Genomic DNA, 57,671 nt, shown 5'->3' on the forward strand with positions numbered 1-57,671 from the left:
ACTTCTATTAATGCAACAACGGGTGTAATTACATACACGCCAGATGCTGGTTTCACAGGTGTTGATACCTTTACTTACTCAGTAGACGATACAGATAATAATGGACCATCTACTGCAACTGTTACCATCAATGTTTATCCAGCAGGAACTGGTAATATTGTAATAGCTGCGGACGATTATGCAAGCACGAATGGTATCACTCCAGTGAGTGGAAATGTATTAACCAATGATACCCAGCTTTCAGGAGTAGTACTAACAACTGTTACAAACCCTAATACATATAATAATGCTGGTGAAGGTTCGCTGCTATTGAATGCAAATGGCACCTATACGTTCACCCCGGAAGCTAATTTTGAAGGAAGTACAAGTTTCGTTTATACAGCACAAGGTACAGATGGTGCTACAGCTAGCGCTACATTGCATATTACCGTTTATCCACCACTAACATATACTTGGACTGGTGCAGATGATGATGATTGGTGTAATGTACTTAACTGGGACCTAGGTAGCGTTCCTGTCGCTGGTGCAAATATTCGAATAGAAAATACAGGAACGCCTCCAGTTATCAGCAATAGTTGTAATGTTTGTATCAATAATTTAACAATTGATCTTGGGGCTTCATTAACTATCCCTGCAGGTGAAACGGTATGTGTTACAGGCACTTTAGATAGCCAAGGAACAGTTCTCGATGCAGGTAATATTGCTATGAGAGGAGTTACTGCACAAACAATTATAGGTGACTTCAATATTAGTAATTTGGAGATCGACAATCCAACAGGAGTTACAATTACAGCAGGCCTTGGTAATATGGTAAATATAACTGAAAGCATTAAATTGACTCAAGGGGCACTTACCACCAATGACAATTTACGCTTAATAAGTGACGCAAGTGGTGATGCTTATTTTGCACCAATTTCTGATTTGGAATGTGCGGTGGTTAGTATTATCGGTAATGTTCGAATTCAGAAATTTGTTGCTGGCAATAATAGAGCTTTCCGCTTTATTGCTCATCCATTTAATGGTACATTAAGCCTCCAACAAATTAGAGATTATGTACATATCACAGGTGAAGGCTTAGACTTCAACGATACAGGTAATCCAAGTGCTTTCTGGTACAATACAGCTGCGGGTAACCAAGCAGAAGAGGATGAAGATACTGGTTGGGTTGCAGTAAGTCCGGCTAATATAGGAGACTGGTTCAAAGGGCGTGCGGTAAGAATGCTATTCAGAGGACCACGTAGTCAAGGTGGCGTGGTTGGAGATGATGATTACGTTCCTCAAGATGTTACTTATGAACTTATTGGCGAGGTCAATCTATGTGAGCAAATATTGGTGGGCTTAGTAAGATCAGGTAATCCAGGTGATGGAGTTGCAGGGAGTAGTGCATTCAACTTTATAGGTAATCCTTATCCTGCAGCGATAGATTTGAAAACCATTCCGGGAGGAGATAGAACAAACATAGGCCCTAACTATTATGTATGGCAACCACGCACAGGAGTTCAAGGTGACGACACAGTCTATGGACCTGGCGGTGGTCGTGGAGGTAATTATGTAGCTGAGCCATTTGATGGAGGTACACCAGTGCTAGGTCAACTTGCTACAGGTACTGGTTTCTTTGTGGTTGCAAATATTGATAATGCATCACTAACATTCACAGAAGCAAATAAATTAGCTCAAAAGCAATTGGATCCAGGCGCGGCAGTCACCTTTAGAGAAGATGGAGATATAGCAAGTCGCTATGGCGTTAACACTATGCAATTGGCCATAGATATTGATGGACAAGAGGTCGACCGTGTGCTCGTTTACTTTGATGATGAGACTGATGCTAAGGTAGATATTATGGATGCAACGAAGTTTGAAAATCCATCTGTAAACTTCTTTACAGTATCAGCAGATGACTATGCAATGGCAATTGATCGCCGACCTTGGGTTGACGAAGAAGAATATCGTATTCCATTACATATACTTAGTCCTGCTGTTAAATTTACGCTTACAGTTCCAGATTTCGATATGGAATCAGGTCGTACATTACAACTCTACGATCGCCATCTGGATGAGCTGATTACACTTGAGAAGGGAGCAACTTATGAGTTTGAGGTTACCGATGAACAAGCTTCCAAAGGTCACCGATTTGATATTGTGATGGGAATAGAAGTGATCACAAGCATAAATCCAACAGCAGATCGTTTCCAAGCTTTCTTATTGCCAAACCCAGCTCAACAGCAAGTGATGGTAAGTATTCAGCGTCCGGATGAGATTGCTGATACACATGTGCGCTTAGTAGATATAAGAGGTGTAATGCTTTATGAAACAACCATAAAAGCAACAGATGATGCGCAGATAAGCTATGAAGTAGGAAGCTTAGCCAAAGGAGTTTATTTGGTGGAAATAACCCATGGCAAGCAACGAATTGTAAAACGATTAATGGTCAACTAAACCGAAGAAATGGCGGGAGGATAAATTACCCTCCCGCTGATTTTCAATTCACCATTCAAAAGAAAATTTAAAATGAAAAAGATCATCTTCACTATACTAATTAATTTTGTTGCAATTTGCACCTACGCCCAAACCTTTGGTGGGCCTCCTAGCTTCACTCCAGATGTATTGGATAATCCAATCGATGGTGGATTAGGCATATTACTAGGTGCTGGTGCTGCCTATGGAGCCAAAAAGCTTCGTGACAAGCGCAACAGAAATAATCAAGATCATAATAAGGAGGATTAAAATAATGCTGGCAAAACTATTTGGTAGAAATAATAGCTTGGCCACAAAAGGAGCGAAGCTTTGGAAGCAATTTGAAAAGAAAGGTAAAGAAGCTGAAAGCAAAAATGAATTGACTGAAGCAAAGCAATTTTATACAAATGCATTGGAGGAGATTCAAAAGCTCCAAGAAGTTGATAATCGCCGCTCTCGTTACTTTTCTTTCAAGATTTCGCAGATCCGATTTGCTCTAGAGAGAGTGGAGTCGCAACTGCAATCCTAGGTTTTATCATACCCATGTTTAGAGCTGGAATAGCATTCCTAATTGATTAAGTTTTTCAGGAATTTTTACTCCTTATTTTTTACCTATATTGTTTCCAAATTTTATGGAAACACAGCAATTAAAACATTCTTATTCAAGAGCTGTATATTCAGGTCTGGTTACTTTCTTTCTGCTATTTTTTATAGCACAGTTTTTAAATTATAAAATATATCAGAAGTCAGAGGAAGAAGAGTATCAGCGGACTGTAAATGAATCCATATCTATTACTAGCAGGCTGCAATCTTCCCTCAATTATAGTCTTTCTGCTACAAAATCTCTGGCTTTCTTAATCCAAGAAAACGGAGCCCCAGATAATTTTGAATTTATCGCTGAAGGCTTATTGCAGGCCAACCAATATATAGATGCTATCCAATTAGTGCAAGGTGGAGTAATCACCAATGTTTTTCCAATTGAAGGAAACGAATCTGTCATTGGCTATGATATTTTGGCTGATACTCTCGTAAATAGAGAAGCATTTGAAGCTATTGAGAAAAGAGAGCTTTACTTTGCTGGCCCGATTAATCTCCGTCAAGGTGGAGTTGCTGTAATTGGTCGATTGCCAATATTTATTGATGATGATTTCTTTGGTTTCTCAGCAGTGATAATAAAAATCCCGACGCTGCTCGAAGCTGCTGGTATAAACCTGAATAGCAGTAGTTATGATTACATGTTGTCAAAAATAAATCGTAATACTGAAGTTGAAGAGTTTTTTATTTCAACTAGCGATTTTGAGATTGATGCTGATGTAGTAAAATCTAATATTTTAGTTGGTGAATGGACACTGTATGTGAAGCCAAAATTGCCCAATACCATTTTCAATAGCCTACCTTTTGCCATTCTAGGATTCCTATTTTCATTAATTGGAGCTGTTTTTATTTGGTATGTATCAAAGCAGCCTATTGAATTGAAGCACCTAGTTGAGGAGAAATCAAACCAAATTTTACAACAAGAGCGAAAATATAGGGCTTTATTAGAGAATGGAACTGATGGTATAGTAGTGCTAAATGCCGAAGGGAACCCAGTTTACGTCACGCCATCTGTGGAGCATATACTTGGCTATTCTAAAGAAGAAGCTTTCAATTTGAATTTATTTGAATTAATGCATCCAGATGACGTTGAAAAAATTCAAGGGATTATGGTGAAGGTTTTGGAGAGCCCAGGAATTCCTATAAAGGGTTTTCCAGGTCGCACAAAACATAAAAATGGCACGTGGAGATACTTAGATGCCACTATTACCAATATGATCCATGATCCAAGTATTGGTGGAATCGTAGATAATTTCAGGGATGTAACCGACAGAGTGCAAGCTGAAAATGCAAAGGAGTACGAGCGGCAAAATAAAGAAGCATTAATTAATAGTACTCAAGATCTAATTTGGAGTGTTGCCACAGATTTCAGGCTTATTACTGCAAATGAAGCGTTTTTACAGAACCTTAAAGATTATACTGGAAATGAGCTAAAACCAGGTGATGACCTAATAATGGCCGGTAAATATCCAATTGACTTTTTGGAATTTTGGAGCAAACTATACAAGCGTGCACTAGATGGCGAGTCTTTTCAACAAGTAGTTTATATACCACCAATAGATGGTGCTACAGAAAGCTGGGCGGATATCAGCTTTAGTCCCATTATCATTGACTCTAAAATTGAAGGAATAGCCTGCTACAGTAGGGACATTACCGAAGTGAAGTTGTCCGAAATTGCATTACAAAAAGCCTTCAAAGAGAAGAATGAAATATTAGAAAGTATAGGTGATGGCTTTTATGCAGTAGATAAAACCTGGAAAGTAACTTATTGGAATTATCATGCGGAAAACTTACTACAAAGGAAGCGGGAGGAGATGATTGGAGCCAATTTGTGGGATAAATTCCCTGAGACAGTGAAGCTTTCATTTTATCAACATTATCAAGCAGCATTATCCACTGGCTTGGTTTCCCATTTCGAAGAATATTTCCCACCATTATCTGCTTGGTTCGAAGTTAGTGCGTATCCATCATCCAATGGTTTAGCAGTGTATTTCAAAGATGTTACCGAAAGGAAGCAAACAGAGAAGCAACTTCAAGAGCTTAATGAAGACCTAATTCGTCAAGCAAAAGAGCTGGAAATTTCCAATAAAGAATTAGAGCAATTTGCCTACGTTGCATCTCACGATTTACAAGAACCTCTTAGGATGATCACTGGGTTTCTGACACTGATTGAGAAAAAGTATAATGAAATATTGGATGAGCGGGGTAAAAAATATATCTACTTTGCAATTGATGGTGCCAAAAGGATGCGGCAAATCATTCTCGATTTACTAGAATTTTCTCGACTCAGCAATTCGGATGAAGAAATTGAGCTCGTGGACCTCCAAGATATTATGAATGAAGTTTTGGTGTTAAACAGAAAAACAATTTCTGAAAATAGGGCTAGAATAAAATTCGAGAATTTACCAAAGTTAAGAGCTGTGAGGGTCTCGATGCTTCAGTTGTTTCAAAACTTGGTGAATAATGGATTGAAGTATAAGCGGGAGGGTGTTCAGCCAACAGTCTCAATTAATGCTAAGGAAATTGGCGATTTTTGGCAATTCTCAGTAAACGATAATGGTATCGGAATCGACAAGAATTATTTCGATAGAATTTTCGTGATCTTTCAGCGCCTCAATAGAAAAGAAGAGTATTCAGGAACAGGAATGGGATTGGCAATTTGCAAAAAGGTAATTGAAGGAATGGGCGGTAGAATTTGGGTAGAATCAGAAAAAGGAATTGGTTCTACTTTTTATTTCACCTTGCCAAAAACTACCTAGTCAAACAAAGTTCTTCGAAATAGCTTATATTAGAGTCAATTTCAAATCCAATGAAACATATCCATATCTTATTGGTAGAAGACAACGAAGGGGACATCTTGCTTACTACCGAAGCCCTTGAAGAAGGAAAAATCATCAATGATGTAAGTGTAGCGCGTGATGGAGAGGAAGCCATCGATTTTTTAAATAAAAGAGGGGTATTTTCGGATGCCAGTACACCCGATTTGATTTTGTTGGATGTGAACCTGCCAAAAATGAATGGACATGAAGTACTTGAGTATATTAAGTCTACTGAGCATTTAAAGCATATCCCAGTAATTATTTTGACTACATCTTCTTCGCACAAAGATATTCTACATGCCTATAAGAATTTTGCAAATGCATATATCACCAAGCCTGTAGATGTTGATGACTTTATTAAAGTACTCACAACTGTTGAGGATTTTTGGATTGGGATAGTGCAACTACCCAGTAATTGAAAATCGAACATTTGCCTATTTGTAGAGAGTCAATTTTCTAGACCTTTTAAAATAGCTATATTTACCCATTCAATAGCTACTATGAAAATCGCAACCATTTTTGGCGACTACAAAGAAAAATGGAATAGTATTCCATCACCAGTAAGAGGTTTTCTTATAAAAGGACTCATTATCTTTCTCGCTTGGAAGTTGGTTTACTCCCTTTTTTTATTGCCAGATAGAGTAATTGACGAACCATTAACTCAACTTGTAGGGAAGCACACTGTTATTCAATTAAATAGAATGGCTGATGGTGATCCATTTCATGCAGTTGAAAAAACACATTACATTGTGCAGGAAGGAGTAGAAAGCTACCCTGTACAGACTGTGCTTTATTTTAATGACATCCCCCTTAGCGGTATAGGTGATCCATGTAATGGTCTTGAAGTTTTTGTGCTTTACTTGGGTTTTATCATTGCATTTCCTTCTAGCTGGCTAAGAAAAGCCTTCTTCATTCCAGCAGGCATTGTGATAATTTATGTAGCAAATATTGCTCGCTTTGTTGGCCTCATTTGGCTGCAATGGTACAAGCCGGGTATGCTAGAATTTGCGCATGACTACCTATACAAAGGCGTAATTTATTTGATGATTTTTCTTATTTGGGTAGTATTTACCCGTAACCTCAAACTTGACGAACCCGAAAATTATGCAGCCGTATAAGCGATTTATTTTTGGGCTAATTGGGATTGTAATCGTCTATTCTATTTACTACCTCTTTTTCGAAGGCTATTATCACTGGAATATTCCTCGCAAGCTCAAGCATGTTGGTAGAGTTGTTTCAATAATAGGTGTTTATGGAATTGGAACCCTGTCTCTAAAAAATGGTGCCGACAAATGGATGATGACTCTATGGCACCTTATCCATACTGCTCTAATTGTTGTATTGGTTTTTATTGGCTTGTATGATTGGACTATCGAAATGGTGAGCTATCCTACCAAAAAATTTGCTCAATCTCTACATGAGTTTTTGATCTCACCCGTACTATTTGTCGGAATGTGGATTCTCAGAAGCAAGCTAGTAACGAATAAACCCAGTCAGGAGGAATTATAGCAAATCCTTCCACCCACGTTTTTCCATTGCCTCAGCACTTTTTACTACCTTATCTTTTAGGCTCTCCTTAAAGATCAATAGATTCTGAGCTATACTTTTATCAAAAGCACCGATAATTTGGGCAGCCAAAATTCCAGCATTTCTTGCACCATCCAAAGCTACAGTCGCCACAGGAACTCCACCGGGCATTTGCAGAATTGATAATACAGAATCCCAACCATCTATAGAGTTAGAACTTTTTACTGGGACACCAATTACAGGAAGCGTAGTTAATGAAGCAACCATTCCTGGTAAATGCGCAGCTCCTCCCGCCCCAGCAATAATTACCTTTACGCCACGTGAAGCAGCTTTTTGGGCAAATTCTACCATTCTTATCGGAGTTCGATGTGCCGACACAATGGTAACTTCGTGACTAACTCCTAATTCTTCCAAGACTCTAGCCGCTTCCGACATCACTCTCAAGTCAGATTGGCTTCCCATTATTATACTTACACTTATTTCACTCATGCGATTACTTTTATGGTCTCTTTTATCTTTCTAGCTTTCGCTTTCAATTTAGTCAAATCTGAATCAATCACGGTGACATGGCCCATCTTGCGGAAGGGTTTAGTGAGTTTTTTCCCATACAAATGCACATATACGCCCGATTCTGACAAAGCTTCCTTAAGCCCAGCATAAACAGCATCACCCGTGTAGCCATCCTCTCCCAACAAATTGATCATAGCTGCGGGACTGCGTTGAGTTGTATCACCTGGAGCTAAATTTAGAATGGAGCGTAAATGATGAGCGAATTGAGAAGTCATATTTCCTTCAATGGTATGATGTCCACTATTGTGAGGTCTAGGCGCAACTTCATTTACCAAAATATCACCCTCCTTGGTCAAGAATAACTCAACGGCAAGCAAACCAACCATATTTAGTTTTTGAATGACTGTTTTGGCAATTTCCTGTGCTTTGTTGGCGATATCTTCGCTGATGTCAGCTGGTGCAAATAGAAACTCAACCAAATTTGCTTCTGGATGAAACTCGCAATCTACCACTGGGAAGGTAGCCATTTCTCCTTTTTCGTTGCGCGATACAATCACAGCTAACTCCTTTTCGAAAGGAATAAATTTCTCCAGCAAACCCTTTGCATCGAATGCTTTAGGTAAATCCTCTTCACTGCGCAAAATTTGAACGCCTCTGCCATCGTATCCACCTCTACCCATTTTATTTACAGCAGGTAAAAAATGCTTATTGGCGATTACTTCTTCCATATTATCTGTTAGGATAAATTCTGAAGTAGGAATGCCATTTTCTTTATAAAATTGTTTTTGAAGCCTTTTGTCTTGAATCAACTCAATCACTTCTGGTTGAGGAAAAACCTTTTTTCCTTGAGCTCTCAATGCTTTAAGAGCTTCTGTATTTACAGTTTCTATTTCGATGGTAATTACATCACAAGCCTGTCCAAATGCTAAAACAGTGTCATAATTTAGTAAAGAACCTTGCTGAAAGCGGGAGGATATTTCTTTGCAAGGCGCATTTGCATCTGGATCTAAGATGTGCACATCCACATTTAAATTAATAGCTTCTTGAATAAACATTCGGCCTAATTGACCTCCCCCTAAAATGCCAATTACTGTAATTGTATTATTCATTGTGATTTAAATATTGTTTTCTATATCTTTAGAATATCCCATCAACTTTAAAGATGCAAAACAAATTAAGATTTTTGCCAATAGGAATTTTATGCGGCATTTTATTTAGCTCCTGTGATGCTCAGAGTGAATATGAAAATCCAACAGTATCTTTTGAAATCGTTGGCGAAAAGAAATTTCCGCTAGACTCCATTACCAAACCCGATGGAAGTTTGCAATACATAAAGTTTGATTCGAGCCATAAATTGGCCTATTCAAATCAAGCCTTTAACAGAATTTATTTATACGATTTTCAATCTACTGATCTGGAAAATGTAATTGAATTCGATAAAGAGGGACCAAATGGTACTTCATTTATTCCGCTTTTCTCATTTCTAAATAAGGATAGTCTCCTAATATCTATTGCCAACGCAAGAGAGCTATCTCTTTTTACTACAGATGCAAAACTGCTTTGGAAACAGAGATTTCCACAAGAAACTTTGCAAGACCCATTTCCTTCGGTTCCACGAAATATAGTTCGAGATGTGGTAAGAAAGAATGGCAATTTTGTGCTCTCAGTTCCTATGGGAAGTAATACTGATAAAGGAATTGTAATGGAAATAGGCAAGAATGATGGCAACCCAGTAGACACCCTAATGGATTGGTCAGAGGATATTCCATACAATACGAACTTTGTGTATCCATTACGTAGCTTTTGGGAAACTCAGTTATTAGACGGTTCAATTGCTTATAGTTTTGCTACAAGTCATCATCTGGTGATTACCGATGACTTTAAAAGCTACCGAAAGGCAGAAGCACGAGGAAATGAGATTGGTGAAATAATTTTATCTGATTTGCCAGATACAAATGAGAATATGGCCAAAATATCAGAGCATTTTGCTCAACTGAGCACCTATGGCCCGCTGATTACAGACCCATATCGTAAGCTATATTATAGAATTGCTTATCAAGCTGTCCACGATCCAGATAGGCTTGCCGAAAACCCAAGACAACGAATTACTAGACAATGGATTTTGGTCTTCGATGAAGAATTTAAAAAGCTTGGTGAAATAGATTTGGGAATTAATCTTAATCAACCAATAAGCTATGTTGGTACGATGGCATTTGCTACAAATGAAGGTCTCGTTATCCGCAAGGCGGGAGATGTTTCAGATGATTTCCTCCATTTTGATATTATGAATATTAAGGTTAATTAGGTTGAATTTTGATTCCCATTAGCTCCATTAATTTGCTTGCATTAAAGCTATTGCAAGTGCCGTTGCGTAATTTATAGTCGAAGTGAAGTTTATCTTCTACAATATCGCAATGGAAGCTATAGTTTGTAAGCCGAGGAATTTGTCCTTCCAAGGCTGTCAATTCCAAATCGTGCGTTGAAATCAGACCCATTGCATTTGAATTGTTCAATTGGTAGGAGAGGCTTTTTGCACCCAAATGGCGATCTGCGGAATTTGTACCTTTCAATATTTCGTCGAGTAAATAAAAAGTTGGTATTCCTCCCGCTTCTGTTTGATCCAATAATTGGCGAATTCGCTTCAATTCTGCATAAAAGGAAGATGTACTTTCCTCTAAAGCATCTTCCGTTCTCATACAGGTGAAAATTCTAAGCATAGATAATTCCATACTTTTTGCACATACTGGAGCTCCTACATATGCAAGCACCATATTGATACCTAGCGTTCGTAAAAAGGTACTTTTTCCAGCCATGTTGGATCCTGTAATCAATCCAATCCCTCCACGGCCTTCCATTGTGAAATCATTTGTAATACTTTCATTTTGAGGGATTAGCGGATGTCCCAATTCTGTACTTTTGATAGTATACTCCTTGTCTGAAAAAGTTGGAAATTTGTAGGCTTCATTTGCAAATGCAAAACCTGCCAATGAATTGATTGCTTCGAAATTGGCTAACGTTTCATTCCAAACGGGAAACTTGTCCTTAGTTTGTTCTTTCCAGCGGCTAATTGCCACCATTAATCGAATATCCGAAAGCAGGAAAATGTTGACAATGCCGTAAATTATATTGGCTCTATTCTGAAGTTTATATAATAGGTTTTCCAACTCCTTTATTTGCTTGGAAGCGCCATTCAATTCTTTCTTCCACTCTTGCAAGCTTTTCGTTTCAAACTCACTGTCTTCTATGTGCTGAATTCCATTTTTGAGAGCTTTCAAGAGTTTAGAGCCCAACTGTGCCAGTTCAGTTGCCTCTTTAGTGGCATTAAATACTTTGCGTAATGCCCACAAATGAACAAGGATAGGCACTGCAAAAATGTAAATGCTAATGATACTGTTCAGATACAGCATTAAGGCTAAAACGGCAATTATTGGCGTAACCCACAGAAATAGAAATAAAAGTGGAGGTTTTTTGAAATCGTTTTTATTGAGCCAAAGGGAAAATTTTTGGAGTGATTCTTCCTCTAAATAGCTGCCAATCAATTTGGCTTGAAACTCTTGTCGCCAGTCAATTTTATCTTTAAGTTCTTTGATGCTTTCCTGTCTACGTAGCAATTCGGTTTTGGCGGGAGGATATTTCAGCCAATCGGCCAGCGTGGCTTGACCATTATTACTTTCGGCTCTATTGAGAAGTTGAAAAAGTGAGTGTTTCCCAAAAATATCTAAATCACTAGCATAAGGATGTTTACTGTCGTTAAAGGAACCCCCATCTTGTTGTTGCTTTAATTCCAGCTTGGCAAGTTTGGCTTCATTCTGATTGATAGTAGATAAGTTTTTGAAAAAGTCTCGGGTAGTTTTGAGACTGTTATGTCTATTGATAAGCAAACCAAATACAAAGAAGAAAGCTACTGAGACTACGGCAACTCCTAGAAACAATTCATATTGAAATAAGATGTAGAGTACCGCTAATGCTACAATAAAAAAACCTAGACGCAACCAAGCAAAATAGCTTACTTTCTTATCCCAAATACTAGCGTCAGAAACAAATTTTGAATGTCGTTGAAGGAAAAATGTGACCAATGAAATATAATTATAGATGATAGAATATTGAGCAGCAAGATACGGCTTTCTCAATGTATCCTTTATAAATTATCAGTCAGAGATTAGTTAGAAAATTGAAAGAAAAAAAATGGGCAAAAAATATAATGCTGTTTTGAGTAAACGAGAAAGTTTAGCCGGTTTTTGTATTGCTTTTATCTTCATTCATCTCTTCAAATGACTCCTTAAGATAAGAATTCTCAGGATTTATATTAAACGGGACTTGTTTGTCTTTCTTATTTTCTAACAAGGTAAGAGCATAATTCACTTCTGAAATCTTGCTTAAGATGTACTTCTTGTAGTACAATTTTGCTTGGCCTTCTGGATCTTGCAATTCCTCAAGAGCATTTTGATAACATTCTCTTGCATACTGAAATTCTTCATTGTTTTGAGCTTCTTCAGCTTTACTAATCCAAGCACTCCAAGGGCCACCTCTCTTGGTTTTCTTTTTTGAAGCAGATAAATCGGTGTTCAAGTAAATTAAGCCTGCAATTGGACTCAGTATTAGAGAGAATAAGAAGGTTGTAGCAAACTTCTTATTTAATTTTGTTCCAGCTTTCGCTAATAAAAAGGCTATAATTAGCCATCCACTTAGGCCAAGTAAAAATATTTCCATTTCGTTCTTATTAGTTTAAAAAATTAGAGCAACTATCAAAAAATAACATTTGAGCTATTGCACTTCCAACAAATTTAATCAGAACTTTATAAAGGCCAAACAATTATGTGATAATTGTCAGAAGTGAAAGGTTCTCTTTACTCTGTTATTTATATTAGTAAGCATTTCATATGGAATAATGTTCAAGGAATCAGCCATTTTTTTTATACTTTGTAGTAATCCAAATACTTCCACTTCATCGCCTTCGTGCGCATCTATGTTTGTGATATCCAGCATAGTCATGTCCATGCACACATTACCAATGGTGGGTGCAAACTGCTTATTCACAATCATTCCTCCTGCTCCATTACTGAACAACCTACTGTAGCCATCTGCATAGCCAATAGAAACTATGGCTATTATCTTATCAGCTTCAACTTTTCCCATTCTTCCATAGCCAACTGAACCACCCTTTTTCACCTTTTTAGTCTGAGTAATTTTAGTTTTTAGTGATGCTACAGTCTGTAATCTATCTTGAGTTTCATCGTCATTTGCAATTCCGTACAATCCAATTCCAAGTCTTACCATATCCAACTGATATTCAGTGAACCTACTTATGCCAGAACTATTCAGTGCGTGTAAGAGTGGTTTTTCAGGTAAAAGTTTCGCAATTTTTGTAGCCCATTTTTTAAAATGCTCAAGCTGTTCTAAACTAAATTTATCGAACACTGGATCGTCCGAAGCGGCTAAATGTGTGTAAATGGATTTGATTTTAATTCGAGATTGAGATTGCAGAATTTGACTTAGAATTTTATCATCTTCAGGCATAAAGCCAAGCCTATGCATCCCAGTATCTAAATTGAGGTGCGCATTTAGCTGAGCATTTTTGTTGGCCAAAAAAGTGAGGATAGAGCTTAAATAGGAAATTGAATAAATCTCTGGTTCTAAGTTCCAAGTGAGCAATTGTTCGAAATTCTCTTCCGTTGTATTCATGACCATAATGGGTGTGTTTATCCCATTTTGTCTTAATGCAACGCCTTCATCTGCATAGGCAACAGAAAGGTAATCTACATTATGATGTTGCAATACTCTGGCTACCTCCCGCGATCCAGAACCATAGGCGGAGGCCTTCACCATCACCATCATTTTAGTGCTTGGCTTCAGCAGAGATTTGAAATAATTGTAATTATGAACCAATGCTTCCAAATCAATTTCTAACCGAGTTGAATGGATTTGGTTGGTAAGTCTTTGAACTATTTTTTCGAATGAAAACACACGCCCACCTTTTACTAAGATCATTGAATCAGCAAATGACTTTACTTTAATTTGGCGAAGAAACTCATCAGTGCTTTCAAAGAATTGGGCATTCAGATTAAAAAGATTTTCGCACTTCTTAAAATCGTCACCTATCAAATAGACGTCATCAATTTTATATTGCTCAAGCAATTTGGCTATGTATGAATAGGTTTCAGTTGGGTTTGCTAGCTGAGCCAAAGCAGAAAGTATTACAGTTTTCTTATCCCTAATGCCAAATGAAATCAAATAATCCAATGCGACTTTCAAGCCAGCCAGATCATTGTTATAAGTGTCATCGATTATGATTGAGCCGAACTTGCCTTCCTTAATTTCTAATCTAGATTCAATTGGCTTAAGTGCTCTTATACCATTTACAATTGATTGATGAGAGATTTTTAATGCCAGCAACAATGATATGCAGTGAAATAGATTTTCTTTGGATGCAGCATCTTTAAATGGGCATTCAAACTCAAATGACGCACCATTATAATTAACTCGCCAAAGTGAAAGGCTTTGATTAACAAGATGGAATTGGATATCAGCTTGACCTTGTTCATTTTTTGACCAAGACAGCCGCTTAGTTTTGGGGAATAATTCTTCTACTGTTTTCGCAACTAGCATTTGATCTGTAGAATAGATCAGGAGCCCGGTATTTTTAAATAACTGAAGCTTCTCATTCAGCTTATCTTCAACTGATCTGAAACCTTCCTCATGGGCTGTGCCAATATTTGTTATGATTCCGATATTTGGCTTAAGGATGATTTCTAGTTTGGTCATTTCTGCTTTCTGAGAAATACCAGCTTCGAAAATAGCCAAGTCGAAGTGTTCTGACATTTCCCAGACTGAGAGAGGCACGCCTATTTGTGAGTTGAAGCTTTTCGGGCTTTTTACTATTTTAAAATGGGAGTGAAGCAACTCTGTTAACCATTCTTTAACGATGGTTTTGCCATTGCTGCCAGTAATTCCAATTACCGGGTAAGAGAATTTTTGACGGTGAAAGGACGCAAGCATTTGAAGAGCCTGAAGAGTATCTGAAACTTCAAGAATATTACAATCGCCTGGAAATGGAAAAGCGGGTGGTAAATAGGAGACTACAAAATTTCGAATACCTTTTTCATAAGCAGCTGATAGATATAAGTGGCCATCGCTTTTTTCTCCCTTTAAGGCAAAAAATAAAGCCTGATCAGAAACATTGCCTACTCGAGTATCAATCAGTAACTGATCAATTGTCGTGTCTGGCTTTGCTATTTCCTTTCGGTTGCAATTGACTATTTCACTTATTTTCGAAATATTATACATGCTTATTCCTCAACACAGTTTTGCTCCATTTGGCACTTCTCCATCAACAGTGGCCAAGACTACATGTCCATTATCATCAAAGAAGCCCGTCACCAAGATTTCAGATAGCAAATTTGCGATTTGTTTTGGCTTGAAGTTACATACAGCAATTACTTTTTTACCAATCAAATGCTCGGGCAAATAATGCTCAGTAATCTGTGCGCTTGATTTTTTTATACCTAGCTCAGGCCCCATGTCCACATGCAATATGTAGGCAGGCTTTTTCGCTTTTTCAAAATGGCTTGCTCTTATAATAGTACCAATTCGGATGTCAACTTTGGCGAAGTCTCCCCAATCAATATAATCATTTGTCATAGGTGAATTTCTTAAATAAGCGGTTTTGTAGATAGATTTATATTTCTCCGAGCTGAAGTTAAATATTCTGGATTAGAGTAAGGAAGCTTATAAAATATTTTTCGTTAGACTGTTGTAAAAGGTTATTAATTAGTATATTTGGTGCCTATGCTGAAAAAACCTATGAAAAACGAGTTTAAAGTAGTTTTGTTGATTTTTATATTTTCGGGAACTGCCTTTTCTTTTCAAGCAAATGCAGTTGACCAAAATAGCCATGAATCTTCTTGGTTAGCACTTCAAGATGCACATCAAGAAAATCCAAATTCAGCTAAACAACAAAACCCAAACACACCATCTGCCAATAGCGAAGTGTCAGAGAAAACGGTGAGTTTCGATTTCGTAGAAGAAAACAAGCTGAAAAATGAGAGAGAGGATATCCTTATCACTCCAAATCAGAAATTAACACTTAAGAATAACCCTCCCGCAAATAGTAATTCGAAGAATTCAGAAAAAGTTGAAAGTGAAAGCCAATCTTCTATCCTTTCTTTCAACTTGATGCTAAACTTACTTTATAGATTTAAGACTAGCGACTAAAAAATCATTATTAGTCCTTATTTCTAAGTATCCAATTTCTTTTTGCAACATTATTGCATTAAGTTTGCAAGCCTAATTGGTTATGCAATTGAAATCATTATTTCCACTATACTTTCTTTTTTCCTCAGTCCTAATTCATTTCAGCTTCTTTTTTGAAGCCAGCGGACAGGATTGTTCTGCAGAATTAATTCTCGAAATTCAAGATGCTGATAATGCTGAGCCGCTTGCTGGAGCAGCTGTTTGGATCAATCAATTGGACAAAGGTCAAGCTGCTGATAATGATGGAATAGTCAAATTTTCAACCCTTTGTGTTGGTCAAAAGTACACTGTAGACATTCATTTTATTGGCTATGAGGAGATTCGGATAGAGTTTGTTGCTAAAGAGACTCAGAAAATTCAAGTAAAGCTCAATCAAAGTAATATAGTATTAAGTGAAGTGGTAGTAGACGGCGAGCGCCAAATTGCTATAACTCAAGCTACTCAGCAATTAAGAGGGCAAGCACTTTCACGATCCCGAGGCAAATCCTTGGGCGAGTCACTCAAAGACTTGCCAGGCCTCAGCTCCTTACAAACGGGGCCGGGAATTTCCAAGCCCGTAATACAGGGGCTGCATAGCAACCGAATCCTCATTCTTAACAATGGTATTCGTCAAGAAGGGCAGCAATGGGGAGCAGAGCATGCGCCAGAAATTGATCCATTCGTTGCTAGCAAAATCACCGTTATAAAAGGTGCCGAAGGCGTAAAATATGGCCCAGATGCTATTGGAGGTGTTATCATTTTAGAGCCGGAGGATTTGCGAATCAACAAAAAATTTGGTGGTGAAATAAATACTGCTGGAATGACAAATAGTCGTATGGGGGTATTCTCCACCATTTTCGAAGGCAATATCTCTACCTTAAATAACTTCGGTTGGCGTGTTCAGGCTTCTGTCAAAAGGGGAGGTGACTTTCAAGCTCCTGATTATAATTTGATGAACACAGGAGTGAAGGAGCTAAATTTTTCACTTGCTGGTGGTTGGAACACAGAAAACAAAGGGCTGGAAGTATTCTTTAGCCGATTCAATACCGACATTGGCATCCTAAGAAGTGCTCATATCGGGAACCTTACTGATTTGGAAGATGCAATTGGCCGTAATGAACCATTCTATCAAAGGGATTTTTCTTATGAAATCGATAATCCAAGACAAGAACTTAAACACTCCTTGCTAAAATTGAATGGCTACTGGACTGCACTAAATCTGGGTAAGATTAAAGCGAAGTACGGTGGTCAATGGAATTTACGTCGTGAATTCGATGTCCGTAGAGGCGGGAGGTCAGATAGAGCGGCAATAGATATGGATCTGAATACACACAGTCTTGATTTGGGATTGGAGCATAAAGCAATTGGCTCCTTGAAAGGCGAAGTAGGCATTACTGGCATATATCAGCAGAATAGAAATGTACCTGGAACTGGAGTTGACCCACTTATACCATTTTTCAATCAATTCACTACTGGCATTTTCTTGATTGAGAAATACATTAAAGACAATTGGCAATTGGAATTTGGTGCTAGATACGATCATCGAGAGTTAGAGGTGAAAACTTTTAACGAAAGTAACCAATTAGTGAATCCTAAATACTCGTTCGATAATCATACCTTTTCAATTGGAGGGCAAATTGATTTGAATGAGAGCATTCGACTTTCAAGTAATTTGGGTTCGGCTTGGAGGCCACCTCATGTCAGTGAGCTTTTTAGCAATGGACTTCATCATGGAGTTGCAGCTATTGAAAGAGGCTTATTATACGAAGGGGGTATATTGTCAGATGTGGAAAACAGTGAAGCAATTAAGGCCGAGTCCTCATTAAAATGGGTAAATACTCTGAGTATAAATAAGAATAAATGGAGCGCTGTTGCGAATCCATATATTCAGCGAATTAATAATTTTGTTTATCTGGAGCCTAAGCCTGGAGAGTTCGTACTTACTGTAAGAGGAGCGTTCCCACTTCAACAATATGTGCAGACGGATGCTCAATTAGTTGGCTTTGATGGAACAGTAAACTATGACTTTACTACAGATTTGAATGCTACATTGAGTTATAGTATGGTTCGTGCAAATGACCTGAATAAGAACGAAGCCATAATTTGGATGCCTGCAGATAGGTATAATTTTTCTTTACGTAAAAATTTTTCTGGAAAATTCAGTCCATTTATTGAAGGCTCCGTTTCGCATGTTGCGCGGCAAAGCAGAGTGTCAGACGACAGAGATTTTACTGCTGCACCAGATGCTTATCAATTGGTTGATTTGGCTTTGGGAGCAAGTACTACTGTAGGATCCAATAATTTGAGTCTTTTTATAGATGTTGAAAACTTAATGAATACATCTTACAGAGACTATATGAATAGACTAAGATACTATGCTGATGAACTGGGAAGAAACATCAGTATTAGATTTCAATATCAGTTTTAATTAATGTTTAACTTAAATTCAGTGGGAAAATGAATTACAAAACAACAATGAACAAAAGCTTATTGCTGCTATTATTTGCATCGATATTTGCTTCGGCATGCAGCAGCGATGATGATCCAGAGCCAGAAAATGAAACAGAAATCATCACAAGAGTAGAAATGAAATTTACCAATACGCTTAACACAAGCGAGGTGGTAACGGCCAAAGTTGATGATCCTGATGGGCCTGGTGGTAACGACCCTATTTTTACTCACCCAACGCTCAAGCCAGGAACAGTTTACAGTGTAAGTATTGAGCTTTTCAATGATTTGGAAGGGGAAGATATTACTGAGGAAGTCCAAGAAGAAGCTGATGAACACCAATTCTTCTTTATTCCAACAGGAGATATATTCACAACTATCGCATATGATGATGTGGATGATTTTGGAAGACCTGTCGGTTTGAGTTCTATATTCACAACGGGAGTAGCAGGCACTGGGACATTACGAGTAGTGTTAAGACACATGCCAAATAAAACGGCTGCTGGTGTAGCAGAAGGTATTATTAATAATGCAGGGGGTGATACAGATGTCGATATTATCGTCAATGTAACAGTACAGTAAAACAAATTTTAATCAATAAAAAAGGCTGCTTAAACTAATTAGGCAGCCTTTTTTATTGATTTTCACAGTGTAATTAAGGTTCGTCGGTTGTGTAATTGCTAGTAAATTTTTCTAGAGATTTTAAATCGATCTTATTCTCATAAAGCGCTTTCCCGAAAATAACTCCATAAACTCCCAAATCTTGAAGTTTGGAGATATCATCCACAGATCGTACACCGCCACTTGCCAAAACACATAAGCCAGGAAAACGATCAATAAGATTTTTGTATAAATCAAATGAGGGGCCTTCCATTAATCCATCTTTTGAAATATCAGTAGTTTTAATATATTTCAAGCTTCTGAAATAGAAACTATCCACATGATCGTAAATATCTATTTCGGTTTTTTTCTCCCAACCTTTAATCAAGATCTTTTCGTTTAGCGCATCAGCTCCAAGAACTATTCTATTTCGGCCATAAGAAATAATCCAAGATGCGAACCAATCGGGCTTGTTTACTGCGATGGTTGCAGCTGTTATAGAAGTTGCTCCATATTCATAGGCCTTACTAATGTCGCCATCAGTATTAATCCCCCCGCTAAAATTTATTCTCAAATTGGTATAACCAGCAATGGTTTCCAAGATGTGGTAATTTACTGGCGAGCCACGGCGTGCGCCATCCAAATCTACCAAATGGATGATCCTAATGCCATGATCTTCAAATTTCTTGGCAAGCTCCAAAGGGTCTTCTTTGTATACCTTCTCATTTGTAAAGTCACCCTTTTGGAGCCTTACAAATTTCCCGTTGAGTATCGATATGGAAGGAATAATTTCAATCATGAATCATAAAATAAAAATTTGAATGGAGGATTTTAATTCAAATGTACTTGACAATTTTTAATGAAAAACTAAATGGTCGATTGCTAATATACTAAATATCCGACTTTATTTTAATTGTTCATAAAACAATCATTTTTTTCGATTTGCCAGAATGCAGGAGGGCAAGGGTTCTTTCCATATATTTGTGAGCATTTTCAAACTCATTTATTCGTGACTCCACAATATTCAATTCAAAACCTCCCGCTTACTCAAATTGCTGAACAGTTTGGCACTCCACTTTACGTATATGATTCGGAAAAGATCATTTCAAATTACAATACCCTAGCAAATGCTTTTCCCGGACTTAAGGTCAAAATCAAATATGCAAGTAAAGCATTAACCAACATTGCTATTTTGAAGCTATTAAAAAAGGTTGGTTCTGGTATGGATGCCGTGTCAATAGAGGAGGTGAAAATTGGATTGAAAGCAGGCTTTGAACCAAGTGAAATCCTGTTTACGCCAAATAGCGTTGCTATGGACGAAATAGATGAAGCGGTAAAATTGGGCGTGGTTATCAATATCGACAATATTTCTGTGCTTGAGCAATTCGGACATAAATACCACAATACAGTACCATGTTGCATACGCTTCAACCCTGGGATAATGGCGGGAGGTCACTCCAAGATTTCCGTTGGCCATATCGACTCGAAGTTTGGAATTTCCATTTTGCAGCTGAGACATGTCATCAGAGTAGTGGAAGCAAATAACATGAAAATCAATGGATTACACGTGCATACTGGCTCGGATATTCTCGATGCAGAAGTATTCTTGCGAGGAGCAGAAATCCTATTCGATGCAGCTATGAGCTTTCCAGATTTAGATTTTATTGATTTTGGCAGCGGTTTCAAAGTTGCTTACAGAGATGGCGATGTTACCACGGATATTGTGGCTTTGGGCGCTAGATTGAGCAAAGCCTTTAAGAATTTCTGTATGGAATATGGCCGTGAACTTGAGCTTTGGTTTGAGCCAGGGAAATATCTGGTAAGTGAAGCTGGAATTCTACTCGTGAAAGCTAATGTAATTAAAACCACTCCTGCTACTGTATTTGTAGGAGTCAACTCAGGCATGAATCACTTGCTTAGACCAATGATGTATGAAGCATATCATGACATTGTAAATGTGAGTAATCCTGATGGAACGCCTAGAGTTTATACAGTTGTTGGTTATATCTGCGAGACGGATACCCTAGGCGCAGACAGAAAATTGTCTGAAACGCGGGAGGGTGATGTATTGGCAATAATGAACGCCGGGGCTTATGGCTACATGATGGCTTCTAACTATAATTCAAGACCAAAACCAGCAGAAGTTTTAGTTCATGAAGGCAAAGCCCATTTGATTAGAAAACGTGAAACTCTTGATGATATTCTAAGGAATCAAGTAGATATAGAATTATAGAAATTAGCTGATTAATAAGCTAGCCAGATTTTTTGTTTAAGAGTCTGGCTATTTTTATTTAAGATTACCCAATATATTCCACCCTTGAGTGTATTCAATGGAATTTGATAGTATTTATCCCTTTTGTTAGGGCTATTCAGAATAGTTGTAAATACTACCTTGCCTGTGCTCGAAAAAATTTGGACTCGAACTGAGGATTTCGAATCTAGGCTTTCAATAAAGAGGTTTTTGCTTGGTGTTACCCAAATTTTGGGAGCAGTTACAATGCCCAAATCTATCCTTTGAATTTCCGAAGTACTTGCGCTACCGTCAATATCCACTTGTTTGATTTTGTAATAGTTTCTGCTATTGCTGATTTGTGAATCAGTAAAAGTATAGTGCGAAATTGCCTTTGAGTTGCCAATCGCGTTCACTCTGCCAATTTTCTTAAATATCCTCCCGCCATCTTCCGATTTGAGGACTTCAAAGTGACTTACATTTTTTTCAAAGCGGGTTTCCCAATTGACGAGTACACTTTGATTTTGGGATTCAATTTTGAAAGATTTCCAAACTAGAGGCAATGTACTTTGAGGAATAATAGTTCCTAATCCATAAACACCGGTAGGATTGGCACTCACAGTAATTTCCCCAATTTCACTATTGTCTAGAGTGCTTAATTCCTCTAAATCACCACTGACGGTTGACGAAAAGCCAATTCTAATATCCTCATCATCACTTGCAATGTCATCCGGATCATAAATAAACCTAATGCTGCCACTGCTGAGGCTTCCAGCAACTGATTCCAATTGCCAATGATATAGATCGCTCAAAACTATTATTGGTTCCACCGGATTACCTATTGGTTCGCTATCTATCAATTCAATGCTATAGGTGTGACCCGACCCTGTGATATCTGCATAAACAGGTCTGAAAATTTCGCTTTTCCCAATTGGGAAATATTTTTCTCCATTTCCAGAATGTGCAAGAGGTCCGGAGACAAAACTATCTTCTGAGCCTCCATTGATGGTTCCATCTGCATCAATGGTAAGTAAATGACTTTCTGAAATTATGTTTCCTTGAATTAATATAAGCTGGTTGGTAACAGTTTTTGACTCATGTAAAGTCAGGCCATTTGAATTGTCAATTATTAAATTAGGAATACTAAGATCCGGCCAGTTTTCTTCAGTAGTAGTTTGAGCGACATTCCCTCGAAACACTAATGAAAAGGTAGAAGGAAAGCTGAGCGTAAATGAATTTCGATTAGTTATTGCACTTTCTTCAATGACTAATGAATCATTTACAGTTATTGCATTAGCTAAGGTTTTTACGCCTGTTCCTGCAAGTTTGAGTATTTCATAAGTTTCAATATCTATGCCTCCTGAATTGCTTTGTAGCAATGTTTGATTTCCGCTTCGTGAATAAATGACACAACCTTCATTAAGAATATTCGCCGCGGCTATATGTGGGTTTGCTCCTAATAATTCCAATGTTCCACCTTCTTCAATCCTAAATTCTTGGCAAGCACTATCGCCACCTTTCGATATTACCTGCAAACCTGAAGACGCACCTGTTCGATTAGAAATTAATTTACCACCATCTTCTATTGTAAATACACCAGAACTACCACTTGCGCCACCACCATCTGCTGATAGACGATTGGTGCTAGAGTTTACTGTTCCATTGCTGATTACAATCCTTCTAGCTTTGAATGTATTAGCAATAGTAATAATATCTTCATTACCCACATCGAAAACAATCCTAAATGAATTATGATTGGCTGCCCAAGCACTTTCATGCACAAATGTCCTTGAATTGCCTTTGACTATTATTCCGCCTGAATTATCAGATTCGATTTGACTCTGACTTACGCCAATACTAGAATTGAAATCGTTATTTCCTAATGCCGGAGTAGTTCCTTCCGAGGCATAATAGTTCCGCAAAAATCCGTAAATCTCCAGTGAATTAGAGCCTAGAATCAAGAAACTGCTACAAACACCCGTATCGCATCCTCCGCCATTGGAGTCAACTCCTGCACTTAAATGCAGATTAAGAACCTTTTGATTTGAATTGACCGTAACGGTATGCTGTACCTGTATCCACGCCGAGTTTGTCTCATTTGGGAATTGACCTGAGGTGGCATCTACCCAAGTTGATCCCGTATACCGCTCCCAAGTTGAATTTGAGCTCCATAGACCATCGCCTTTACTCCTGAAATCACCAACATTTTGTGCAGAGTAAGTAGTTGAGCTAATTAGGGTCAGCACAATAAACAGAAGCAGACAATATTTCTGAATATATTTTTTCACCATTTTTATATGGTTGCTATCAGCTTTAAAAGTTGTAGCAATGAAAAAACGAAATTTCAGAGCAGCGTCGGCTTTAGATAATTGGTATTATCTACTTGTTTTTATTCTCCAGTAAGCGCAATCATCCGCTCCTTCAAAGGCTTGTAATAAGCCCTACCGATTGATATTTCCTGATCACCCATAAATAGGTGTGTAGGCTTGATTGCAGTAATAGCATCTAATCGGATTATATGAGATTTGTGAATCCTTAAGAAATCCCTTTCAGGCAGCTTAGGTTCAATTTCTTTCATTGGTTTGTTTATAAGGATATTCTTATCCTTGGTAGTAATGTTGATTTTACGCCCGTCAGAGCTAATCAATAATATTTCACTAAACTTCACTTTGGTGAGTATTCCGGCGAATCGCACAAAAATTCCATCACCCATTATTAAATTCTCCTCATTTGCAGTAGACGATTTCTTCTTCGACTTTTCGTCTTCAGTTTTAAGATTTTCATAATTGCTCAAGGCAATTTCAATCGCTGCAAATACACCATCAACTTTAAAAGGCTTTACAAGATAACCAAATGGCAATGTCTTTTTAGCTCTTTCCAATATAGCTCTTTCCGCAAATGCAGTAAGATAAATAAATGGTAAATTATACTTCTCTTTAATTATTTCACCTAATTGGATTCCATCCTTATCACCTTGAATATTAATGTCTAATAGAATCAAGTTTGGTTTAAAAGATTCTATTTTAGTAAGAGCTAAATCTGCCGAAGGTGCCGTATCGGTAACATAACCTCCCGATAGTTCGAGAATTTCCATTAAGTTTTCAGCGATACTCGCATCATCTTCTACTACTAATATTTTAAGTTTTGAAGCCAAGTTATAGATGGGTTTTTGTGGTTAAGATTACTAATATCGACATTAATTCTAATCAATTCAAAAATTAGGAGATTAAATGAATTGAAAATTTTCAGAAAATTGGTATTGAAAACAGAAAAAGAGGTATTAACCAACCAGTTTTTTGTAATCTGCTTGGCTAACGTTTAACTTTTGTCCTTTGAATTAGTAATTTGAAAATGAACCAATTTTGGTAATTTTTAATCAGCAGGCTTAGTTTTCTCTTCAAATCTCGAAGGAAATAGCGGACTCTCAGTTTTCATCCATTTATCCCAAATCGTAAAATACAATCCATAATTGCAGGAGTATTTTTGATGATGTAAGCTGTGATGGCTTGCTCCAATCCAATGTTTCCCAAACCAATGCTTGTGTGTGCCACGTGGATAAATCTCAATATCTAAATGGTTTATCACACTGGTGATCGTCATAATGGTGAGTTGTGTAATGATCGCATAAGGATGCATAGGCACCACAAGGATAATTAGCGGGAGGATGATTCCTTCAAGCAGACCTTCCACAGGATGAAACGAAAAAGCCGTCCAGGGCGATGTGATCATACTCTGATGATGCACTTTGTGGATTTTTCGGTATACAGCTGGTATGTGCATCCATCTGTGTAGCCAATAGTAATACGTTTCGTGGATCAACATCCCAATGGCAATACTCGCTATAAACCACCAAATCCCATATTCATTAAAATCAGTATAAATAGCCGTATAGCCTTTTTGCCAAGCTACAGCTGTGATTGCGCCGAGGAGAGCAAACAGCAATGAAGTAAGAATGGAGTATTTTAATTCATACCAAAACTGTTTTTTTGAATGTGGCTTTTGATTGATTTTTCTGCTTCGCCATTTGTTGGGAGCCCACAAGTAGAAATAAGCATAAAAACCTCCCGCCAAAATAAAATAGCGAATTACTACCATCAAAAACATGGCAAGGAACAGCATTCCAAAAACTAAAGGTTCAGTAAAATCCCAAGGAATTGTTTCTTCCATTATCCGCCTAATTTATTGCTTTTGCTGGTATAGTTTCCACCAAGGAACCCAAGGCGTGTTGTGATGCTCGTAGTGGTAGCCAAAAAAATAGCAGCTCAAAAATGCCCAAAGATGATTTTTGGATTGACTACGAGCTTTATGTTTATTGCCTGCTTCATGCTCACCTCTATGAGGCAAATAAGTGCCAAAGTAAAATAATTGCATAGTAGCTAAGAATGATGGAGCAATCCAAAAAAGAAGAAGATTTTCTTGTGGAATATACAGCTTCAAAATATTGAATGTAATGGCCATTAATACTATTTGCTTCCAGTTTAGATATTCCATCAAAAACTTGAGATACCAGCCAAAAAAGCCTTTTTCTGCATAATCAGGATCTTTATCTGTGGCTACGTATTTATGGTGTTCGTGGTGTTTTGGTAAAAGACGCTGATAAAAATTGAAGGCAAATAGTAGTGCCGCAAAAGTGCCGATTGCTTTATTTAATCTGGGATTGCTAGGACTTACCACTCCATGCATAGCATCGTGAGCAGTGATAAAAAGCCCTGTGTATAAATGACTTTGCACCAATATAAAAAGCGGGAGGAACAAGGATGTGTAAGTAACTTCCCATTGTAAGGAAATACTCAATAGACCAAACCAAGCCGCAATGATAAGGATCGAAATAATTACGCCAAGATGTTTCTTGAGTAAAGCCATTGACAATTTTACGAAAAAATTAGAAGGTAGCTAGTCTTTCTTTTACCTGCTCCATAAGCCACATAGGAGTGGAAGTTGCGCCGCATATTCCTATTGTCTCCCCTTTGCTAAACCAGTTTGCATCCAATTGATCTGCATTGGATATGAAATAGGTAGATGGATTCTGCTCTTTACACACATTGTAAAGTACTTTTCCGTTCGAAGATTTGGTGCCGGATACGAAAATGATATGGTCGAATTTGCCAGCGAAATCTCTCAATTCTCTATCACGATTCGAAACTTGCCTGCAAATAGTGTCATTGGAATTTACTGTAATGCCAGCTTCCATCAGTGTTTTGGTAATTTCGTAAAAGCTGTCAGTACTTTTGGTAGTTTGGCTGTAGAGTGTCAGATTTTTTGGAAGTGTTTCAATATCTAATTCATCAATATTCTGAAAAACAATAGCTTCATTGCTGGTTTGCCCCAAAAGGCCAATTACTTCTGCATGGCCATGCTTGCCATAAATGTATATCTTCTCCTTTTTGTCGAAGGAGTTTTTGATTCGGTTTTGCAACTTTAGCACCACAGGGCAGGATGCGTCAATTAGCGTAAGATTGTTGTTGAGAGCCAACTCATAAGTAGATGGAGGCTCACCATGCGCACGGATCAAAACGCTTTCATTTTTTAGCGTGCCCAAATCATCATGAGTAATTATTCTTAAGCCTTTTGCTTCCAGTCTTTTTACTTCTTCGTCATTATGCACAATGTCACCTAAGCAGTAGAGATAGCCTTGTTCATCGAGGATTTCCTCAGCCATTTCGATGGCATACACAACGCCAAAGCAAAAGCCAGAATTATGGTCGATTTCTACTTTTAGGTTTAACATATTGGATTAACTCAGAATTGATTTGATTGTTTATTTGAGCAATTGATTATATGAAATTGAGTCTGTATTTGAACCAAGTTTGGACCAGTAATCCCATTTTTTTAGTATCGGGAATTCTAATACGTTCGTCTAAAATGCGGGAGGCTGGGCAACTACGTATTTTGTCGAAAAGCTTCAAATAATATACATAAGCTAAGTAAACGCCCATTTTTGCTCCTGCAGGTAATTGCATAATTCCCGCAAGTGCCTCTTCAAAATCTTTTGATATATCAAGTTCGATTTGTTTTTTCACTTCAGGAGTGAAATGCTTGAAATCTACCCCTGGAAAATAAACCCTCCCGCGATCTTCAAAGTCGCTTTTCAAATCTCTCAAGAAGTTTACTTTTTGGAATGCAGCCCCCAATTTCTTTGCTGGAGTAACTAAACTTTGATATTGTAAATCATCACCTTTGCAGAAGACTCTTAAGCACATTAAGCCCACAACTTCTGCGGAGCCGTATATATATTCTTCGTATTTCGAATCGTCAAATTGCTTTTTGTACAGATCCATTTCCATGCTGAAAAGGAAAGCATCTATTAGATGTCTATCAATTTCATATTCGTTTACCACCAATTGGAAGCTATGTAATATTGGGTTTAAGCTTATTCCCTTTTCAATTGCCTTGAAAGTTTCTGCTTTAAACTCTTCTAGCAAAGCTGCTTTATCAAAATCGTGAAATGTGTCTACGATTTCATCTGCATAGCGAACAAAACCGTAAATAGCATATATCGGGGAATGGAATTCCTTGTCTAGCGTTTTGATACCCAATGAAAATGAGGTGCTATAGCGAAGCGTCACTAGCTTGCTGCACTCAAGAGTGGTTTGGTCAAAAAGCTCTTTTCCTGTAATCATATTTCTCTATAATGGATACTCTTTCGAAATTTCTTTTGCTACTACTCTACCCGAAATCAATGAGGGTGGCACGCCTGGGCCTGGTACCGTCAATTGTCCTGTATAAAATAAGTTCTTTAGTTTTTTACTCTTAAGCGATGGTTTCAGAATTGCTGTTTGAGTCAAGGTATTTGCAAGTCCGTAAGCATTTCCTTTGAAGGCGTGATAATCCTTTACAAAGTCATTATGAGCATAACTCCTTTTATACACGATGTGCTCTCGTATGGAATTGCCAGATAATTTTTCCAATCTGTCTAGGACAATATCGAAATATTTTTCCTTAATCTCCTCACTATCTTCCATTCCCGGAGCAGTTGGAATAAGTAGAAATAAATTTTCCATTCCTTCTGGAGCAACGGTCAAATCTGTAACAGATGGTACGCAAGCATAAAATAAGGGCTTGGTAGGCCATTTGGGATTTTCATAAATCTCTGAGGAATGTACGCCTAAGTCCTCATCAAAAAACAGATTGTGATGCAATAGGTTTTTGAGCTTTTTATTCACTCCCACATAATAAAGTAGGGATGAAGGCGCCATCACACGCTTATCCCAATAGTTGCTGCTGTATGATTGCTTGTCTTTCGGCAGCAGCTTGGATTCTATATGATGGTAATCTGCACCGCCAACTACAATATCGGCTTCATATTCGCCATTAGTAGTGATTACTTTGCGGATTTTGTCGCCATCAAACTGAAAGCCTTTTACTTCTTGGTTGAGTTTGATTTCCACACCCATTTCTTGGGCGAGGGAAACCATTCCTTCTACTATTTTAAACATGCCGCCTTTTGGATACCAAGTGCCCAAAGCCATATCGGCATAATTCATCAAACTGTAAAGTGCTGGGATTTTGTGGGCTGTAGCTCCTAAAAATAGCACGGGAAACTCCATCAATGCGACAAGTTTTGGATGCTTAAAAAATTGCGCTACATGCTTACTCATAGATGTAAAAACGTCTAATCGTAATACATCCCTCCAAAGTTGGGTATCGATATATTCAGTTAGGCTGCGGCCAGGTCTGAATACCAAATCGTGAATGCCTACTTGGTATTTATAGGCGGCTTGGCTCATGAATTCTTTCAACCTCCCACTGCTTCCAGGCTCGAGCGATTCGAACATAGCATCGAGTTCGGCTGGCACAGCTGGGATATCTAGACGATCATCTTTCCCAAAAAAAACTGAATAGGATGGATCTAAGCGGATAAGATCATAATAATCGGAAGTCTTTTTTCCGAAATGCGCAAAATACGAATCGAACACATCAGGCATCCAATACCAACTTGGACCCATATCAAAAACAAAACCCTGCTCCTCAAATTTCCTTGCCCTTCCACCAGGCACGGAATTTTTCTCAAGCAGGGTGACTATATAACCCTCTTTACTAAGACATGAAGCAGCAGATAGGCCAGAGAAACCTGAACCAATGACGATTACACTTTTTTGCTTCATAGAAATACTGATTTTTCAATAAGATGAACAATTAATAATGAGCATAATATACTCAATTTTCAACCTTAGTTGTATGCGTACACCTTCAACCTGTCTTTCAGTATTTTTCTAGCAATGTGAATTCTATTCTTAACAGTACCGATTGGGATTCCCAATTTATCAGCAATTTCATGGTACTTAAATCCTCTGTAGTGCATCATAAATGGCGCCTTGTGTACATCGTCTAATTCTTCAATTGCCAAGTTGATGTCCTTAAGAGCAAATCCAGTGTACGCATTGTTTTCGATAATGCTGCCAGAGGAATTGATGTAATGCAAATTGTCTGTAGTATCTACAAAAGTTCCCTTTCTTACCATACGTTGGTAATTGGTGATAAAGGTATTCTTCATAATGGTATACAACCATGCTTTGAGGTTTGTACCCTCAGTAAATTTTTCACGATTGGTGAAGGCTTTTAAGACTGTTTCCTGCATCAAATCGTTTGCATCTTCCATGTCCCTTGTAAGTTTCAATGCGAAAGGCTTCAAGGACTTGGACATTTTGTCGAGCGTGTAACTGAATTCTAAAGCTGTCATGTCTTTTAGGTTGTTTTGTTGAACAAATCTAGCGAATGATTAAACAACATCCAATAATTTGTTTATTCTTTTTTCGTAATAATTAAACAAAAAGTTACGTAAATTTTTAAAATAATTTTTATAAATGCGTTTAAACACGTATAAAGGCCTAAAATGAAGAAAAATTATTTTTCATTAAACAATTAATGTTTATCTAAACATAAACAAAAATAAGCATTGAAAATGGAATAAGCGGGAGGATATAAAAAAAGCTACCCAATTTGGATAGCTTATATTATTACGAGCCTTGAGAAAATTTATGCCTATACAGTAGCGACTTCTTGTTCGATGTAGTCTATGAGATACTGAATGTTGGCCATTTCAATTGTATTTTCGGTAAGTTCTAAGTCTTGCCCAATTACTTGATAGCCGCTGAGGATTACTGTAGAGTCACTAAACTTCTTACCAAGATTCTGCACGTAGTTTTGCACGTTTTCTTGATCTGGTGAAGAAGTAATTACTGTAAGCACATATTCAGGTTTGTGAATATCCTTTACAATGTCTAAGTCTCGCAGAGGCATATTTTGTCCAAGGTAAATTACTTTGAATCCACGTGCCTTAATTAGATAGCAGCTAAACAACAAACTCAATTCGTGTAATTCGCCTTCTGGCAAATACAATAAGAATTTCTTCGCATGAGGATCAGCTGTTTTTATTTGGCCATCGATCGCCACAATCATTTTTTGTCTAATCAGATTGCTGATGAAGTGCTCATTGGCAGGATTGATTGAGCCCGTTTGCCATAATAAACCAATCCTCGAAAGGAATGGATAAACAATTTCTTTGATGGTTTTCTCAAAACCCATTTGAAGGATAGAAGTATTCAATATTTTCTCGAATCTATCTTCATCCATGTCCACCATAGCAATGGTGAGCGCATGTATTTGATCTGGAAAGTGTAAATGCCTTTCGGTAAGTTTAAGTACTTCCTCTTGCATTTCCTTTTCGGTCATTTCAGCGATGCGAGAAATGCGGAATCCGTTATCCTTAAGTAAGGAAATATTCAATACTAGTTTTAAGTCTTGGTCATCGTAATAGCGGATATTCGTTTCCGTACGTTTTGGGGACATAAAATTGTATCGCTGCTCCCAAATTCTAAGTGTGTGAGCTTTGATGCCTGACAAATGTTCCAAATCCTTAATTGAATATACGCTCACCATGCTTTCCTCATTTATTTGTCAAATTTGAAATATCTTTTCGGTACATAGAGCAATCCAAAACAAATTGCTCCATCCTTTTTATTTGTCTTATGATGATCCTTATGTGCTTTGGCAATTCCTTCGATGAATTTACTGCCTGGTCGCTTTGCCCATTTTACTCTTCTGTGGATAAACATATCGTGGAAGATAAAATAGACCATTCCATACAAACTTATCCCTGCGCCTAACCAAAATCGATAATCCCATTCGGGTAAGCCTAGGATGATCAAAACAATCGCAATGCTTCCAAAGAAAAGTGTAAAGACATCGTTTAGTTCGAATTTACCTTTGCTGGGATTGTGGTGGGTTTTGTGAATAAACCACAACGGGCCATGCATCAAATACTTGTGAATGGCCCAAGAAGCAATCTCCATTGCTACAAATCCGATAATTAAGAATAGCAAACCGATCATTTTATGAAGAACTCTGATTGATTAATAATGTTTAATTTCCGATAAAAAGAATTAAAAGCCTCAATATCAGAAAGAAAAATAGTTGGATGATAAAGACTTTGCTAGCCAGAAAGTTATATTTAGTGAAGGGGAGTTTGAAAAACAGTATTTGAAGAATAAGAGAGATGGCAAACCATCCGATATAATTTTTGAATGGGATGCTACCTCCCGCCCATGACCAAAAGTCGAAGTAAACGGCTACGGGCTCAATCAGGATATCCAAACCAACCATAAGCAATGCAGCAATTATGGGTTTGAGCCACGGGGCAATAGGAAAACTATTTGCCAAATAACCACTTGCCAAAACTAAAATAAGCCAGTTGGCACCAATAAGTATGGGTACTTTCCAAAGCTTAAATCCAAGGGTTGCTCCATAGCTATAATCACCAAAAATAAGCCCTGTATGTACCCCCAACACTTCAGAAGAATATCCAACCAAAAAGGTGATAATAGCAAAAAGCAGAAAACTGCGGTTTTTATTTTCTTGAAAAAGAATTAACAATATAGCACTAGTCCACAAGGAAAATGGGGTAAGATCTTGAAACAATGCCCTGCTTGCAGGAAATGCCAAACCAATAACACCGGCAGTGTAAATCAGTATAAGAAGCACAAAAGCTCCTTTAACAAGCTGATTTTGGAAGGGGTGTAAATAATTTGCTTGGGTCATTTTATCCTTTTGTGCAATAGCCAACAATAATGCGAAATAAAGACTCAAAAGCTTAAAAAGCGAATGGGGAGGTTTTGTTTGATTAATTTGATCTCCATGTAATTTATTTACCTTATTCAACCAGTAAATCTTACCACTAAATCACTCCAGATAAATGAATAATTTGAAATTCCACAAAGTTATTTTAAAGAAAAGATTAATTTTATTGCAAATTCAAATGGCTGATGATATTATATAATGTTACTATAAATATTGATAGAGATGTAGAGTCGGAGTGGATGCGTTGGATGAAATCGGTTCATATTCCAGAGGTGTTGGCTACCAACTGTTTTGAAAATGCTCGTATGCTCAAAATGATGTACGAAGAAGAATCCCAAGGTACAACTTACGCTGTGCAGTATATGGCCAAAAGCATGGAACTGATCGAGCAATATCAGCAGGAATTTGCGGAAGCATTGCAAGCCGAGCATAGCAGCCGCTATAAAGATAAATTTGTGGTATTCCGTACTTTGCTGGAAGAAGTTTAGCCAACCACATCATAGTATTCACTTTGCAATCGGCAGTTGAGCCAGCCTGCGTCAAAGTCGGATTGTAGCCTTTTGTAGAAACGGATAGCAGGCTCATTCCAGTCGAGCACTTGCCAGGCTATTTGGCGGCTGTTAGTCTCTTTTGCTCTTGCGATCAGCTTTTGGAACAGCATTTTGCCTATGCCAAGGCCTCTTTTATCCTCCCGCACCACAAAGTCCTCGAGATAAAGCACTCGTCCTTTCCATGTGGAATAGCGCCAATAGTAAAGAGCAATTCCAATTATTGTGTCATTCTCTTCTGCCACAAAAAATTCAAAAAGGGGATCCTTTCCGAAACCATCTTCGAGCATAGATTCAATACTTGTTTCCACTTCATTGGCGGCTTTTTCGTATTCAGCCAATTCTTTTATTAGATGGTAAACACTTGGAATATCTTGCGACTCACCTTTTCGAATATTGATCATGACAATAATTAATTCAAATTATAGATAAACAAATGTATCGAATTTGAATTTTTCTCCAAGTAAATATTGAACACGGAAAATCAGCGGGAGGGTGGATTTAGTTTTTGTAAATGGCTATAAATGCCAAAAGACCCGAATGAAGGGTCTTTTGGATTATTAAATTTAGAATCAATGAGAATTAGCCATTCATCGAGATGAGAAATTCTTCATTGTTTCTTGTGCCTTTCATTTTGTCGAGTAGGAATTCCATACCTTCTACCGGGTTCATATCGGCCATGTATTTACGTAATATCCACACTCTAGCAAGTTCTTCCTTGTCGAGTAGTAGATCTTCTCTACGGGTGCCTGATGCTGTCACATCAATAGCTGGGTAAATTCTACGGTTACTAATCTTACGATCAAGCTGCAATTCCATGTTGCCGGTACCTTTGAATTCCTCAAAGATTACTTCATCCATTTTGGAGCCTGTTTCGATTAGTGCTGTCGCAATAATGGTAAGTGAGCCGCCATTTTCGATGTTACGTGCTGCACCAAAGAAACGCTTAGGCTTATGCAATGCATTTGCATCCACACCACCTGAGAGAATTTTGCCTGAGCTTGGAACTACTGTGTTGTAAGCACGAGCCAAGCGAGTGATTGAATCCAATAGAATCACCACATCATGGCCACATTCTACCATACGCTTTGCTTTTTCCAATACGATGCTAGCCACTTTCACATGGCGATCGGCTTGCTCATCGAAAGTAGAAGATATTACTTCAGCTTTTACGCTTCTAGCCATATCGGTAACTTCCTCAGGACGCTCATCGATAAGTAAAATCATCAAATAGCATTCTGGATGATTTTCAGCGATTGCATTGGCGATAGACTTAAGCAATACCGTTTTACCCGTTTTTGGCTGGGCTACGATCATGCCACGCTGGCCTTTGCCAATCGGTGCAAATAAATCTAAAATTCTGCTGGAGTAATTGTTCGATTTGGTGCTCAGTCTGATTTGCTCCTCAGGGAATAGTGGAGTCAAAAATTCAAATGGCACTCGATCTCTTATTTCTTCGGTAGTTCTCCCATTTACAGATTCTACTCTTAATAACGCAAAGTATTTTTCACCTTCTTTTGGAGGGCGAATTTGACCTTTTACAGTATCACCAGTTTTCAAACCAAAAAGCTTGATCTGCGATGGAGATACATATATATCGTCAGGGCTTGCAAGGTAATTGTAATCCGAGGAGCGAAGGAAGCCGTAGCCATCCTGCATCATTTCTAATACACCTTCATTTACAATTATACCGTCGAAATCCTTAACGTTTGTTTGTGGTTTTCTTGGTCTAGGAGGCTGCTGCTGTTGCCTATTGTCATCATCTCTACGCTCTGGCCTAGGTGCTCTAGCTTCACGAGGTTCTCTTGTCTCGCGTGGAGCATTTTCCCTCGGCTCTCTATTGTCTTTTTGCTCCCTATTATCCTCTCTTCGTGGATTTGGCGTGCGTTGTTCAGCTGCGTTAGTGTTGTTTTCTGTTGCGCTTGGCTTTTTGGCTTCAGGAGCATTTTCCTCCGACTGATTTCTGTTTCCCTGATTAGGATTTCTTGGCTGATTTCTGTCTGTAGGTCTGTTGTCAGCAGGCTTGCGCTCAGGCTTTCTTTGAGGTGTTTCTTTATTAGCCTCTGGTTTAGCTGCTCCACCAATATCTTCTTTAGTCTTTTTATCTAGGTTGGAAACGGTATCTTCTACTTCCAGATTAAATGACTTCAATAGCTCCTCAGCAGTCATTTCATTTACGGGCTTATTTATTTTGCCAGTATCTTCTGTTTTAGCTTGAGGAGGGTTGGGTTTTTCGCGGGAAGAATCCGGCTTTCTGTCGGTAACATTTTGTCTGCGAACTCTAGGCTTTTCAGCTCTATCATTTTCATTTCGAGTTGGTGCAGCACTAGGGCTTGGTTTTTCGGAAGCTTTTTCTGGGGCTTTGCTAGCCTCTTCAGTTTTTTTCTTGGGTAGCTTTTCGTCAGGAGTTACAGCCTGATGTTCGAGAATGGCATAAATCAAGTCTTGCTTAGCAAGTTTTTTGAAATTTTTCAGGCCCATTTCTTCGGCTAGTTCCCGTAATTCCGAAAGCAACCTGACACTTAGGTCGTCAATAGTATACATACAATAAGATTAGTAAATAAAAAACCTTTGATGATTGAGGTAAAGGTTGGAAAGTAAAAAGTGATTAGATTAACGATAAGATCTTACCATTTGATTCGATATTGGGATCAACATCTTTGGAAGACACTGCAATATTAGACCAACCATTATTAATAGTCAAGTGAATAGCCATATTTAAGCAATTCTTTTTTAATTCCCTTTTTCCTTCGAATTGATTTATTTTGCAAGCTCAAATAAGAATTACTATGCTTCCAATCACTCGCATACGCGAAGAAAAAGAACAATTGATAGCTGGATTACTCAAAAGGAACTTCCAAAATGCAGCCTTACTCATTGAAAACGCCCTTAAGTTAGATGATCGTCGTAAGGAGTTGAAATCGGAAATGGATGCTCAGCTGACCGAACTCAATACGATATCTAAGAGCATTGGTGAACTGATGCGTGCAGGCAAAAAGGAAGAAGCCGAAGAAAGAAAGCTTTGGACTGGCCAACTAAAGGAGAAATCAAAAAATTTGGGAGATGAATTGCAGGCAGTAGAAAAGGAATTGCAAGACCTGCTTTACACTATTCCTAATGTGCCCCATAGCTCGGTGCCGGCAGGAAAAAGTGCTGATGATAATGAGGAGATTTTCAAATATGGCGAAATTCCTCAATTACCAGATGGAGCATTGCCACATTGGGAGCTAATCCGTAAATATGATATCATCGATTTCGAGCTGGGTACCAAGATTACCGGTGCGGGATTTCCTGTGTATAAAGGCAAAGGAGCCAGAATCCAACGGGCACTAATTAATTTCTTTTTGGACAATGCGCTTGAAGCTGGTTATGTAGAAATCCTCCCGCCTTTTATGGTAAATGAAGCCTCAGGGTACGGCACAGGGCAATTGCCTGATAAGGAAGGCCAAATGTACCACATGACAGCCGACGATCTTTATTTGATTCCAACTGCCGAAGTTCCGGTTACCAATTTATATCGTGACGTTATTCTCAATACCAATGATTTGCCCGTAAAAAATGTCGCTTACACACCCTGTTTTAGAAGAGAAGCAGGCTCTTGGGGAGCGCATGTGCGTGGACTCAATAGGTTGCATCAGTTCGATAAGGTAGAAATTGTGCAAGTGAGGTTGCCGGAAGAAAGTTACCAAGCATTGGAAGATATGAGCCAATATGTACAAGGCTTGCTCAAAAAGCTTGAATTGCCATATAGAGTTTTGAGATTGTGCGGTGGCGATATGGGCTTCACTTCAGCACTTACTTACGATATGGAGGTGTTTAGTGCCGCACAGGAAAGATGGCTCGAAGTAAGTTCTGTTTCCAATTTCGAAGATTACCAATCCAACAGACTAAAGTTGAGGTATAAAGGCGAAGACAAAAAGTCACAATTGCTGCATACACTTAATGGATCTGCATTGGCGCTTCCGAGAATTTTGGCGGCTATTTTGGAAAACAATCAAACTGAAGCAGGCATTCGAGTGCCATCAGCTTTAGTGCCATATACTGGTTTTGAGTTTATAAATTAAGATGTAGAAAGAGGTCGTTTTGAATGAAAGGGCCTCTTTTTTTTACGCATATTTCCTATATTGTTTTCCTATTCAATAATTAGGAGACATGCCAAAAGCGCAATTTTTTACCTTCATTTTACTTTTACTTCTGATTATAAGCTGTAACAAAAACGGCGGGAGGGTAGAACTTGCTGCTGATTTGAAGCCTTTCGACAGATTGTCTCAATATGGCTTTTTCACAGGTAATTTAGCTGATCTGCAACCTAATGAAGGAGTGTTGCCTTATGATTTGAATTCTCCTTTATTCTCTGATTATGCAGAGAAAGCGCGCTTCATTTGGCTGCCCAATGGCCAAAAGGCAAGCTATGTAAGTAGCGGCTCATTGCAATTCCCAATTGGCACAGTCATTATCAAAAATTTCTATTACCATCAAGACAATCGTAATCCACAATTGGGAAGGCGCATCATCGAAACTCGCTTGTTGATCCACACTGAAACTGGTTGGGAAGCATGGCCATATATTTGGGACGATGAGCAAAAGGATGCCACTATGGACGTGATAGGTGGGAATAAGCAAATTAGTTGGCTTGATAAATCAGGAGAAAGTCATGAGCTTAATTACAGTATTCCCAATAAAAATCAATGCAAAGGCTGCCATGACTGGAAGGGAAGTATGCAGCCCATTGGCCCACAAGCCAAGCATCTGAATAAAGATTTTCAATACGAAGAGGGTACATTCAACCAATTGGAGTATTGGCTAAAAGTAGGTTATCTGCAAAACTTACCCTCAGAGCAAGATTTGATTCCTCGCATGGCCGATTATACTCAAGTCGATAGTTCTAATGAAAATTTGAATGAAAGAGCAAGAGCGTATTTAGATATTAATTGTGGGCATTGTCATAATGCAAAAGGTCCGGCCAAAACAAGCGGACTGTCTTTATTGTATGAGGAAACTAATCCAACAGCTATTGGGATAAACAAGCCGCCAATAGCAGCCGGTAGAGGTTCAGGAAATTTAAAATTCAGTATAGTGCCTGGCCATTCTGAAGAGTCTATCTTGCTTTATAGAATGCTGAGTGCTGATCCGGGAAGTATGATGCCTGAGATTGGTCGCAAAATGGTGCACGAAGAAGGAGTGGAGTTGATTCGAGAATGGATTGACTCTATGGAACCGACTTTAAGAAAATAGAAAAAGGGCATCGATTGCTCAATGCCCTTTTGTCCTAGAATTTTTATTTATCGCTTAATTATCCAAATCGCCACGTTCAGCAGCTTTGATCATATCTTCGTTAGCTGTAATTGCAACGGTAACTCTACGGTTTTGAGTTCTTCCAGCTGCAGTTGAATTATCAGCGATCGGCTGGGTAATACCATGACCAACTTCAGTAATTCTAGCTTGAGCAACGCCATTTATTTTCAAATGGTTAGAAACACTAGCAGCTCTTCTTTTAGAGAGATCCATATTGTAATCGGCTCTACCAGTATTATCTGTATGGCCTTCAATAAGGATATTTGTATCAGGGTATTTCTTCAATGTTTCAGATAATTTCTCAAGCTCAGTTTTCACATCAGGCTTAAGCGCATAAGAATCGATATCGAAAAGGATTCCTGAATCGAACGTAATTTGGATACCTTCACCTACACGTTCCACTTCCGCATTTTCTAAGTCTTTTTGGAGCTCCTCTGCTTGCTTGTCCATGTTGCGACCGATGAGTGCACCTGCTGCACCACCTACTACAGCGCCAATAAGCGCGCCACGGCCAGTATTGCCAGTTGCAGCACCAACACCAGCGCCAACTACAGCACCGCCACCCGTACCGATTGCACCGCCTTTAGCAGTATTGCTCCACTTGCTACAAGAAGTAAACATTCCGAAAGAAACTAAAACAATAAGCAAGAGCTTGATTGTTGAAAAATTGTTTGTGGTTTTCATAATAAAAAAATTGGTTTCCATTATTGTAGAAATAATCGAGCCATGATTTGCAAACAGAAATTATGTTTTTGTAAATCAATAAATTAAAATTTCCAAAGCAAAATAAGCTGACTTCTAGACTTTAGAAAGCGGGAGGTGTTTGCGTTTCGTAAATCACATTGCCTTGCTCATCCCATTCTTTTACTATGTAAGGTTTGAAGTCTTTATCAAAAGGGTCAGGGCTGTATTGAATTTGGCGTTTGGGGCGTCGTTGCATCCTGTAATATTCGGTCCATAGTCCCACACGGCTATCGAAGCGATATTGACCAGCAACGGCTATTTGTCCGTTTTCATGGAAGATATAGAAATTACCCTCCCGCTCCCCGTACTCGATCGGTGTGATTTCCTTCATCTTATTCTGTGAGCCATCATACCACACAATTTCCGATTCTACTGGCCAGCCTTTATAATAATATTCTTTATCTACCAATTCGAAATCTCTATTGTAAAGGAGCCACCTGCCGTGTTTTAAGCCTTTGTAAAACATCCCTTCTTCTACAATATCTCCGCCTATGCTTCTTTGATATGGGCCATGAAGTAAAAAGCCTTTTTTGTCAGCCACATCTCTATTTCTAGATACCTCCCGCTTTTCCACATCGTACCAATGATAGTCTCGCACATAATTGTCGGGCGGTGGAGGTAATTCGGCAATAAATCGATAAGTCTCCACTTGTTGGTCATCAGCCATTCCTCTTTTGGCAAATCCTTTTTTAGTCTTTATCCCAAAGAATTCATTTTTGCTGGCTTTTTTCTTTTTCTTCTTTTTTTCGGCAGGGTCATCGGTAAGATTTACTTCTAACAAATCATCTGAAAGAGGAATTTTCTCCAACCAATCTGGGCCTTCAATCGAATCATTTTCAAGTGGTTCATCATAAACTAATTCTTTATCCTCATTACTTTCTGCATACGGTCTTTGTCGCTGCTTACCTTGGAAAACGCAAGAAGTAGCTAATGTGCTGAGAAGGAAAATAAGAAATAGTTTATTCATCAATTTAAATAGAACTGCTGTGTTCGATAACGAAGATATACTTTTCCTGTTGTAAGGCAATATTAGAAATTGTTTGAGTCATTGCGAAGGTATGTGTTCAGATTCGAAGCAGATATATTTCTTCTCCTTATATTTACCCAATGCGATTGATCTCTCACCCTATTCTTTGCAATTACTATGTGACCTACCGCTGTAATGCTACATGCAGCTTTTGTGATATTTGGGAGAAGCCATCACCTTATGTGGAGGAGAATACGGTACGGCGCAACTTGGAAGACATGAAAAAGCTGGGCGTAAAGGTGATTGACTTTACTGGAGGGGAACCCTTACTGCATCGTAAAATGCCTGAATTGCTTCGAATGGCTAAGGAAATGGGCTTTATTACCACATTGACTACAAATGGGCTGCTCTATCCCAAAAATGCCGAGAAATTAAAAGGCCTGATAGATATGCTCCACTTTTCCCTTGACTCGCCCGATAAGGAAGTTCATGATAAATCCAGAGGTGTAGCTTGTTTTGATCATGTGATGAACTCTATCCGCATTGCCAAAAGCTTGGGAGAAAGGCCTGATATTCTGTTCACAGTATTCGAAGAGAATATAGATGATGTGGAAAGAATGTACAGCGAAATCTGCAAACCCAATAATTTGGTACTTATTCTCAATCCGGTATTTGAGTATAATAACGTGGAAACGGGTGCAGGTCTCTCAAAGGAAAGTCTGCAAAAGTTGAGAAAATTCGGTCAAAAGGATTTGATATATATAAATGAGGCATTTATAAGCTTGCGATTGAATGGCGGCAATCAAATTGATGCGCCGGTTTGTAAGGCAGGGAGCTCCACCATTGTGATTTCGCCTGAAAATAAGCTTGTGCTGCCTTGCTATCATTTGGGAGTGGAGGAGTTGCCAATTGAGAATAGGCTATTGGAGCTTTACCGTTCAGATAAGGTTCAGCAAATTGTGGCAATGGAAGGCAAGCTGCCCGAATGTCAAGGTTGTGTAATCAATTGCTATATGCAGCCTTCATTTGCTGTAGAATTAAATAAGTATTGGTGGAAGGCTCTGCCTAGTACATTGAAATACAATCGAATAAAAGGAACTTGGAAAAGGATGATTCCATTTTTGAATAAAATGCCTGCTTAATTTCAAGAACAATCCAAGATTACAAGCCGTTATGAAGCTGTACAAGTGAACGGATTATGTAAAATTTATAGGGCTTTTTACTTTATTTAATATATTTGTACCGCTCTTTCAAAGGGCATATTTTCATTTCGAAACAATCAAATAAGGGGTAAATGACTTCAATTATTTTAACGTCTATAGTAGCATTCACCGTAATTATACTGCTACTGGTGTTTATTTTGCTTTTCGCGCAATCGAAGTTGGTGCAGTCGGGAGATGTAAAAATCATTATCAATGGAGATGAATCCAATCCAGTAGTAGTTTCTGCTGGTTCGACATTGCTAAATACGCTTTCTGGGCAGAAGATTTTCTTGCCATCAGCTTGTGGTGGTGGTGGAACTTGCGCTATGTGTAAGTGTGTGGTAGAAGATGGTGGTGGCGATGTGCTTCCAACAGAGGTTGGTCACTTGAGTAGAGCAGAACAAAAAGAAGGAGTACGTCTTTCTTGCCAAGTAAAAGTGAAGCAGGATATGCATATTCGTATTCCTGAAGAAATATTTGGTATTAAAAAGTGGGAATGCGAGGTGGTATCAAACTACAACGTGTCTACATTTATTAAAGAGTTTGTAGTAAAGTTACCTGCAGGTGAAACATTAGATTTTCAATCAGGTGGCTATGTTCAAATTGACGTGCCAGTAATCACTTGTTACTTCAAGGATATTAATATTGATCCACATCCAGATTTGGGTCACAAGCAAGATATTTTTAAAGAAGACTGGGATAAGTTTAAGATGTGGGATCTCGTAATGAAAAATGACGAGCCAATCTTTAGAGCTTATTCTATGGCCAACCACCCAGCTGAAGGTAATATCGTGATGCTAAACATCCGTATTGCAACTCCGCCTTGGGATAGAGCTAACAATAAATGGATGGATGTGAATCCGGGTATTTGTTCTTCTTATGTATTTACTAGAAAGCCGGGTGATAAAGTAACAATTTCTGGCCCTTATGGTGAATTCCATATCAACCCAACGAAGAGAGAGATGATTTATATTGGTGGTGGCGCTGGTATGGCTCCATTACGTTCTCATATCTTCCATTTGTTCCATACTGAGAAAACGGATCGTAAAGTATCGTATTGGTACGGTGGTCGTTCGAAAAGAGAATTGTTCTATGTAGAGCATTTCAGAGATATTGAAAAAGATTTTCCTAATTTCAATTTCCATATTGCTTTGTCTGAGCCACTTCCTGATGATAACTGGAAGTTGAAAAAGTCAATTGATGATAGAGAAGCTGATGGATACGTAGGATTTATTCACCAAGCACTATTCGACAATTACTTGAAAACGCATCACGACCCTGATGAAATTGAATATTACTTATGTGGGCCTCCAATGATGAATGCAGCAGTATTGAAAATGCTGGATGATATGGGAGTTCCGCCAGAGAATATACGTTTTGATGATTTTGGTGGTTAATTTTTGATTAAACAAAAGATAGAAGGGAGAAGTGATTCTCCCTTTTGTTTTTTAGGACGATTTGATATTACCTTCTAAGAATTTGTAGCATCCCAAACCTCCCGCTGTTTTTATAGTTTGATAATAGATAGTGGTGAATTCAAATTGCTAGTTGCAAGGCTTATTTATTTTACTTAATACTATCTCTATTTAAGTATAGCTTCCCTTAAAAAATTGTAAATTGAATTTTTACCAATAATCATAATCTTATGGATCAAAAATCAGCTAATTTATTTGATGTTCCACCAGAGTGGAACAAGTGGAAAAAGCACATTGGCAAGATTGTCATCGGCTTTGTACTACTGCTAGTGGTTTTTTCATCCGTCAAAACTGTAGGCCCGGAAGAGGAAGGTATCGTACTTTTCTTCGGTAAATATAATCGCACAGTATATCCTGGGTTGAATTTCATTGCTCCGCTGGGGATTGAAAGCATGCGAAAAATTCCCGTGCAGCGTCAGCTAAAACAGGAATTTGGCTTCAGAACAACGTCTGCTGGACGCCAATCTGAATATTCTAAAGGTCCTTATGTAGATGAATCACTAATGCTTACTGGGGATTTGAATCTATCTGATGTTGAGTGGGTGGTTCAATACAGAATAAGTAACTCTTATAATTACCTATTCAAGGTGCGTGACGCAGACCAAACTTTACGTGACATGACTGAGGCTATTATGCGTAAAGTTGTAGGCGACCGTACCGTAAATGAAGTCCTTACCGTTGGCAGACAAGAAGTGGCTAGTACTGTAGAAGTATTGCTACAAGAGATGTGTGAGGAATATGAAAATGGAATCCGCATCGATCAGGTGGTGCTGCAGGATGTGAACCCTCCAGAGCCAGTGAAGCCATCATTTAACGAGGTGAACGAAGCCCAGCAAATGCGTGAAACCTTACTAAACCAAGCAGAAGCCGAGTATAATAGAGTAATACCAAGAGCAAGAGGTGAGGCGCTTGAAACCATTCAATTAGCAGAAGCTTATTTATTCAATAGAGTGAATATTGCAAAAGGTGAAGCAAATAGATTTACCAGTGTATTCGAAGAATATATAAAAGCTCCTCAGGTGACACGCAAAAGACTCTATTTGGAGACAATGGAGCGTGTACTTCCTAAACTTGGAAATAAAATCATAGTAGATGAAAGTGGCCAGAATGTATTGCCACTGCTGAATATCAATCAAATAAAAGAACAAGCGGGAGGAAATTGATCATGAAAACATCGACTATCATATTTATAATCGCGGGCTTCTTCATATTTATAATCGGCATCAACAGCTTTTTTATATTAGATGAAACCCAACAGGCTATTGTTACGCAATTTGGGAAGCCTGTGGGTGAGCCACGTACAAGCCCAGGCCCTAATTTCAAAATTCCAATCCTCCAAAAGGTACAGTTTTTCGATAAGCGCTATTTGGAATGGGATGGAGATTCCAACCAAGTACCAACTAAGGATAAGAAATTCATCTTTGTAGATGCGTATGCGCGCTGGGTAATTACCGATCCTCTGCAGTTTTTCATTCGTTTGAGGGACGAACGCTCAGGTCAAACTCGTCTTGATGATATTCTTGATGGTGAGACGAGAAATGCCGTAGCAAGTAATGATTTGCTCGATATAGTTCGCTCCAGTAACCGAGATCCGGAGGTTGTGGATGATGTAATGGAAGATATCGATAAACTTGAAGATATTTCTGTTGGCAGGGAAGCCATAGAAAAAATGATTTTGGAAAAATCGAATTTGAGAACCGCAGATTTGGGTATTCGTATTTTAGATTTCAGGTTTAAGAGAATCAATTATGTGGATGAAGTTCGCGAGAGTATTTATCAAAGAATGATAAGTGAGCGAAAGCGTATTGCAGATCAGTTTAGATCCGAAGGTCAAGGTGAAGCAAGACGTATTGCAGGTAACAAAGAGCGTGATTTGGCACAAATACAATCAGAGGCAACGCGGGAGTCAGAGGAAATTCGCGGTCGTGCCGATGCTGAAGCTACAGCTATTTATGCTGAGGCTTACAACAGAAATGCTCAAACTCGTGACCTTTATGAGTTCCTACGTAGTATGGAAAGTTTCGAAAAAGCACTTGATGATAAGACCTATTTGATTTTATCGACTGATAGTGATTTCTATAAGTTCCTTAAACGCGGAGGCAATTAATTTACATCCATAAGCATTACATCTTTCTATCAAATGAACGATTCAAATGAAATACAAGAGCCTCTGTTCCCTTTTTCGTACAGAGGCTTTTTAGGCATGATTGGAGCCTGGCATCTTGCATGGGGTTTTTTTATTAGGCAGTTTTCGGGAGCATTTAGTGCATGGATTACCCGCGATAGGGAATTTACCGCCGATTTTCTTCCGGAAGTAGGGCTTATTTTGATGCTTTCAGGCTCTATATTGTTTCTAGTAGCAGCATTCCCAATGCGCTATCGGGTGTTGTTGGTCTTTTGTGTGTTGTCATTTCTGACAATTGGAGCCTTTCTATACACGGGCGCTTTTGCAGGGCAAGCCACCAAGCAATTGTATTTTCATCTTATTAGCAATTACGTTCTCACATCCATTTTTCTAATTATCATCGGTATAAGAGCGCAAAAAGTAGCTAAGAGTATGAAGATGGGGTAGGGTACAGTGGAGGGAGGATGAGTATGTTTGATGGATAGAAGAAGAAGGTGATGGGTTATGGGTTTTGAGATATAGCTCTGTAGAAGCGAACTGTTTTTAGCAGCAGAACATGCGAAAATGCCACCTAGCTCCGTAAGAGCAGCTTTCATTTTAAAGAAGTATAGGTTGACCTCTTTTCCGTAATAAATCTAGAATTTCAGGTAAAGCTCAATTGTTAAAAATCCTTACATTTAGCCTCCCAAAAATTCAGATAGAATGAAAAAGACCCTTTACGACTTGACAAAAGACGATTGGAATACTTTGTTTCCAATTGAGCTGGTAGAGCATAATCCAAAATGGAAGCTGATATTTGAAAGTGAGCGGGCGCAAATAATTGAGAAAGTTGGATCTGATACAATATTGCAGATTGAGCATTTTGGTAGTTCGGCGATTCCAAGTATCAAATCGAAACCCTATATCGATATGCTAATTGAAATTCCAAAGAAATTGCTTTTTGATGAGACATTGATCTCGAAATTTGCCGAATTAGGGTATTCGCATTTTGTAGTTCCGGCCAGAGAAAATATTGAAGCATATTCATCATTTGGAAAAGGCTACAATTTGGAAGGCAAGAATGAGCAGATTTTTCATATACACATGTGCCCTGCAGATAATATAATGTGGGAACAAATTGTTTTTAGAGACTACCTGAATACACACAATGAAAGAGCTAAGGAGTATGAAAGCTTGAAAGAGTCTTTAGCTGCCAAATACCGAAATGACCGCGGAGCGTATGTATTGGGAAAGGCAGAATTTATAAAAGAAACGCTGAAGCAGATGGCCCAATCTTAAGGCAACCTCTGGACTGTTTGAAAAATTAGTAAAGGCCTGAAGTCGTAAATTTCCTTCAACTAGAGGATAGAAAAAATAGCGGGAGGTAATTAGCCTCATGATTTAGACTCTTCAATAAATTTTATTGAATTTGCTCAATTCTAACCCACGGGAGCAAAGGATAAAAGCAGAATTTCCTCCCGCTCGCTTCCAACACTTGTTGGATAAATGCCGATTTAGAAAAATAAATGAAGCCTAAACCATGCTGATAATTCACTAAAATCAAAGCTATTGGTAAGAATCTTCACCTTTCAAGACCAATTGAAATGTATATATGCTTATAACGGCTAGTTTTAAGAATTCTATGAAGTTTGTTACAATAAGACAATAAGATACTTGCCTTTCTGCCCAAGACAAATACAAGACGATCCTTGAGTATTTTGAAATTGGATATTGGTAGTGTAAGAATTGATTGCGAATTAAGATAATCGTTGCGATCCCAGCAGAAGTGAATGCTTATACAGATTTGGGTTTAGAGCCTTCAATTGAACAGATTCAAGCAGGTCTAGACTTAGGTGGGACAGTCTAGTCTGTTTTCTTTTACTTGGCCATGAGCTATACATTTAGAATTTTTATATAAAAGATTAACCCATCCAATTTCCCCTCCTCTTGTTTTCTCTAAGGATTAAAGTATTTTTAATCCCATGCTTATCGAAAAATATACTGCTGACTGGATTAGAGCTTTTGAGCTATTGAAGTTTGAGATTGCAAAAGGATTAAGAGGCACTGAATTCCAAATTGAGCATGTAGGTAGTACTGCTGTTCCGAATTTGGCTTCAAAAGCCATTATTGATATAGACATTATCTATGAAAAAGCTAAGGAATTTGAAGCAATCAAAACTGGGCTAATCAATCTCGGGTATTTTCATAACGGAGACCAAGGCATCGCACAGCGAGAGGTATTTAAGAGAATTACTTCAAGCAATCATAAAATTTTAGATGGAATAAGACATCATCTTTATGTTTGCCAAGCTACCAGCAATGAGCTAAAAAGGCATATTTTGTTTAGAGATTTTCTCCGGAATAATGATTGGGCGAGGATTGAATACGAGGCTAAGAAATACGAATTGGCAATGAAAGCAAGGCAAGACAAAAAGCTTTATGCCGAATTGAAAGAATTGCATTTGAAAGATTTTGTAAACTCAATAGTGAAATATAATTGATTATCCTCCCGCCAAACCCATTACCAAATGGAAAACATAAGTGATATATTCAATATCGACCCAAATGCTCAAACGAAAGCATACCGCAAAGGAGCCTTGCTCCAAAGTGCTGGCGATTCAAAGGCATTGACTTTTTATGTAAAAACGGGTTTGCTCCGAAGTTATATTATTGATAGCAAGGGCAAAGAACATATTTTTATGTTTGCTCCAGAAGGTTGGATTATTGCCGATGTAGAATCTTTGGAGTATGGCAAGCCGGTGGAGTTATATATAGATTGCTTGGAGGATTCTGAAGTAGTGATTTTAGAGAAAGAGCTATTATTTAATGCCGAAGTCTCAAAGGAAATGATCATTAAAAATGCCAATCTCTTGTATCGAAGGATGGGTGTTTTGCAGAGAAGAGTACTTATGCTAATGAGCGCTCCTGCAGTGGATAGATATGAATACTTCTTGGAAGCTTATCCAAACCTTGCCAATAGAGTTCCACAAAGGATGATAGCGACTTATTTGGGTATTACCCCGCAAGCTCTCAGCACGATAAGAGCTAAAATGGCTCATTCTTAACAATCGTACTTCTTCATCTACATGAATGCGAATGAAAAAATAAGTTTTGAAATTTAAATAAAAATTTCAAGCTTATGAAAGAGTATTCAAACGGTGAAATCACCATCAAATGGCAAGCAAATCTTTGCCAACATGCATGTATTTGTGTTAAAACTTTACCACAAGTTTATAACCCTAAGGCTTCTCCGTGGTTAAAAATAGAAAACGCAAGTACAGAAAAGCTAAAAAATCATTAAATAAATGCCCGTCAGGAGCTTTAACCTATTATATCAATGAGTAAAATTATAAATATCGAACCACTCGGATTTCCTTGGAAAACCCAAGATCCATTTTTGTTTTGTGTCTACCATAGAGATGAATTCCCAAAAGGAAATGCAAAAATGGGCGTTGACCCTGAGCTTCGCAAAGGACGGAATGTAGGGCAAGATTTTGTGATAAAAGACGGCTGGCGTATGTATCACGGGCAGAATATGCCCGGCTTTCCGTATCATCCGCACAGAGGCTTCGAGACCATCACCATCAATAAGGAAGGTGTGGTGGATCATACAGATTCACTTGGTGCTGCGGGTCGGTTTATGGCAGGTGATGTACAATGGATGACTGCGGGTAGAGGAGTCCAGCATTCAGAGATGTTTCCTTTGGTAAATGAGGATAAAGGAAATCCATTAGAAATATTTCAAATCTGGCTCAACTTACCTAGAGCATCCAAAATGGTGGAGCCACATTTTAAGATGTTGTGGCGGGAGGATATACCAGTGGTTAAGCATAAAGATGAGGCTGATAAGACCACCACTGTACAGGTGATTGCAGGCAATATCAAAGACGTGAAAGCATTAGATCCAACACCGGATTCTTGGGCAGCTAATCCAGCAAATGCAGTGGCAGTTTATACAGTGAAAATGGATGCCAATGCCGTTTGGACACTTCCCAAAAGCAACAAGGATGCTCACCGAACGATCTTTTTCTACAAAGGCGAATCGGTAGAAATTGAAGGCAAAAGTGTTAAAGTAAATCATTTGGTGGAAGCTTTAGCTGGCGAGGATATAAGCATACAAAACGGCAATCAGGAATCTTACTTTCTGATATTAGAAGGCAAACCTATAGGTGAACCTGTAGTGCAGCATGGGCCATTTGTGATGAATACCGCAGACGAAATACGCGAAACCATGCGCGAATACGGAAGAACGCAATTTGGTGGCTGGCCTTGGAAAGAAACCGAAGTAGCCCATCCAAGGGAGAAAGGCAGATTCGCTTTGCATAGTGATGGCAGAGAGGAAATTAAGTAATCATGGAAGTGAAAAATAGCTTTTCAAATTGGCCGGTTCTGAATTTTGCTGAAATAAAAGATACGTATGAAACGCTTCATCAGTGGATTCAAATTGTAGGCAAAATCAGACTAAAAACCATGCCTTGGCAAAATCACTCTTGGCATGCGGCATTGTACATCAGTACCCATGGATACTCTACTCATGGAATTCCCTATCAAGGGCGGCTTTTTCAGCTGGAATTTGATTTTAAGCAACACAAGCTTTTTATTGAATACACCGATGAGGAAACCTTGAGTATAGATCTTCGACCCATGACAGTTGCAGATTTTTATTCCGAACTGTTTGAAAAGCTTTTGAGTATAGGCATCGATGTAAAAATACATGGAAGCCCAAACGAAATGGATCCTGCGATTCCTTTCAAGGATAATAAAATTAACAAGTCATATGATCCAAAAGTAGCTTATGATATATGGCAGGCAATGTTGAAAGCCAATAATGTTTTCAGCAAATTCAGAAGTGATTTTATAGGCAAGTGTAGTCCTGTGCACCTTTTTTGGGGAGCATTTGATTTGGCAGTGACTCGTTTTTCAGGTAATTCAGCTCCTTTGCACAAAGGGGGTGTTCCTAATATGCCTTTGGAAGTAATGCAGGAAGCATATTCTCAAGAAGTATTTAGTGCAGGTTTCTGGCCAGGCTCAAAAGATTTTCCTCCTGCTTTTTATACCTATATCTACCCAGCAAATCCTTATTTTGGCGAACAACAAGTGTTGCCAAAAGAGGCTTTTTACAGTAATGAAATGGGTGAATTTTTCCTTATGTACGAAGATGTCAGGAAATCAAAGGATCCCGAAGGCATGCTCAAGGCCTTTTTACAAAGCACCTATGAAGCTGCCGCAAATTTATCAAATTGGAATAGAAACGAATTAGAATTTAATTATGAGTGAACCTAAGATAGCAGACAGAAAACCCAAAAAAGTAGAATTAGAAAAAGGAGAGGTGAAATATTGGTGTGCCTGTGGCTTAAGTAATAACCAGCCATTTTGCGATGGATCCCATAAAAGCACGGACATTACTCCAGTAAAATTTGAGGCTAAAGAGACAGGTGATGCTTACTTGTGTATGTGTAAGCGCACCAAGGATCAGCCCTATTGCGATGGGACACATTCCAAATTGAAGGATGAAGAAAAGAACGAAGAAAAATCATCCAATAATGGTAGTGTGGATTCAACCAAAGAGGAGCCCAATTTGGCTTTTATCAAAGCCTTAGCGAAAGATGGACTCTCCAAAATGGGAAAGCATGGCGAAATGGCTGCGATGGGTGTACCGGGTCCGGAATTACCGCAATGGAAAGATATTCAAATTCTTGCTGCTCAACTGGCAACCAAGCCTTTAATGGAAGATGTGGAAGTGGGTTCAGAACTCATTATTGGACCAAATGCTAAGAAGCCGTTAAAACTAGCTATTCCATTGTTTGTTTCGGATATGAGTTTTGGAGCTTTATCCGAGGAAGCAAAAATAGCTTTAGCGAAAGGAGCAGAATTAGCCGGTACAGGTATTTGCTCAGGTGAAGGCGGTATGTTAGATGAAGAGCAGCAGGCCAACTCCAAGTATTTCTATGAATTGGCTTCTGCTAAATTTGGCTTCGAGTGGGATAAACTCAAACGTGTTCAGGCATTTCATTTTAAAGGAGGTCAGGGAGCAAAAACAGGAACAGGAGGGCATCTCTCAGGTAATAAGGTAGTGGGTAAAATTGCCGAGGTTCGCAAACTGGAAGAAGGAACTCCAGCCATTTCTCCTCCCACTTTTGAAGACTTGACAACAGTAGAAGATTTCAAAATTTTTGCAGACAAAGTTCGTGACCTCACAGGAGGTATTCCCATTGGCTTCAAGCTTTCTGCCAATCATATTGAAGCAGATATACAGTTCGCCCTCGATGCAAGCGCAGATTACATCATTTTAGATGGCCGTGGTGGCGGAACAGGAGCAGCGCCATTACTTTTTCGAGATAATATCTCGGTTCCAACGATACCTGCCTTAGCAAGAGCCAGATATTATTTGGACAAAGTGGGTAGAAAGGATGTCACCTTAATTGCCACTGGTGGAATTCGAGTTCCAGCAGATTTCATCAAAGCTATGGCCTTGGGTGCCGATGGTGTGGCGTTGGCCAACTCCGCCATACAAGCAGTAGGCTGTGTAGCCGCCAGAATGTGCCATACGAACAATTGCCCTGCAGGTGTAGCTACACAAAAGCCGGAGTTAAGAAAGTTAATTGATATTGATAAATCGGCAAAGCAGCTACATAATTTCTTCTCTGCTTCTACAGAGCTAATGAAAGTAATGGCAAGAGCTTGCGGTCATAATCATTTGAATCAATTCAATAAGAAAGATATCACTACCTGGAAAAAAGAGATGGCTGAGCTTGCTGGAATAAGCTACGCCGGATTTTTAAGTGAATAAACCACAATCGACTATTTAAAAGTGGGAGGTATAAGGAAGAACACCTTTTACCTCCCGCTTTTTTTAAAGCGTAACTGTGCTATGCAGAGACTTGGAAATGATGCATAAAACAATTCAAAAAAACTTTGGGACTCCAAGAAACAATTCTTAATTTTGAATTGTATCTAAAAGAGAATAATTCTCTTGAAAGAATTAATGAGAAAGCAAGAACTAATAAATAGGCTTAAGGAAAAACAGTTACGAGTAACTCCTCAACGGATTGCTATTTTAGAGGCAATCATCAAATTGAACAATCATCCAACGGCTGAGAATATAATCACCTACATTAAGAAAAATCATCCAACCATCTCTATTGGAGCGGTTTATAAGATTTTGGATTCCTTGGTAGAAGCAGATTTGCTAAAGAGGGTAAAAACTGAAAATGGCATAATGCGCTACGATCCCTTCATCACTAAACATCATCATTTGTACTGTGCAGACTCTGACAAAATCGAGGATTATGAGGATGAAGAGTTAGATCAAATTATTAGTGATTATTTCAAGAAAAAGGAAATCAAGAACTTTCAAATCAACGATATCAAACTTCAAATAAGCGGTAAATTTAAAAATTAACACTAGCATATGGAAAACATGAAAACTGGTAAATGCCCGGTAATGCATGGGGCAAATACCCAACATTCTTCGGACTCGGTAACAGGTTGGTGGCCTAAGGCCTTAAACTTTGACATCTTGCATCAGCATGATACCAAACCCAATCCTAATGACGATGGCTTTAACTACAAAGAGGCATTTTTGAAGTTAGACTTAGAAGCAGTAAAAAATGACTTAAAAACATTGATGACAGATAGCCAAGACTGGTGGCCTGCCGACTGGGGTCATTATGGGGGTTTGATGATTCGTATGGCTTGGCATGCTGCCGGTACCTACCGTGTAGCTGATGGTCGTGGAGGTAGCAATACTGGTAATCAGCGTTTTGCGCCACTTAATAGCTGGCCAGATAATGGTAACTTAGATAAAGCTCGCCGTCTATTATGGCCAATCAAAAAGAAGTATGGCAATAGCCTTTCTTGGGCAGACTTATATATCCTAGCGGGTAATATGGCTTATGAGTCTATGGGCTTCAAGACCTTTGGTTTTGCAGGTGGAAGAGAAGATATCTGGCATCCAGAAAAGGACATTAATTGGGGTAGTGAAAAAGAATGGCTAGCGGCAACTAAGAACAGATATTCTAATGACCAAGATCGAGCTTCTTTAGAGAATCCATTAGCAGCCGTGCAAATGGGATTGATCTACGTAAACCCAGAAGGTGTAGATGGTCAGCCTGATCCATTGAGAACTGCACATGATGTACGCGAGACATTCAAGCGTATGGCCATGAATGATGAGGAAACTGCTGCACTAACAGCGGGAGGTCATACAGTAGGTAAGGCACATGGCAACGGTGATGCGAGTATTTTGGGTCAAGCACCAGAAGGTGGAGAAATCCACGATGCAGGTTTTGGCTGGATGAACCCAACAGGAAAAGGTAATGCAGAAAATACAGTAACAAGTGGTTTGGAAGGTGCATGGACTACTACTCCAAACAAATGGAACCACACGTATTTCCATCTATTGTTAAATCACGAATGGGAGACGAAGAAAAGTCCGGCAGGAGCATGGCAATGGGAACCGATAAATATCGCTGAAGAGGATAAGCCATTTGATGCTCATATTCCTAATGTTCGTAGAAATCCAATTATGACGGATGCGGATATGGCAATGAAAATGGATCCTGAATATAGAAAGCATATTGAGCGTTTTGCCAAGGATCCAGCATATTTTGCCGATGTATTTGCAAGAGCTTGGTTCAAGTTAACTCACCGTGATTTGGGACCAAAAAGCCGTTACCTAGGAGCTGATACACCACAGGAAGACCTTATCTGGCAAGATCCAATCCCTACAGTAGATTATACACTCTCAGAAGCTGAGATTGAAGAATTGAAAAGCAAATTGTTGAATAGCGGACTTTCTAGTACCGAGCTAATCAATACTGCATGGGATAGCGCAAGAACTTTCCGTCAATCAGACTACAGAGGTGGTGCAAATGGCGGTAGAATTCGTTTAGCTCCACAGAAATTCTGGGAAGGCAATGAGCCTCAAAGATTGGAGAAAGTGCTTAATAAGCTAACTGAAATCCAGGCAGGATTAAGCAAAAAAGTGAGTATCGCAGACTTAATTGTATTGGGTGGTACTGCTGCTGTAGAGAAAGCTGCCAAAGATGCTGGTGTAGATGTGAAAGTGCCATTCGCGCCAGGTAGAGGTGATGCAACTGCAGAAATGACTGAAGTAGATTCTTTCCAATATTTAGAGCCTGTTCATGATGGTTTCAGAAACTGGGTGAAAAAGAGCTATGCAGTAGAGCCTGAAGAATTGCTTTTGGATAGAGCTCAATTAATGGGCTTAACAGCTCCTGAAATGACTGTGTTGATTGGTGGTATGCGTGTATTAGGCACAAACCATGGCGGCACCAAGCATGGAGTATTCACAGATCGGGTAGGCGTACTTAGCAACGATTTCTTCGTGAACCTTACCGATATGAGCTATAGCTGGAAGCCAGTTGGAGAAAACCTCTACAATATTGTAGAAAGAAAAACTGGAGCACTTAAGTGGACAGCTACAAGAATAGACTTAGTATTTGGTTCAAATTCTATTTTGCGTTCTTATGCTGAACTTTACGCTCAAGATGATAACAAAGAGAAGTTTGTAAGAGACTTCGTAAGCGCTTGGACTAAAGTGATGAACGCTGATCGTTTCGATATCAAATAAGTCTTGAACTTACTTTAATAGGCCAAGGCCAAATAAATTTTAAACCGAGGGAGATTTTCTTCCTCGGTTTTTTTTTATGACCCTTTCTGTTCGGGATTGTAACCCTGTTCGGGATTTCCAAATCCCGAACCTTGATACTATGGATTTGTAATCCATGTTTTAAAATTATCCAAATTTCACTTGCTATAAAATTCGGATAATACTAATTTGAAAGTCAAGCATTTAAATGTCTTTTCATGTCGTTTGCTTATCGTATTTATGATCAACATGAGATATACTTTGTCACTTTTACAGTACGTCAATGGGTAGATGTTTTTACCAGAAGTGAGTATATTGAAATTCTGCTAGAAAATCTTCGGTATTGCCAGCAGAACAAAGGGTTAAAAATTTATTCATGGGTGGTTATGTCAAATCACTGTCACTTAATAGTACGCACCGAAGGTCATAAGTTGAGTGATGTTATCCGAGATTTCAAAAAGTTTACAGCTAAAGCAATTGTAAATGCTATTGAAGAAAATACCAAAGAAAGCCGGAAGCGGTGGTTATTATGGTTGCTGAAAAAGGAAGAACAGGTCGTTTTCTGGAAAGAGGGATATCATGGTGTAGAAATCAGTGATCAAAATATATTTGATTCAAAATTGACCTATATTCACTTAAACCCAGTAAGAGCAGGATTAGTAGAGAAAGAGGAGGAGTATTTGTGGAGCAGTTGTGCGGATCTTTATGGTGTACGAAAAGGGGCATTGGAGTTGGAGTTAATTTAAGGCTTCGGATTACAAATCCGAATTATCAGGAATTCGACATTGCAAATGTCGAATAGGTAAATTCCTGTTCGGGATTTCCAAATCCCGAACCTTGATACTATGGATTTGTAATCCACCTTTTTAAAGTTTTTTGAGCTTAACGGATTACAAATCCGAATTATCAAGAATTCGATATTGCAAATGTCGAATAGTGGGTGATGCCATATTACCCATTGAGTATTTGAGTGATTTTTTCTTCTACAATAGGCATTCTTTCTTCTCGCATTAGTGGATGAATGTGTGCTGTTAATACCTCCTGCAAAAGACCTTTTTGAATAAGCTTTTCCAATTGTTCTTTTATAAAAGTAGTAACAAGGATTTCATCATTGGCAATTTCCTCTACAATACGAATGCGGTTATCAAGAATATGGACAATATCTTCTATATCGTGACTGGTTCGGTAATCCTTTCCACGATTGTTAAACGCTTCGAATTTTGTAGCCAAATAGCATGGTGCAGATAAAATTTTCACTTCCTGTTCCTTTGCTTTTGCAGACCATAGATTTTCAAACCCAATTTTATACCATCGGTTTGCCGGACCTAATGGCCCATCTTCGCTAGACATAATATCTACTGGAATATCATTGTACTTGAAACTACAAATGGCATGGCCAAAGGGATCGGGATGAAAACCAAGGACTCCTAATCTTTCTTGCACTTCTTGCCAATGGCTGAGGTTGATGATATTCAATGTTAAATCAACATCTTGTGTAGGTCGTACTTCATCGGCTGCTGGATCATCAGTATATAAACTCACCACTGCTCCACCTACAAAAACCATGTTTTGATTGAGATCTTGCAATGCTTCAGCAATTTCAGCTACTACTGCAATATTTATCGTTCTATTCTCCAAGACCTAAACGTTTATTGAGTTCTACTACTGCTAGTTCCCTTTCTCTTACTCGACCTACTCGCAAGGCATCTGCCAAGGCCAACAATTCATGTAGTTTTTCATCTTTTAAAGCAGCCTCAGGAACGGAAGGATATAAAGGCTGTATGCTGTGTCCGCGCACTGTTCCTTTGCCATAGGGCCATACATAATTTTCGGTGCTTTGTATTTGTGCTTTTAAGGGTAGTGCTGAATGTGAAGTTGGTACACCTCTTACTACGGCTCCTGGTTTTTGAGGGAATACATAGCGCAAACCATATTGCAAAAATTCCATCAAACCCAGTTTCATCACTGTTTTGCCATTTGGAGCAAGTAAGTCTGCATACTTGCAACGGGCTACCCCTTCACTCACTTCCGACTGGCTTAATCCTAAGGCCTCAGCTACTGTTTTTTGATTCCAGGAAGGATGGTCATCACTTACTATTTTCAGTAAGAGTAGTACATCTTGCGGTTTAAGTTGTTGGCCTTGTGACTTCATTCGATTTTATATTGCGTATCGCGATATGCAATATTACGGAATAATCTGAAGTTTTAAGCAATATTATACAATTATATCGCATATCGCGATATGCGATAATTTTTTATAAATCTTACTCCGCTTTTGGAAAAAGATTGGAGAGGAAACTTTTTTGAGCTTATCGGATTACAGATCCTCTTTATCTGTAATTCGACATTGCAAATGTCGAATAGCAGGGGTTCTCAATCCGCTTCGCCTTGCTTAAGTCTGTTATCGTATCGTCTAATACAAAACCTTTGATAATATACTCTTTCAAGGTTTTAGTAGCCCATATTCTAAATTGCGTGGCTTTAGTAGAATTTACCCTATAACCCACCGAAATGATAGCGTCAAGGTTGTACATTTTCTGTTTTCTAGAAACTTCTCTGCCTCCTTCCATTTGAACTTGTAAAAATTCCTTACAAGTTGCCTCCTCGTCTAATTCGCCACTTTCAAATATATTCTTTAAATGAATCGTAATGTTTTGAGGGCTAGTGTCAAACAGAATTCCCATTAATTTTTGAGAAAGCCAAATGGTTTCATTCTCCAACAACACATTCAACCTCACCTTACCTTCCGGCGTAGTGTATAAAATAAAGCTATTCTCTTTCGGTGTAAAATCAGGCATAATTCTTTTCTGCTTTGTTTCCAAAATGGAAATATGTCAATTCAACTCAGACCGAATTTATCGAATTGTTTCTTTATTCTTTTAACCATTCTGAGTTTTCTTTCCTGTTCGGGATTTCCAAATCCCGAACCTTGATACAGTGGATTTGTAATCCACCTTTTTAAAGTTTTTTGAGCTTAACGGATTACAAATCTGAATTATCAGGAATACGACATTGTAATTGTTGAATTTTGAGTTGCCGAACGGGTGGCTAGTTTTTTAAAAATATGATAACAGCGGTAGTTAGAAGAATAAGCAGCGAATACAGATATAGAGATTTCGGATTAAATCTTTCCTTTACCAAAAAGACTAATAAAAATACAGGTAGGATAAAAAGTGCAGCAATCATTGGGAGCCAAAGCATTTCAAATATTGCTCCACTCAATGCAAAATAATAAA

Annotated in this window: 56 protein-coding genes (1 of these 56 only partly in view); 31 read left to right on the forward strand and 25 right to left on the reverse strand. The window is 38.5% G+C overall.

Annotated features, from left to right (window positions below; genetic code table 11):
• From ACOXY8_RS09960 to ACOXY8_RS09990, 7 genes are all read left to right on the forward strand, one after another.
• Positions 1-2,436, forward strand: partial view of an Ig-like domain-containing protein gene (locus ACOXY8_RS09960; RefSeq protein WP_458331437.1) — the final stretch only. The gene continues 4,149 nt to the left of window position 1, outside the view; only the last 2,436 of its 6,585 coding nucleotides appear in the window; the start codon falls outside the window, past its left edge; it ends in the stop codon at positions 2,434-2,436.
• 72 nt (positions 2,437-2,508) lie between these two features.
• Positions 2,509-2,724, forward strand: coding sequence for a PID-CTERM protein-sorting domain-containing protein (locus tag ACOXY8_RS09965; protein WP_458331438.1), 216 nt, complete (start codon positions 2,509-2,511; stop codon positions 2,722-2,724).
• Positions 2,725-2,728: 4 nt separating this feature from the next.
• The gene (locus ACOXY8_RS09970; protein WP_458331439.1) at positions 2,729-2,983 is read left to right on the forward strand and encodes a hypothetical protein; all 255 of its coding nucleotides are present in this window, start codon (positions 2,729-2,731) and stop codon (positions 2,981-2,983) included.
• Positions 2,984-3,086: 103 nt separating this feature from the next.
• Positions 3,087-5,807 (forward strand): PAS domain S-box protein, encoded by a 2,721-nt coding sequence (locus ACOXY8_RS09975; RefSeq protein ID WP_458331440.1) that lies wholly within the window; start codon positions 3,087-3,089, stop codon positions 5,805-5,807.
• 50 nt (positions 5,808-5,857) lie between these two features.
• Complete coding sequence (locus ACOXY8_RS09980) at positions 5,858-6,286, forward strand: response regulator (protein WP_458331441.1); 429 nt, start codon at positions 5,858-5,860, stop codon at positions 6,284-6,286.
• A gap of 81 nt (positions 6,287-6,367) precedes the next feature.
• Positions 6,368-6,985 (forward strand): hypothetical protein, encoded by a 618-nt coding sequence (locus ACOXY8_RS09985; protein WP_458331442.1) that lies wholly within the window; start codon positions 6,368-6,370, stop codon positions 6,983-6,985.
• Positions 6,972-7,376, forward strand: coding sequence for a hypothetical protein (locus ACOXY8_RS09990; RefSeq protein WP_458331443.1), 405 nt, complete (start codon positions 6,972-6,974; stop codon positions 7,374-7,376). Before ACOXY8_RS09985 ends, ACOXY8_RS09990 begins: the two co-directional genes overlap by 14 nt.
• On the opposite strand, the gene purE is transcribed toward ACOXY8_RS09990, so the two are convergent.
• On the reverse strand, positions 7,371-7,883 hold the full coding sequence (gene purE / locus ACOXY8_RS09995) for a 5-(carboxyamino)imidazole ribonucleotide mutase (RefSeq protein WP_458331444.1): 513 nt from the start codon (positions 7,881-7,883) through the stop codon (positions 7,371-7,373). The two genes, ACOXY8_RS09990 and purE, sit on opposite strands and share 6 nt — an antisense overlap.
• A complete protein-coding gene (locus tag ACOXY8_RS10000) occupies positions 7,880-9,013 on the reverse strand; it encodes a 5-(carboxyamino)imidazole ribonucleotide synthase (protein ID WP_458331445.1) in 1,134 nt (377 codons plus the stop codon). The genes purE and ACOXY8_RS10000 overlap by 4 nt, the downstream gene beginning before the upstream one ends.
• Before the next feature lie 53 nt (positions 9,014-9,066).
• Between ACOXY8_RS10000 and ACOXY8_RS10005 the strand changes: the two genes are divergently transcribed.
• A complete protein-coding gene (locus tag ACOXY8_RS10005; protein ID WP_458331446.1) occupies positions 9,067-10,209 on the forward strand; it encodes a DUF4221 family protein in 1,143 nt (380 codons plus the stop codon).
• On the opposite strand, the gene ACOXY8_RS10010 is transcribed toward ACOXY8_RS10005, so the two are convergent.
• The 4 genes from ACOXY8_RS10010 to ACOXY8_RS10025 form a co-directional block, all read right to left on the reverse strand.
• Positions 10,202-12,034, reverse strand: coding sequence for a MutS-related protein (locus ACOXY8_RS10010; RefSeq protein ID WP_458331447.1), 1,833 nt, complete (start codon positions 12,032-12,034; stop codon positions 10,202-10,204). The genes ACOXY8_RS10005 and ACOXY8_RS10010 overlap by 8 nt on opposite strands.
• 97 nt (positions 12,035-12,131) lie before the next feature.
• Complete coding sequence (locus ACOXY8_RS10015) at positions 12,132-12,614, reverse strand: hypothetical protein (RefSeq protein ID WP_458331448.1); 483 nt, start codon at positions 12,612-12,614, stop codon at positions 12,132-12,134.
• Between the two features lie 117 nt (positions 12,615-12,731).
• Positions 12,732-15,188 (reverse strand): bifunctional UDP-N-acetylmuramoyl-tripeptide:D-alanyl-D-alanine ligase/alanine racemase, encoded by a 2,457-nt coding sequence (locus ACOXY8_RS10020; RefSeq protein WP_458331449.1) that lies wholly within the window; start codon positions 15,186-15,188, stop codon positions 12,732-12,734.
• Positions 15,189-15,197: 9 nt separating this feature from the next.
• Positions 15,198-15,542 (reverse strand): tRNA-binding protein, encoded by a 345-nt coding sequence (locus ACOXY8_RS10025; protein WP_458331450.1) that lies wholly within the window; start codon positions 15,540-15,542, stop codon positions 15,198-15,200.
• Positions 15,543-15,704: 162 nt separating this feature from the next.
• On the opposite strand from ACOXY8_RS10025, the gene ACOXY8_RS10030 reads away from it, so the two are divergent.
• The 3 genes from ACOXY8_RS10030 (at position 15,705) to ACOXY8_RS10040 (ending at position 19,163) form a co-directional block, all read left to right on the forward strand.
• Positions 15,705-16,115 (forward strand): hypothetical protein, encoded by a 411-nt coding sequence (locus ACOXY8_RS10030; RefSeq protein ID WP_458331451.1) that lies wholly within the window; start codon positions 15,705-15,707, stop codon positions 16,113-16,115.
• 88 nt (positions 16,116-16,203) lie between these two features.
• Entirely contained in the window at positions 16,204-18,561 is a 2,358-nt protein-coding gene (locus ACOXY8_RS10035) for a TonB-dependent receptor (protein ID WP_458331452.1), read from the forward strand.
• 29 nt (positions 18,562-18,590) lie between these two features.
• On the forward strand, positions 18,591-19,163 hold the full coding sequence (locus ACOXY8_RS10040; protein WP_458331453.1) for a hypothetical protein: 573 nt from the start codon (positions 18,591-18,593) through the stop codon (positions 19,161-19,163).
• A 73-nt stretch (positions 19,164-19,236) separates the two neighbouring features.
• Here ACOXY8_RS10040 and ACOXY8_RS10045 read toward each other — a convergent pair whose 3' ends face one another.
• Complete coding sequence (locus tag ACOXY8_RS10045) at positions 19,237-19,980, reverse strand: 1-(5-phosphoribosyl)-5-[(5-phosphoribosylamino)methylideneamino]imidazole-4-carboxamide isomerase (protein WP_458331454.1); 744 nt, start codon at positions 19,978-19,980, stop codon at positions 19,237-19,239.
• A gap of 210 nt (positions 19,981-20,190) precedes the next feature.
• On the opposite strand from ACOXY8_RS10045, the gene lysA reads away from it, so the two are divergent.
• Positions 20,191-21,414, forward strand: coding sequence for a diaminopimelate decarboxylase (lysA, locus tag ACOXY8_RS10050; protein WP_458331455.1), 1,224 nt, complete (start codon positions 20,191-20,193; stop codon positions 21,412-21,414).
• Between the two features lie 11 nt (positions 21,415-21,425).
• Here the strand turns inward: lysA and ACOXY8_RS10055 are convergent, their stop codons facing one another.
• The 11 genes from ACOXY8_RS10055 to ACOXY8_RS10105 all read right to left on the reverse strand — a co-directional run bounded on the left by ACOXY8_RS10055 (position 21,426) and on the right by ACOXY8_RS10105 (position 32,448).
• Positions 21,426-23,702, reverse strand: a complete 2,277-nt coding sequence (locus ACOXY8_RS10055; protein WP_458331456.1) for a T9SS type A sorting domain-containing protein — start codon at positions 23,700-23,702, stop codon at positions 21,426-21,428.
• 98 nt (positions 23,703-23,800) lie between these two features.
• Positions 23,801-24,565 carry a LytR/AlgR family response regulator transcription factor gene (locus ACOXY8_RS10060; RefSeq protein ID WP_458331457.1) on the reverse strand — a complete coding sequence of 255 codons (765 nt, stop codon included), beginning with the start codon at positions 24,563-24,565 and terminating at the stop codon, positions 23,801-23,803.
• Positions 24,566-24,783: 218 nt separating this feature from the next.
• Entirely contained in the window at positions 24,784-25,578 is a 795-nt protein-coding gene (locus ACOXY8_RS10065; RefSeq protein ID WP_458331458.1) for a sterol desaturase family protein, read from the reverse strand.
• Between the two features lie 12 nt (positions 25,579-25,590).
• Positions 25,591-26,274, reverse strand: coding sequence for a fatty acid desaturase (locus ACOXY8_RS10070; protein WP_458331459.1), 684 nt, complete (start codon positions 26,272-26,274; stop codon positions 25,591-25,593).
• 19 nt (positions 26,275-26,293) lie between these two features.
• Complete coding sequence (locus tag ACOXY8_RS10075; RefSeq protein ID WP_458331460.1) at positions 26,294-27,139, reverse strand: 4-hydroxy-3-methylbut-2-enyl diphosphate reductase; 846 nt, start codon at positions 27,137-27,139, stop codon at positions 26,294-26,296.
• 46 nt (positions 27,140-27,185) lie between these two features.
• Complete coding sequence (locus ACOXY8_RS10080) at positions 27,186-28,031, reverse strand: phytoene/squalene synthase family protein (protein WP_458331461.1); 846 nt, start codon at positions 28,029-28,031, stop codon at positions 27,186-27,188.
• Between the two features lie 6 nt (positions 28,032-28,037).
• Positions 28,038-29,516: a phytoene desaturase family protein gene (locus ACOXY8_RS10085; RefSeq protein WP_458331462.1), complete on the reverse strand. Its 1,479-nt coding sequence runs from the start codon at positions 29,514-29,516 to the stop codon at positions 28,038-28,040.
• A gap of 65 nt (positions 29,517-29,581) precedes the next feature.
• Complete coding sequence (locus ACOXY8_RS10090) at positions 29,582-30,091, reverse strand: RNA polymerase sigma factor (protein WP_458331463.1); 510 nt, start codon at positions 30,089-30,091, stop codon at positions 29,582-29,584.
• 302 nt (positions 30,092-30,393) lie between these two features.
• On the reverse strand, positions 30,394-31,287 hold the full coding sequence (locus ACOXY8_RS10095) for a MerR family transcriptional regulator (protein WP_458331586.1): 894 nt from the start codon (positions 31,285-31,287) through the stop codon (positions 30,394-30,396).
• A gap of 14 nt (positions 31,288-31,301) precedes the next feature.
• Positions 31,302-31,742, reverse strand: coding sequence for a sterol desaturase family protein (locus ACOXY8_RS10100; protein ID WP_458331464.1), 441 nt, complete (start codon positions 31,740-31,742; stop codon positions 31,302-31,304).
• 31 nt (positions 31,743-31,773) lie between these two features.
• Positions 31,774-32,448, reverse strand: coding sequence for a carotenoid biosynthesis protein (locus ACOXY8_RS10105; protein WP_458331465.1), 675 nt, complete (start codon positions 32,446-32,448; stop codon positions 31,774-31,776).
• 224 nt (positions 32,449-32,672) lie between these two features.
• Here ACOXY8_RS10105 and ACOXY8_RS10110 point away from each other — a divergent pair, with 224 nt between their 5' ends.
• Positions 32,673-32,975, forward strand: a complete 303-nt coding sequence (locus ACOXY8_RS10110; RefSeq protein ID WP_458331466.1) for a DUF4286 family protein — start codon at positions 32,673-32,675, stop codon at positions 32,973-32,975.
• On the opposite strand, the gene ACOXY8_RS10115 is transcribed toward ACOXY8_RS10110, so the two are convergent.
• Together ACOXY8_RS10115 and rho are read right to left on the reverse strand one after the other, a co-directional pair.
• Positions 32,972-33,439 (reverse strand): N-acetyltransferase family protein, encoded by a 468-nt coding sequence (locus ACOXY8_RS10115; protein ID WP_458331467.1) that lies wholly within the window; start codon positions 33,437-33,439, stop codon positions 32,972-32,974. The genes ACOXY8_RS10110 and ACOXY8_RS10115 overlap by 4 nt on opposite strands.
• Positions 33,440-33,617: 178 nt before the next feature.
• The gene (gene rho / locus ACOXY8_RS10120) at positions 33,618-35,579 is read right to left on the reverse strand and encodes a transcription termination factor Rho (protein ID WP_458331468.1); all 1,962 of its coding nucleotides are present in this window, start codon (positions 35,577-35,579) and stop codon (positions 33,618-33,620) included.
• Between the two features lie 245 nt (positions 35,580-35,824).
• Here rho and serS point away from each other — a divergent pair, with 245 nt between their 5' ends.
• Positions 35,825-37,099, forward strand: coding sequence for a serine--tRNA ligase (serS, locus tag ACOXY8_RS10125; protein ID WP_458331469.1), 1,275 nt, complete (start codon positions 35,825-35,827; stop codon positions 37,097-37,099).
• 88 nt (positions 37,100-37,187) lie between these two features.
• Positions 37,188-38,270: an SO2930 family diheme c-type cytochrome gene (locus tag ACOXY8_RS10130; RefSeq protein ID WP_458331470.1), complete on the forward strand. Its 1,083-nt coding sequence runs from the start codon at positions 37,188-37,190 to the stop codon at positions 38,268-38,270.
• A 54-nt stretch (positions 38,271-38,324) separates the two neighbouring features.
• Here the strand turns inward: ACOXY8_RS10130 and ACOXY8_RS10135 are convergent, their stop codons facing one another.
• Entirely contained in the window at positions 38,325-39,014 is a 690-nt protein-coding gene (locus tag ACOXY8_RS10135; RefSeq protein ID WP_458331471.1) for an OmpA family protein, read from the reverse strand.
• 121 nt (positions 39,015-39,135) lie between these two features.
• A complete protein-coding gene (locus ACOXY8_RS10140) occupies positions 39,136-40,041 on the reverse strand; it encodes a toxin-antitoxin system YwqK family antitoxin (protein WP_458331472.1) in 906 nt (301 codons plus the stop codon).
• Positions 40,042-40,181: 140 nt separating this feature from the next.
• On the opposite strand from ACOXY8_RS10140, the gene ACOXY8_RS10145 reads away from it, so the two are divergent.
• The 15 genes from ACOXY8_RS10145 to ACOXY8_RS10215 all read left to right on the forward strand — a co-directional run bounded on the left by ACOXY8_RS10145 (position 40,182) and on the right by ACOXY8_RS10215 (position 55,181).
• Positions 40,182-41,183 (forward strand): radical SAM protein, encoded by a 1,002-nt coding sequence (locus tag ACOXY8_RS10145; RefSeq protein ID WP_458331473.1) that lies wholly within the window; start codon positions 40,182-40,184, stop codon positions 41,181-41,183.
• Positions 41,184-41,335: 152 nt separating this feature from the next.
• Entirely contained in the window at positions 41,336-42,640 is a 1,305-nt protein-coding gene (nqrF, locus tag ACOXY8_RS10150) for an NADH:ubiquinone reductase (Na(+)-transporting) subunit F (RefSeq protein WP_458331474.1), read from the forward strand.
• A gap of 248 nt (positions 42,641-42,888) precedes the next feature.
• On the forward strand, positions 42,889-43,881 hold the full coding sequence (gene hflK, locus ACOXY8_RS10155) for an FtsH protease activity modulator HflK (RefSeq protein ID WP_458331475.1): 993 nt from the start codon (positions 42,889-42,891) through the stop codon (positions 43,879-43,881).
• Positions 43,882-43,883: 2 nt separating this feature from the next.
• Positions 43,884-44,825 (forward strand): protease modulator HflC, encoded by a 942-nt coding sequence (gene hflC, locus ACOXY8_RS10160; RefSeq protein WP_458331476.1) that lies wholly within the window; start codon positions 43,884-43,886, stop codon positions 44,823-44,825.
• A gap of 33 nt (positions 44,826-44,858) precedes the next feature.
• Positions 44,859-45,290 (forward strand): hypothetical protein, encoded by a 432-nt coding sequence (locus tag ACOXY8_RS10165; RefSeq protein ID WP_458331477.1) that lies wholly within the window; start codon positions 44,859-44,861, stop codon positions 45,288-45,290.
• 255 nt (positions 45,291-45,545) lie between these two features.
• Positions 45,546-46,121, forward strand: coding sequence for a GrpB family protein (locus ACOXY8_RS10170; protein WP_458331478.1), 576 nt, complete (start codon positions 45,546-45,548; stop codon positions 46,119-46,121).
• 683 nt (positions 46,122-46,804) lie between these two features.
• Positions 46,805-47,323 (forward strand): GrpB family protein, encoded by a 519-nt coding sequence (locus tag ACOXY8_RS10175; RefSeq protein ID WP_458331479.1) that lies wholly within the window; start codon positions 46,805-46,807, stop codon positions 47,321-47,323.
• A 27-nt stretch (positions 47,324-47,350) separates the two neighbouring features.
• A complete protein-coding gene (locus ACOXY8_RS10180) occupies positions 47,351-47,887 on the forward strand; it encodes a Crp/Fnr family transcriptional regulator (protein WP_458331480.1) in 537 nt (178 codons plus the stop codon).
• Positions 47,888-47,961: 74 nt separating this feature from the next.
• Entirely contained in the window at positions 47,962-48,123 is a 162-nt protein-coding gene (locus ACOXY8_RS10185) for a (4Fe-4S)-binding protein (protein WP_458331481.1), read from the forward strand.
• Between the two features lie 36 nt (positions 48,124-48,159).
• On the forward strand, positions 48,160-49,173 hold the full coding sequence (locus ACOXY8_RS10190) for a pirin family protein (RefSeq protein ID WP_458331482.1): 1,014 nt from the start codon (positions 48,160-48,162) through the stop codon (positions 49,171-49,173).
• A 2-nt stretch (positions 49,174-49,175) separates the two neighbouring features.
• Entirely contained in the window at positions 49,176-50,099 is a 924-nt protein-coding gene (locus ACOXY8_RS10195) for a DUF5996 family protein (RefSeq protein ID WP_458331483.1), read from the forward strand.
• The gene (locus ACOXY8_RS10200) at positions 50,092-51,612 is read left to right on the forward strand and encodes a glutamate synthase-related protein (protein WP_458331484.1); all 1,521 of its coding nucleotides are present in this window, start codon (positions 50,092-50,094) and stop codon (positions 51,610-51,612) included. Before ACOXY8_RS10195 ends, ACOXY8_RS10200 begins: the two co-directional genes overlap by 8 nt.
• A 195-nt stretch (positions 51,613-51,807) precedes the next feature.
• The gene (locus tag ACOXY8_RS10205) at positions 51,808-52,224 is read left to right on the forward strand and encodes a Fur family transcriptional regulator (RefSeq protein ID WP_458331485.1); all 417 of its coding nucleotides are present in this window, start codon (positions 51,808-51,810) and stop codon (positions 52,222-52,224) included.
• Between the two features lie 9 nt (positions 52,225-52,233).
• On the forward strand, positions 52,234-54,417 hold the full coding sequence (gene katG / locus ACOXY8_RS10210; protein ID WP_458331486.1) for a catalase/peroxidase HPI: 2,184 nt from the start codon (positions 52,234-52,236) through the stop codon (positions 54,415-54,417).
• Between the two features lie 236 nt (positions 54,418-54,653).
• Positions 54,654-55,181 (forward strand): REP-associated tyrosine transposase, encoded by a 528-nt coding sequence (locus ACOXY8_RS10215; RefSeq protein WP_458331487.1) that lies wholly within the window; start codon positions 54,654-54,656, stop codon positions 55,179-55,181.
• A 205-nt stretch (positions 55,182-55,386) separates the two neighbouring features.
• Here ACOXY8_RS10215 and ACOXY8_RS10220 read toward each other — a convergent pair whose 3' ends face one another.
• From ACOXY8_RS10220 to ACOXY8_RS10230, 3 genes are all read right to left on the reverse strand, one after another.
• Positions 55,387-56,073 carry a nucleotidyl transferase AbiEii/AbiGii toxin family protein gene (locus ACOXY8_RS10220; protein WP_458331488.1) on the reverse strand — a complete coding sequence of 229 codons (687 nt, stop codon included), beginning with the start codon at positions 56,071-56,073 and terminating at the stop codon, positions 55,387-55,389.
• Positions 56,063-56,587: a hypothetical protein gene (locus tag ACOXY8_RS10225; RefSeq protein WP_458331489.1), complete on the reverse strand. Its 525-nt coding sequence runs from the start codon at positions 56,585-56,587 to the stop codon at positions 56,063-56,065. The genes ACOXY8_RS10220 and ACOXY8_RS10225 overlap by 11 nt, the downstream gene beginning before the upstream one ends.
• Positions 56,588-56,765: 178 nt before the next feature.
• Complete coding sequence (locus ACOXY8_RS10230) at positions 56,766-57,233, reverse strand: virulence RhuM family protein (protein WP_458331490.1); 468 nt, start codon at positions 57,231-57,233, stop codon at positions 56,766-56,768.
• A 266-nt stretch (positions 57,234-57,499) separates the two neighbouring features.
• Between ACOXY8_RS10230 and ACOXY8_RS10235 the strand changes: the two genes are divergently transcribed.
• Positions 57,500-57,667: a hypothetical protein gene (locus tag ACOXY8_RS10235; protein ID WP_458331491.1), complete on the forward strand. Its 168-nt coding sequence runs from the start codon at positions 57,500-57,502 to the stop codon at positions 57,665-57,667.
• Positions 57,668-57,671: the final 4 nt, after the last annotated feature.

This window comes from Peijinzhouia sedimentorum, from assembly GCF_049340005.1.
GTDB lineage: Bacteria > Bacteroidota > Bacteroidia > Cytophagales > Cyclobacteriaceae > CAXBDP01.

What these genes read in the sequence shown, in the direction of transcription:
- ACOXY8_RS09965 (WP_458331438.1), top strand. Translation starts at nt 2,509, where the DNA reads ATGAAAAAGATCATCTTCACTATACTAATTAATTTTGTTGCAATTTGC.
- ACOXY8_RS09970 (WP_458331439.1), top strand. Translation starts at nt 2,729, where the DNA reads ATGCTGGCAAAACTATTTGGTAGAAATAATAGCTTGGCCACAAAAGGA.
- ACOXY8_RS09975 (WP_458331440.1), top strand. Translation starts at nt 3,087, where the DNA reads ATGGAAACACAGCAATTAAAACATTCTTATTCAAGAGCTGTATATTCA.
- ACOXY8_RS09980 (WP_458331441.1), top strand. Translation starts at nt 5,858, where the DNA reads ATGAAACATATCCATATCTTATTGGTAGAAGACAACGAAGGGGACATC.
- ACOXY8_RS09985 (WP_458331442.1), top strand. Translation starts at nt 6,368, where the DNA reads ATGAAAATCGCAACCATTTTTGGCGACTACAAAGAAAAATGGAATAGT.
- ACOXY8_RS09990 (WP_458331443.1), top strand. Translation starts at nt 6,972, where the DNA reads ATGCAGCCGTATAAGCGATTTATTTTTGGGCTAATTGGGATTGTAATC.
- purE (WP_458331444.1), bottom strand. Translation starts at nt 7,883, where the DNA reads ATGAGTGAAATAAGTGTAAGTATAATAATGGGAAGCCAATCTGACTTG.
- ACOXY8_RS10000 (WP_458331445.1), bottom strand. Translation starts at nt 9,013, where the DNA reads ATGAATAATACAATTACAGTAATTGGCATTTTAGGGGGAGGTCAATTA.
- ACOXY8_RS10005 (WP_458331446.1), top strand. Translation starts at nt 9,067, where the DNA reads ATGCAAAACAAATTAAGATTTTTGCCAATAGGAATTTTATGCGGCATT.
- ACOXY8_RS10015 (WP_458331448.1), bottom strand. Translation starts at nt 12,614, where the DNA reads ATGGAAATATTTTTACTTGGCCTAAGTGGATGGCTAATTATAGCCTTT.
- ACOXY8_RS10020 (WP_458331449.1), bottom strand. Translation starts at nt 15,188, where the DNA reads ATGTATAATATTTCGAAAATAAGTGAAATAGTCAATTGCAACCGAAAG.
- ACOXY8_RS10025 (WP_458331450.1), bottom strand. Translation starts at nt 15,542, where the DNA reads ATGACAAATGATTATATTGATTGGGGAGACTTCGCCAAAGTTGACATC.
- ACOXY8_RS10030 (WP_458331451.1), top strand. Translation starts at nt 15,705, where the DNA reads ATGAAAAACGAGTTTAAAGTAGTTTTGTTGATTTTTATATTTTCGGGA.
- ACOXY8_RS10040 (WP_458331453.1), top strand. Translation starts at nt 18,591, where the DNA reads ATGAATTACAAAACAACAATGAACAAAAGCTTATTGCTGCTATTATTT.
- ACOXY8_RS10045 (WP_458331454.1), bottom strand. Translation starts at nt 19,980, where the DNA reads ATGATTGAAATTATTCCTTCCATATCGATACTCAACGGGAAATTTGTA.
- ACOXY8_RS10055 (WP_458331456.1), bottom strand. Translation starts at nt 23,702, where the DNA reads ATGGTGAAAAAATATATTCAGAAATATTGTCTGCTTCTGTTTATTGTG.
- ACOXY8_RS10065 (WP_458331458.1), bottom strand. Translation starts at nt 25,578, where the DNA reads ATGGAAGAAACAATTCCTTGGGATTTTACTGAACCTTTAGTTTTTGGA.
- ACOXY8_RS10070 (WP_458331459.1), bottom strand. Translation starts at nt 26,274, where the DNA reads ATGGCTTTACTCAAGAAACATCTTGGCGTAATTATTTCGATCCTTATC.
- ACOXY8_RS10075 (WP_458331460.1), bottom strand. Translation starts at nt 27,139, where the DNA reads ATGTTAAACCTAAAAGTAGAAATCGACCATAATTCTGGCTTTTGCTTT.
- ACOXY8_RS10080 (WP_458331461.1), bottom strand. Translation starts at nt 28,031, where the DNA reads ATGATTACAGGAAAAGAGCTTTTTGACCAAACCACTCTTGAGTGCAGC.
- ACOXY8_RS10085 (WP_458331462.1), bottom strand. Translation starts at nt 29,516, where the DNA reads ATGAAGCAAAAAAGTGTAATCGTCATTGGTTCAGGTTTCTCTGGCCTA.
- ACOXY8_RS10090 (WP_458331463.1), bottom strand. Translation starts at nt 30,091, where the DNA reads ATGACAGCTTTAGAATTCAGTTACACGCTCGACAAAATGTCCAAGTCC.
- ACOXY8_RS10100 (WP_458331464.1), bottom strand. Translation starts at nt 31,742, where the DNA reads ATGATCGGTTTGCTATTCTTAATTATCGGATTTGTAGCAATGGAGATT.
- ACOXY8_RS10105 (WP_458331465.1), bottom strand. Translation starts at nt 32,448, where the DNA reads ATGACCCAAGCAAATTATTTACACCCCTTCCAAAATCAGCTTGTTAAA.
- ACOXY8_RS10110 (WP_458331466.1), top strand. Translation starts at nt 32,673, where the DNA reads ATGATATTATATAATGTTACTATAAATATTGATAGAGATGTAGAGTCG.
- ACOXY8_RS10115 (WP_458331467.1), bottom strand. Translation starts at nt 33,439, where the DNA reads ATGATCAATATTCGAAAAGGTGAGTCGCAAGATATTCCAAGTGTTTAC.
- rho (WP_458331468.1), bottom strand. Translation starts at nt 35,579, where the DNA reads ATGTATACTATTGACGACCTAAGTGTCAGGTTGCTTTCGGAATTACGG.
- serS (WP_458331469.1), top strand. Translation starts at nt 35,825, where the DNA reads ATGCTTCCAATCACTCGCATACGCGAAGAAAAAGAACAATTGATAGCT.
- ACOXY8_RS10130 (WP_458331470.1), top strand. Translation starts at nt 37,188, where the DNA reads ATGCCAAAAGCGCAATTTTTTACCTTCATTTTACTTTTACTTCTGATT.
- ACOXY8_RS10135 (WP_458331471.1), bottom strand. Translation starts at nt 39,014, where the DNA reads ATGAAAACCACAAACAATTTTTCAACAATCAAGCTCTTGCTTATTGTT.
- ACOXY8_RS10140 (WP_458331472.1), bottom strand. Translation starts at nt 40,041, where the DNA reads ATGAATAAACTATTTCTTATTTTCCTTCTCAGCACATTAGCTACTTCT.
- ACOXY8_RS10145 (WP_458331473.1), top strand. Translation starts at nt 40,182, where the DNA reads ATGCGATTGATCTCTCACCCTATTCTTTGCAATTACTATGTGACCTAC.
- nqrF (WP_458331474.1), top strand. Translation starts at nt 41,336, where the DNA reads ATGACTTCAATTATTTTAACGTCTATAGTAGCATTCACCGTAATTATA.
- hflK (WP_458331475.1), top strand. Translation starts at nt 42,889, where the DNA reads ATGGATCAAAAATCAGCTAATTTATTTGATGTTCCACCAGAGTGGAAC.
- hflC (WP_458331476.1), top strand. Translation starts at nt 43,884, where the DNA reads ATGAAAACATCGACTATCATATTTATAATCGCGGGCTTCTTCATATTT.
- ACOXY8_RS10165 (WP_458331477.1), top strand. Translation starts at nt 44,859, where the DNA reads ATGAACGATTCAAATGAAATACAAGAGCCTCTGTTCCCTTTTTCGTAC.
- ACOXY8_RS10170 (WP_458331478.1), top strand. Translation starts at nt 45,546, where the DNA reads ATGAAAAAGACCCTTTACGACTTGACAAAAGACGATTGGAATACTTTG.
- ACOXY8_RS10175 (WP_458331479.1), top strand. Translation starts at nt 46,805, where the DNA reads ATGCTTATCGAAAAATATACTGCTGACTGGATTAGAGCTTTTGAGCTA.
- ACOXY8_RS10180 (WP_458331480.1), top strand. Translation starts at nt 47,351, where the DNA reads ATGGAAAACATAAGTGATATATTCAATATCGACCCAAATGCTCAAACG.
- ACOXY8_RS10185 (WP_458331481.1), top strand. Translation starts at nt 47,962, where the DNA reads ATGAAAGAGTATTCAAACGGTGAAATCACCATCAAATGGCAAGCAAAT.
- ACOXY8_RS10190 (WP_458331482.1), top strand. Translation starts at nt 48,160, where the DNA reads ATGAGTAAAATTATAAATATCGAACCACTCGGATTTCCTTGGAAAACC.
- ACOXY8_RS10195 (WP_458331483.1), top strand. Translation starts at nt 49,176, where the DNA reads ATGGAAGTGAAAAATAGCTTTTCAAATTGGCCGGTTCTGAATTTTGCT.
- ACOXY8_RS10200 (WP_458331484.1), top strand. Translation starts at nt 50,092, where the DNA reads ATGAGTGAACCTAAGATAGCAGACAGAAAACCCAAAAAAGTAGAATTA.
- ACOXY8_RS10205 (WP_458331485.1), top strand. Translation starts at nt 51,808, where the DNA reads ATGAGAAAGCAAGAACTAATAAATAGGCTTAAGGAAAAACAGTTACGA.
- katG (WP_458331486.1), top strand. Translation starts at nt 52,234, where the DNA reads ATGGAAAACATGAAAACTGGTAAATGCCCGGTAATGCATGGGGCAAAT.
- ACOXY8_RS10215 (WP_458331487.1), top strand. Translation starts at nt 54,654, where the DNA reads ATGTCGTTTGCTTATCGTATTTATGATCAACATGAGATATACTTTGTC.
- ACOXY8_RS10225 (WP_458331489.1), bottom strand. Translation starts at nt 56,587, where the DNA reads ATGAAGTCACAAGGCCAACAACTTAAACCGCAAGATGTACTACTCTTA.
- ACOXY8_RS10230 (WP_458331490.1), bottom strand. Translation starts at nt 57,233, where the DNA reads ATGCCTGATTTTACACCGAAAGAGAATAGCTTTATTTTATACACTACG.
- ACOXY8_RS10235 (WP_458331491.1), top strand. Translation starts at nt 57,500, where the DNA reads ATGATAACAGCGGTAGTTAGAAGAATAAGCAGCGAATACAGATATAGA.